The sequence below is a fragment of the Streptomyces flavofungini genome (assembly GCF_041028215.1).
In the GTDB taxonomy this organism is placed as follows: Bacteria; Actinomycetota; Actinomycetes; order Streptomycetales; family Streptomycetaceae; genus Streptomyces; species Streptomyces flavofungini_B.
In genome coordinates, this window is sequence record NZ_JASKYR010000009.1 from 1 (window position 1) to 42,968 (window position 42,968).

Here is a 42,968-nt window from a genome sequence, read left to right on the forward strand (position 1 = left end):
CGTACCCGTGATGGACCTTAACCGGTGATACACGAAGGGTACTTCTGTGGCTTCTGTCAAGGGTCAACAAGGTTTGCGGCCCGGTCGCGGAGCAACGCGGGGGAGCACGCCGGCTCGCCATCGGGCGAGGTTGAGAAGGGCCTGTGCGTAGTGCTGGCCCTCCTCATTTTGTTGTCATCGGGTGCGCGAAGTGGATCGAACAGAGCGGCGACTACGGTTTTGGAGTGCTGTCGCCGCAGCCCGAGGAGTCCGAGCTACGGGTGGTCGGGGCGAGGCCGGCACGGCGGCTGAGGGAGCCGTATCGGCGCTGCTGCGGTGCATCCGGCATCTGCGGCGGCTGTCGAGCTTTCACGTTCATCCCGTGGCGCCTACTGGGCTCGTGCCTATGAGCCTTGCCGATATCGGTTCCCGCCCAGTTCCAGGCCATGGTTCCTCCGGTCGTGCGACGTGCTTCGATCCGGACGACCCCTCAAGAATGGTCCTACTCAGCGATACCCGTGGGCTCGCAGCTCCTCATCAGTGGTCGAGTCGTCGTGCGGCCCCGGGCGGCCAGGTGTCACAGGAACCGTTGCAGGCAACCACCCCCAAGCCATACCCGGGGCCACTGGATCCTCCGGACCGTACGACAGACCATCCGACCCATCAACAAGGTAGGACCACCCCCCGGATCATCAACAACAGGAGGGGGAAGTCATGCCGGACCCGAAGGCCGGAGGCCCCATTGCGGAGCCATGAAGAAGGTAACGGGGTGGGCAGCAGCAGCGGAACCGGCCCCTCTCGATGCGGATAACCGCTCCTGACCCGCTCCGACGTCGTCTCTTCCTTCGGTGTGAAGGCTGTCAGACCGGCATCATCGACGGGCCTGTGCTTCGCCGCTCTTCCCTGTGCGCCGCAGCTGACGCACATCATCCGGCCAGTGGCGCTTCTCCGACCTGGCCCGGCCGTGCGGGCCGGCCGGGCCAGGTCGGGAGAAGGCGCACTGACGCAAAAGGCTTGCGCCGCACGCTTCAGTTGTGAACCTTTGAGCTGTCACTCACCGTGCGGTCCCGCCAAGCCCCGGCCGAACCTCACTCACCCCAGCCGGGAACGGGGGACGAGGAGCAGTTCTGCGACACCGTAGCGGGGAAGCAGCAGGTGCAAGTTGCCCTCGGGATCGGCTTTCATGTCGGCGGTCGGAATCGAGGGGCGGTGGCCGTCCGGGAGGCGCAGGGAGACCTCCTGCGCCTCGGCCTTGAGGTTCGCGAGTCGCAGCGTGAGGCGGTCCTCGTCGTCACAGGACAGGCTCATGCGGCAGTCGGGCCCAGTACCCAGGTTCAGCAGGGTGCCTTCGGCATAGTGCGGGGGGCGGCCCTCGGGAAAGCGGTCCAGCAGGCTTGTCTCCTGGGCCAGCGCGCCGAGGCGTGCCTCGGCACCGAAGCGGGAAGCGGCTTCCGAGGAGTGCTGTGCCGCAGGAGCGAAGGCGTAGCGGAAGCGCAGGCGCCCCGGCTGTGCGGGCGGCGTGTTGCACGGCCAGAAGTTGTTCATCACGTAGGCGTACAGGTATCCGTTCGTCTCGGTGAACCGCGAGGGCCAGGTGCCGCGGACCAGGTCGGAGGAGGAGAACAGGGGGCTGTCGGGGGCTGACCACACAATGCCCGGGCCGTCGGGTGCGGTGACGGTGACGGCCGAGCTCGCCGACAGCCATTCGTTGGATGAGCCGGGACCGTGGTCCGAGGACGGCTGCACCCAGCCCAGTTGCCTGTCGTAGCGCACGGTCGGGTCCTGCACCCGGAACGGGAAGGCGACGGACGTCGACTCCATGTCGAGCACGGCCTGCTTCGTCAGCTCGACGGTCAGTTCACAGGTTCCGGTGGTGTCGCGGAGCAGCAGCTCCATCGTGACGTCGGTGACTCCCGCGCCGGCGCCTTCCCAGCGCAGCCGCACCCCGTCGGGGGTGTCGCGCAGGCCGAGCAGCCGCATGACGGGCCGGTCCTCCACCAGGGGCGTGGGGGCGCCCTCGTGGTAGCGAGAGTCCAACTGCGCCATGAGCGTACGGTCGTGCGGCGCGCTGTCCGCCGCCCTGGCGGCCGTAAGGCGGACCAGCTCACCGAGCGCGAACGGCGCCTCGGGATCGAGAAGTTCTTGCCCCGACGGCCGGTACCGCAGGCTCAAGGGGAGGCCGTCCCGCTCGCGCAGATGTACGTCCCACACGCGGCTGGTCACCCGCTGGCCGGGGGAGAGGGGCCGGACGGGGGCGCGTTCGTCTCCGGCCGCCGAGTCCGCGGTGGCGGCCTCCGCCTTCGGTGCTTCCCCGGCGGGCACGGTTCCGGCGCTGGTGCTCAGGGGCAGGCAGCGGTAGCCGAAGGCCGGCATCTCATCGAGCACCAGACGCACCCGGAGCATCCCCGCGCAGTCGCTCAGCACCTCGAAGGGGACGGGCCGGCCCGCCGCGTCCAGGGGCACGCTTGCCTCGGGCAGGTCCAGTTCCGCAGTGAGCCTCGCCGCCCAGGGGTGGGGGTTGTGCACCAGCACGCACGGCCCGTCCACGCCCAGGACCTCGGCGAGCTGGCTCAGCGCACGGCGGCTCTCGTCGAGCGAGATGCGGGCGGCGTCGTCGATGGCGCGACGCTTCCAATGGAGCTGGTCCTCGATGTGCGGGGCGTGCGGGTGCGCGGCGGCGCGGGCCCAGGTCCAGGTGTGCTCCCCGCCGATGATCAGCCCGTCCCAGGCGCGGTCGAGCGCTTCACGGTGCGGACGGTAGCGCTCGTCCAGCAGCTGGACGGCGGCGCCGAGTTGCTCGGCGACGGGCAGCAGCACCTGGGCCGTGCGGTAGGCGGCAGCGTCCGCGGCGGAGGAGGCGGGGCCGTCCTCCCAGAAGCTGCCGCCCTCCGCCCGGTGCACCGGCAGCCGGTCCCGGATGGGGGCCACCGCGCCGAGGTAGTCGGCGAAGGTGGAGATGCGGATGCGGGGGTGGGCGAAGGCCGCGTTCCAGCGTTCAGCGAAGCCGGTGTCGCCGTCGGCGAGGTCTTCGTTGTCCGCGTGCGTGCCGATCAAAGCCAGGTCCGAGGGCAGGTAGTCGGGGCGTTCGTAGCGCTCGAGGTAGCGCTCCAGGCCGTTGACCGCTCCCGCGACCGACTGGGGATCGGCGGCGATGAAGCGGAGTTGGGAGTAGTGGTCGGCGAAGTGGGCCAGCACCTCGCTGCCGTCGGGCGCCCGCCACCGTACGGGGGAGGCCAGGTGGACCTCGTCGCTGTCCTCGGTGGCGGCGCGGTGGTGGTTCGACATCCCCACGAACGCGTCGATCCCCGCGGTGCGCAGAACGGAGGGCATGCAACCGGTCCAGGTTGGCACGTCCGTGATGTTGGCGTAGCGCGGGACGGTGCCCGGGCCGGGTGGGAGCGTGAGGCCGAAGTCCAGGGCGCGGCGCAGTTCTTCGAGGTGGGTGATGCCGGTCAGCAGGTTGCTGTGGAAGGTGTTGACGCCGATGGACCCGGCGGCGATCGCTTCTCGCAGACGCTCACGGCGCCGCGGGGAGCGGGTCCGCAGGTACTCGCGGACGACGAAGGCCCCGTCGACGCTGAAACGGAAGGCGGCGTCCTGGTCCAGACGGTCCAGGGCCTTGTCGATGTTGCGGCAGTGCAGCTCGATGGCCTTGGCCTGGGTGTCGGTGAAGCCGAGGTCGAGGTGGACGTGGGGGATGAGGTGCAGGGTCCAGCGGCGGGCCGGGACGAGGCTCGCGCGGTGCACCTCCGTACCGTCGGCACGGACGGTGAAGTCGCCGCTGTCGGTGAAACCGGGGACCGGGAACCGACGGCGGATCATCCCGAAGTCCCGGTCGGCCGGTGGACCGGGGAGCGTGAGGGTGCCGGTCGGGTGCTCCAGGGTGAGGCGGCCGGGGTGCGGAGTGTCCGCGGGCAAGTCCACCGTCAGTTCGACCAGCGGAACGGGGTCTGGCTCGCCGTGCAGGTACAGCGGTGTGGTGCGCAGCGCGTAGGAGGGTTCGCGGCGCAGTGGCGCGGTGGCTCGCTCCAGCCGTACGGCCGTCCAGCGCAGGTAGGAGCCGAACCACTTGCCGTACTGGGTTCGCGGGAGGGGGAGTTCCTCACCGGGGCGGTGGGCGGTGTCCAGGTGCCATGGCTCGGTCGTGCCGGTGGCGGCCGGCTCGTCCAGGGCGGTGGTGACGGTCAGTTCGTGACGCCCGGGAGCGAGCCATGCCGCGGGTAGTTCGACGGGCGCGTTCCACGGTGAGGTGGTGGAGGGACTTCCGGCCGTCCAGGGTGACCTCCAGGTCGGGGCAGGGTCCGCGTTCCGCGGCGTACTCCAGGTGCAGCACGGCGTCCTCGGAGTGCACGACGTCGAACGCGGTTACGATTCGGTGCGCCCGGTGCCCGCCGTCGGCGTCGTGGATGCCAGGGTGCACTGCGGGCCAGGGAGCGTCGGGACGTGAGAGGTCCACGAAGAGGGTCGGGAGGCCGTCCGTAAGGGGCCAGGCCCCGGTGTGGTGGACGGGTGTCGCCTCCCACAGAAAGCGGTTGGATGTCATGGCGGTTACCTCCTGCAATGCGGGCATGCCGGGGCGACGCGTGCGCGACGAAGGTCGTCGGCAGCGGGTGGGACGGGTAAGTGGGTATGCCGGAGTGACGGTGGGAAACAGCCGTGCTTGTGGGCCGGTGCGGTTCGGCCCGCGGTACTACTCGGGCCGGGGCATGCCGTCGTACTGAAGGACGGTGGTCGGTACGACGGCGCGGCGGCTCGGCCGCGTGGTGTCACTGCCGTGCTTGATGCGGTCGATGAGCAGGCGGGCCGCCTGCCGGCCGATCTCGTCGGCGTCGTAGGAGACGATGGTCAGAGGCAGTTGAAGGACGTCGGCCAGTTCGAAGTTGTCAAAACCCGCCAGGGCGGTCTGCAGGCCCAGGCGGCGCACGGCGCGGACGGCGCCCTGGGTGATCCTGTTGTTGGTGCAGAACAGCGCCGTGGGCGCCGGCTCCCCGCTCAGCACATCACGGGCCATCGCCTCCGCCGTGGCGATGTCGGTGAGCCCCCGGCGCACGCGGTGCTCGGCGGGCTGCAAGCCGAACTCCTCGTGAGCCGCCCAGAAGCCGCGGAAGCGTTCGGCTCCGGTGTAGAGGGTGGGGGGATTGCCGAGGAAGCCGATGTCGCGGTGGCCGGCGTCCAGCAGCCTGGCGGTCGCCTCCCGGGCGCCGTGGAAGTCGTCGACGAGGACGCAGTCGGTGTCCATGCCCTCCGGCGGCCGTGCCGCCAGCACCATGGGCAGGGCCTCCATGGCCCGGGCGAGGTGTTCCTGACGACTGGCGGCGGGTACCACGATCATGCCCTCGACCCGATGGGAGACCAGGTCCTCGACGAGTTCGCGCTCGCGCTCAAGCTGCTCCGCCGTGTTGCTGAGCAGCACCCGCATGCCCTCCTCGGCGGCCACTTCCTGGACACCCAGCGCGAGACGGGAGTAAAAGGGGTTGGCCAGGTTGGTGACTACCAACCCGATCATTCTGCTGCCGCCGAGGCGGAGGCTGCGCGCGGTCTCGTTGCGCCGGTACCCGAGTTCCCCGACGGCGGACAGGACGCGCTCCCGTGTGCCGGCGCTGACGCCGGGGTCGTCCTTGAGGACCCGGGAGACGGTCATGGCGCTCACCTGTGCGAGCGCTGCGACGTCACGCATGGTGGGGGCACCACCGGCTCGGTTGCTGGTCACGTCACGTCTCCGTCTTCGGTGTGCGGGCTCGTTGCCGCCGGTGGTCGAGGGCCCATCGCGCGGCTCCCGTCAACGGTGCGTCGGCGGCGCACGGCGCCTGTAGCAGCACCGGGGCTCCGTCGGTGCAGGCTTCCTCCGTCCGGGAGCCGACCAGTTGTCTTGCGACGAGGTCCCATGAGGCCGAGCCCGAACACCCGACTACGACCGCGGTCGGCCCGGACCCCAGGCACCAGGTGGCCGACACCCGCCCCAGCGCCCGGAAAGCGTAGCCGATGGCGCACCGCGCGTCCGAACCACCCTCTGCGGAGCGAGCGGCTGTCTCCCGCACCACGCGGAGGCTGCCCGCCCCGCCCTCTGCCGACAGCACCGCGTACCGCTCGCGGCACGTGGGGGCAGTGACGGACCGGGCTCCCGCGGTTGAGGAAGGCTGAGCCCACGCCGGTGCCGAGCGTGAGGTGCACGACGCGGTCGTGTCCGGCGGCGGTGCCGGTGGGGTGCTCGCCGAGTGCGAAGGCGCCGGCGTCGTTGAGGAAGCGCAGTGTGCCGACGGCGTGGCCGAGCCGCGTGCGGAGCCCCTCCGCCACGTCCACGCGACGCAGTGCCTCGAACTTGCCGATGCCGCGGAACCGGCCGGTTCCTGTTGCGTAGCCGCACGGGCCCGGGGTGGCGACGCCCCAGTACGGGGTGCAGGGCTGGTGGAGTGCGTGGTGGCCAGCCGTCGCGGCGAGGACGTCCAGGATGTCGCTGGCGCTGCCGTCGGCGTTCAAGGGCGCCCGTACGAGGGAGAGCGCCAGGGGAATCCCGGAGGCGGCCTCTGCCAGTGCGGCCGTGACGTCCGTGCCGCCGGTCTCCAGCACGGGAGTGGACGGCACCTCTTCGGACGGCGCCTCCGCGGCCGCCGCCTTGCCAGGGGGAGGGTCCATCAGGCCAGTCATGGCTGCGTCACCCAGAAGCTCGACAAGGCGCGGGGGCGCCCAGCCGGACAGGGGGACGCGGCAGGCGTCGGCGGCGGCGCCATGGCATTCCGGTCGGCGGAGACGGCGGAGCCGCTCGGCGCACAGCAGGGGCGTCGCTCATACGGGCGGGGCTGGTACTGCACGGCTCCTCCTGGCAAAGGAATGTCACGCGAAGAGTGCAAGGCGAGTTAACGATACCAATAGCTGCCCGCTGGGCTACCCCCGCACGCTGCACCCCCTTCATAAGCCTGAAGTGCGCCTTAGGGGTGTTAACGCAGCGTGCTGGTCTCAAACCCTTGTGAGTCGCCAATGTTCTCGTTAACCTCCTCGCACTGCACCAGCCCTCCCCCCATCACCCGGCACGGAGCCGCACACCAGCGCGCTGACTGCCGCGACCGGGCGGCACAGGGGCCCGCGGGGCCCTGGCAGGACGTGACTTCCATACGCCACACACCCCGGCGAAAGGGCGGCTATGAGATCGTTCGACACCACGCAGACGGGTTCTCCCCCGGCGCTGGGCCGTCGCCGCTTCCTCGCGACTGCCGGCGCGGGAGTGGCGGGACTGGCAATCTCCGGCTGCGCCAGGGGAGACAGCACTGCCGCCGTGCCCGGGACGGTGAGCATCAGCACCGACAACGGCAGCTGGGACGATGGCTACCGCCAGGCGGGCCAGGCGCTGAAACCCCTGACCGGCTCTGCGCTTCGTCCGCTGTCCAACCCCGAGGCCATTTCCTACAAGCAGGTCACTCAGATGACGCTGCAGACCTCCCGGGCCTTTGACCTGATCAAGTGGGGGGCCGGTTACGAGCTCAAGTCGCTGGCGCGCGGCGGCCGTCTCTCCGACCTGTCGCGGCTGTGGGAGAACTACGAGAACAAGGGCTGGGTCCGCGGGACGCAGCGCGCCTCCATGTCCTACCGCGGCAGGGTCTACGGCATCCCGCTCTATGAGTCCCACTACGTCGTGTTCTACAACAAGCGCGTCTTCGCCCGTCTCGCACTGCGCCCGCCCGCCACCTGGGACGAGCTGCTGCACTGCGCCGGGGTCCTGAAACGCAACAAGGTCACCCCCTTCGTCGCCACCCAGTACGGGGGCTGGCCCGCCTATCAGTGGTTCCAGGAGCTGATCAGCAAGATCGACCCTGGCTTCTACCGCGCGCTCACGGCGGGCAGGGCCCGCTACACCGACGACGTGCCCCGCCAGGCGATGGGCATCTGGCAGGACTTCATGCGCAGGGGCTGGACGACGTCGCCGGACTTCGACCAGAGCAACGGGGCCGCCGGGCTCAAAGCGGGCCGACTGGGCATGTTCTTGTACGGCACTTGGTCGGCGCACGGCTTCGAGGAGGTCGGGATGCGTCCGAACAAGGACTACGGCGCTTTCCTCCTCCCGACCGTCAGGAAGGGCACCCGCAAGTCCGTGATCACCGAAAGCGCCGCACTCGCCGTCCCCCGCAGCGCGACCCGGCACGAGGCAGCCATGGCCAGCGCGGGCGCCTGGCTCACCCCCTCCGTCCAGCGCGTGTGGACCGACTACCTGAACGACGGCTCCGCCAATCCCGTCGTCCGGGCCGGCAACCCGGTCGTGGCCGAGATCAAGGAGACCATCACCAGAGGGCGGATGACCCGTCTGATCCGGTACGGCGAGGCCAGCCCGCCCAACCTCGTCCAGGGCAACACCCAGGACCTGGCGAGTTTCATGACCGGCCAGACCTCGGCCGAGAACACCCTGCGCAGGATGGCCGAGCGGGCCGCGGACGAGTGGGACGCCTGGAAGCGGGACGAAGCATGAGCACATCCACCACCCGGCCCCTGCCCGGCTCCGGCCCCGAGAATTCCACCCCCGGCGCTCCCGCGCCGCAACGCCTCCGCGCCCTGCGGCGTCCCGGCCCCCGCCGGGGAGCCCCGCTGCGCGAACGCCTGGCCTCCGGCGCGTTCCTGGCCCCGGCCGTACTCTTCGTCGGGGTGCTGCTGCTGGCACCCTTCGCCGTCACCATCCAGCGCAGCCTCTTCGACGACCGCCGGGTCCCGGGCTTCGCCGGGCTCGACAACTATACGGAGTTCTTCACCGACGAGAATCTGGTGCGGTCGGTCGAGAACACTCTGATCTGGGTGGCGGGTACCGTGCTGCTGCCCGTCGTGCTGGGACTGGCCATCGCCTGCATGACGGACGCCACCCGCTGGTCCCGCTTCGCCCGGCTGTGCGTGGTCGCGCCGTACGCGCTCTCCGGTACCGCCGTCGCCGTCGTGTGGAACTACATGCTGACGTCCGACGGCGCGCTCAACCAACTGCTCCGCGCCGTGGGGCTGGGCTCCCTTTCGCGGGGATGGCTGCTGGAGTGGCCGGGCAACACGCTGGTGCTGATCCTCGCCAACGCCTGGCAGGCGACCGGAGTCGCGGTCATCCTCTTCCTGGTCGGCCTCCAGGGCATCCCGCCGGAGACCCTGGAGGCCGCCTCGCTCGACGGGGCCGGGCCCTGGCAGCGGTTCCGCCACGTCGTCCTGCCCCAGCTCCGTCCCGTGGCCATCATCGTGATCGGGATGAGCCTGGCCAACGGCCTCAAGTCATTCGACCTGATCTGGGTGCTCACCCGGGGCGGGCCTGGGCGGGCGACGGAGACCCTGGCCGTCTCGATGTACCAGGAGACCTTCCTGCTTCAGCACCCCGGAGCGGGCGCCGCCATCGCGGTGGCCCTCACCCTGATCGTCCTGGCGGCCTCCTGGCTCTACCTCCGGCGCCAGCTCGACGCGAAAGGCGACTGACCATGCAGAAGACGCCGACGGCGGCACGCGGGCGCATCCTGCGGAACACCGTCCTCATCCTCCTGGCCCTGCTGTGGGCGGTGCCGACCTGGCTCGTGCTGGTCAACGCGATGGTGCCGGCGAGCGAGTACAGCGGCAGCCCGCATTGGTGGCCGCAGGGATTCGCCCTGTTCGACAACATGGAACAGGCATGGGACCGGGCGCGGCTCGGCCCGGCCATGGGCAACAGCCTGCTGTATTCGGCGACCAGTTCCCTGATCGCTGTCTTCCTCGCCGTGCTGGCCGCCTTCGCCGCGGTCGTCATGCCGGTACGCCGTCGCACGCTGTGGTTCTGGCTGATCTACTCCGGGGCGCTGCTGCCGCTGCAGGTGTTCCTGCGTCCGCTGTTCCTCTGGTACGCGGACCTCGACCTGTACGACACCCAGTTCGGACTGATCCTCGTGTACGCGGCCATCGCCGTGCCCTTCGCGTTCTTCATCATGCGCAACTACTCCATGACGCTGCCCCGTGAGGTGGTGGAGGCCGCGCGGATGGACGGTGCCTCTTGGTGGCGGCTGTTCTGGCAGATCCACCTGCCGCTGTCGAAGTCCGCGATGGTGGCCGCCTTCGTCTTCCAGTTCGTCGCCGTCTGGAACGACATGCTGTTCGGCATCACGCTCAGCACCAGCCGCAACATCCGGCCCGTGATGGCAGCCCTCTCAGAACTCCAGGGCACTTATACCTCGGTGGGTCCGCCCGTGGTACTGGGCGGCGCGCTTCTCGTCTCGCTGCCCACCGTCGCCCTGTTCTTCGCGGCCCAGCGCTTCTTCGTCAACAGTCTGAAGCTGACGCGCTGAGCGCACGCTCCTTGCCCTGCTCCCTCGCACGTATGGGAAACCATCATCTATGCATAACGACCGTGAACTGACCGAAGCCCGCCTGGCTCGCGTCCTGGATGAGCGCATCCGCCCCGCCCTCTATCCAGCGTCGGTGCCGCTGGAGGTCGAGGCATGGGTCGTCTCCGGAGAGCCGGTGCCGGTCGGCGAGGGCCTGGCGGCAGTGCACACCCCGGTTGCCGTGGGTGACCTCTGGGGCGCGCCGTGGGACACCACATGGTTCAAGGTCCACGGCGAAGTGCCCCAGGAGTGGGCCGGACTGACCGTGGAGGCGGTGCTCGACCTGGGCTTCGACGTGGACAGGCCGGGCTTCCAGTGCGAGGCTCTCGTCTACACGCCCGACGGCACACCGGTGAAGGGCCTCAACCCGAGCAACGCCTGGGTACGCGTGGGCGCACCGGTCCGGGGCGGCGAACGGGTGGAATGGCATCTCGAAGCCGCCTCCAACCCCGAGTTGCTGGACATGAAGGCATTCCGACCGACTCCGATGGGCGACCGGAAGACCGCCGGCACCGACCCGCAGTACCGTCTCGGGCGGATGGACCTCGCCGTGTTCGACACCGAGGTGTGGGAGCTCATCCAGGATCTGGACGTGCTCGGAGAGCTGATGCACGAGCTGCCTGCCGACGGCGCCCGCCGCCAGGCACTGGTGCGCGCCATCGGCCGCGCTCTGGACGCCCTGGACCTCCAGGACGTGGGCGGCACCGCGACCGCCGCCAGAACGGAACTGTCCGGGGCACTGGCCGCGCCCGCCGAACCGTCGGCTCACCGCATCAGCGCGGTCGGCCACGCGCACATAGACTCCGCGTGGCTCTGGCCGCTGCGCGAGACCGTGCGCAAGGTGGCCCGTACCGCCTCCAACATGACCGCAATGCTCCATGACTGCCCGGAGTTCGTCTTCGCGATGTCCCAGGCGCAGCAGTTCGCGTGGATCAAGGAGCACCGCCCCGAGGTGTACGCGAAGGTCCAGGAGGCGGTGACCGAGGGCCGGTTTGTCCCCACCGGCGGCATGTGGGTGGAGTCCGACACCAACATGCCGGGCTCCGAGGCCATGGCACGGCAGTTCGTCCACGGGAAGCGGTTCTTCCTGCAGGAATTCGGCATCGAGAACGACGAAGTGTGGCTGCCCGACACCTTCGGCTTCGCCGCCGGACTCCCGCAGATCATCAAGGAGGCAGGCTCGAAGTGGCTGCTCACCCAGAAGATCTCCTGGAGCCGCACCAACACCTTTCCGCACCACACCTTCCACTGGGAGGGCATCGACGGCACGCGGATCTTCACCCACTTCCCGCCCGTTGATACCTACAACTGCTCCATGCTGGGCAGCGAGATCGCCCATGCCGCCCGTACGTTCCGCGAGAAGGGCGCGGCCACCCGCTCCCTCGCCCCGACCGGCTGGGGCGATGGCGGGGGCGGCACGACACGCGAGATGGTGGCCAGGGCCGCCCGGATGCGCGACCTGGAAGGCTCGGCAACCGTCACCTGGGAAAGCCCCGCCGCCTTCTTCGCGCAGGCCGAGGCGGAGTACCCAGAGGCGCCGGTGTGGGTGGGCGAGCTGTACCTGGAGCTGCACCGGGGCACCCTCACCAGTCAGGCGGGCACCAAGCAGGGCAACCGCCGCAGCGAGCACCTGCTGCGCGAGGCGGAGCTGTGGGCGGCGACGGCGGCCGTACGCGCGGGCTTCCCCTACCCGTACGAGGCGCTTGACCGCCTCTGGAAGACGGTGCTCCTGCACCAGTTCCACGACATCCTGCCCGGTTCCTCCATCGCCTGGGTGCACCGTGAGGCCCAGGAGACGTACGCGGCCGTGGCCCGGGAACTGGAGGGCATCGTCGGCGAGGCTCTGACGGCACTGACAGCCCCGACCGGAACCACGACCGCAGCGGCCACCGGCGCGGCCGTCTCCGTGCTGACCGCCAACGCCGCGCCCCACGCCCGGTCCGGCGTGGCCGCCGGGGCGCTGGCCCCGGCGGCCGTGGACGGCGCGCCTGTGACGGCTGCCGCACGCGAGGGCGGCGGCTTCGTCCTGGACAACGGGCTCCTGCACGTCGTGATCGACGGGCGCGGCCTGGTCGTCTCGGTCCACGACCGCGAAAGCGACCGGGAGACGCTGGCGCCCGGCACGGCGGCCAACCTCCTCCAGCTCCACCCCGACTTCCCCAACCGGTGGGACGCCTGGGACGTGGACGCCTTCTACCGCAACTCCGTCACCGATCTCGACAGTGCTGAGGACATACTGCTCGACGCCGACGAGAACAGCGCCACCGTGCGTGTGAGCCGCACCTTCAATGCCTCGCGTGCGGTGCAGCGGGTGACCCTCGCCCGCGCGCAGCGGCGTCTGGACTTCGAGACCGAGGTTGACTGGCACGAGACGGAAAAGCTGCTCAAGGCGGCCTTCCCGCTCGACCTGCACGCCGAGCGCTACGCCGCCGAGACTCAGTTCGGCCACCTCTACCGGCCCACCCACACCAACACCACATGGGAGGCCGCCAAGTTCGAGGCATGTGCCCACCGTTTCGTTCACCTGGAGGAGCCCGGCTGGGGCGTCGCCCTCGTCAACGACTCGACGTACGGACACGACGTGACCCGCGGCGTCCGCCCCGCCGGTGCGGAGTCGGCCGGCGCCCCGGGCGTCACCACCACCGTCCGCCTGTCGCTGCTGCGCGCCCCCCGCTACCCCGACCCGGAGACCGACCAGGGGTCGCACCGCTTCGGTTACGCGCTCGTGCCGGGAGCCGCCATAGGGGATGCGGTACGCGAGGGGCACCGCATCAACCTCCCGGAACGGCGCGTGACCGGCGCGGGCCCGGTGCAACCGCTGGTCACCCTCGACAACGACGCGGTGGTGCTCAGCGCGCTGAAGCTCGCCGACGACGGGAGCGGCGACATCGTGGTGCGTGTCCATGAAGCCCACGGCGGACGGGCGGCCGCTACCCTGACCCCGAGCTTCCCCTTCGCCTCGGTGACCACCACTGACCTGCTGGAACGCCCCATCGCGAACGGCCCGTCGGTCGAGCGCAAGGCCGACGCGGTCCGTCTGCGGCTGCGCCCTTTCCAGATCGCCACCCTCCGCCTGCGCAGGTCCCACTGATCGTTTCGGACCTCGCAGCCGGTGGCGTGAAGCCTTCGATCTCGGGCGGCTGCGCTGGTATGGGCTGAGCCTTCCGAAGCCTCTTGACGTCACCGTCAAACCGAACGCCGTGCAAGTTCAGCAGCGCCTGCTGGCAAGGCCCGGTCGTCGGAGTCGCCGCCCACCGCCATCGAGGTGGCCCAGCCGGTGAAGCACAGCCATCTCCGACCGGCGCCGTCGTCGGCGACGCGGCGCAGGGCTCGGCGAGTCCGGGTTGCCGCAGCGTCTCACCCTCGACGTAACCGGAGCCGTCCGGCTTGAGCGGCGCCTTCCTCGTCTCTGGCAGCAGGGTGAGGTCGTCCCTGCGCAGGCGGTAGCACCATGCCAGATCCGAGGTGATGAGCACCCCGCCGCCCGCCAGCTCGATGGCGGACTGGAACAACGCGGCGAACGGCAGCCTGCCAAGGCGGGTACGGGCCGCCTCCACTTCGGACGAGACCGGTGACGAAGACGCCGATCATGCCGCTCGCCGCGAGGCGGATACTGCGCGCGGTCCGGGCGTGGCGGCGGCCAAGTCCGCGAGCTTGCCGACAGCGTGCATCATCGCCACGACGTCACGCTGCCCGGGCGAGCGGTCATTCCCCCGCCCCTTCCTCCGTCTTGCCGCGTCCGTGCATCGGCCCCCATGGCGCGTCCGGCGAACCCCGCGCCCAGCGGGCGGCCCCGAGCAGGGGCGCCTCCTCGGGCCACCGCGCCGGTACGACGGGCACGTCCAGCCCGCCGACCGAGGTCAGCCCCGTGCCGAGCGCGGGGTGGACCAGGTCCCACGACCGGGCCATGGAGCCACCGAGGACCACCGCGGTGGCCTCGAAGCGGGTGATCCACGGAGCCAGGGCCCGGCCGAGCGCGTCGAAAGCGTAGTGAATGGCCTGTGCCGCGGCGGAGTCGCCCATCCTGGCTCGTGCCGCGATCTCACGGACGTCGGGGACGCCTTCGTCGCTCCCCGCGGCGCCGAGGGCGGCGTAGCGGGAGCGGATGCCACGGCGCGAAACGATGTCCTCCAGCGGGCGGCCGTGCACCGTCAGGTGGTGGACGCGCCCACCGGGCGGCACGAGGGGGCCCGTGTGCACGGGGCGGCCGGAGGCCAGGAACGAGGAACCCACGCCCGTGCCCAGGGTCAGGCAGAGGGCGCGGTCGTGGCCCGCGGCGGCGCCCGCACCGTGTTCCCCGACGGCGAACGCGTCGGCGTCGTTGAGGAAGCGGAGCCGCGCGGACCGGCCGGCCAGCCGTCGGCACAGGCCCGCCCGGACATCGACGCCGTCCAGCGATTCGAACTTCCCCACCCCGGTGAAGCGGCCGATGCCGTTCACGTAGTCGAAGGGGCCGGGCATCGCCACGCCCCAGTGCGGGCCATGCCCGTCCGGCAGCGCCAGGGCCGCCACGGCGATCGCGTCGAGGATGTCGTCGGCTCCCGCTCCCGCGCTCAACGGCCTGCGGACCACGGTGCGGGGCAGCGCGCGGCCCTCGGCGAGGTTTACGAGCGCGGCGGTGACATGGGTACCCCCGATGTCGAGCACCGGCACCGGCACCGGTCCGGCGGCCGTCCCGGTCATGGCTCGACCACCAGCGCCTTGACGACCCGCACCTCACGGGAGCCGAGAGCCCGGACGCGGTACGCGCCGACGGAGGCGGGGACCGTGATCGTCTCTGCGAAGGCCAGGGTGTGCGCGTGGCCGTCGCGGGTCTCGATGACGATGCCCTCGCCCGCCACGACATTGAGGATGTGGAAGCGGCCCGCGGTGTCATCGGGCATGTGGCGGCCCTCCGCCACGACGAGGCGGTGCACCGCGTAGAACATCTCGGGCAGCGCACCGACGACTTCCTCGCGCCAGTCCTCCCCGGCGCGCAGCGTACGCGGCTGCTGGATGAGCTCCTTGGTGACGTCGCCCCCGCGCCGCGCGCCGTCCAGATTGGCGAACCCGTGCTCGTAGGGCAGCGGCCGGGACATGCCCGCCGTGTCCTTGCGCAACCAGTCGTACAACCGCAGGGAATACAGGTAGGGGGTCGCGCTCACTTCGAGCACGAGGTTGCCCGCGCCGGACGCGTGCGGTGTGCCCGCCGGGATCATGAACAGCTGGCCCACCGTCGCCGGGTGCGACTGGATGTGGTCCTCAACGGGCATCGGGTCGCCGTTCTCGACGGAGTCCTCCACCTGGCGCCGCATCGCGCCGAGGTCCGCGTCCTCGGTGAGACCGAGCAGCACCCGGGCGCCGTCCTGGCTCGCGGTGACGTAGTACGTCTCGTGCTGAGTGTACGGCCAGCCGAAGACGTCCCTCATGTACTGCTCGCGCGGGTGCAGGTGCAGCGACAGGTTGCCGCCGCCCATGGTGTCCAGATAGTCGAACCGGATCGGGAAGGACGTACCGAAGCGGCGGTGCACCTCCTCACCGAGCATGTCCACGGGGTGTTCGACGCAGAGCAGTTGGAAGGGCACCTCGACCTGGGCCCCGCCCTTCTCGCCGACGAGGATTCCGGCCTCGGGCGCGATCAGTTCATAGCCGAGGGCCGTGTTGCCGGCCTGCGGGGTGAAGCCCAACTCGCTCGCCGCCCACTGGCCGCCCCAGGGGGTGGAGTTGAAGTAGGGCCGGGTACGCACGGGGTGCCGGGCCAGGTGTGCGAGGGTGCCGCGCAGCGCGGCACCGCCCAGGGAGGCCGGGCCGGCCGGGTCCTGCACGTCTATCCACCGGTCGACGCGTCCCGCGATCGCGTCGCGATGCCGGTCCAGCACGGGCCAGTCGGTGTAGAAGAGACCCACCAGGTCACCAGGTTCGGTGGGGCGCCCCAGATTGACGCCGACGGGCAGCTCGCCCTTCGACACGGCCGCCTCGGCGTACCGCTTCGGCAGGTCCGCATACCACAGCAGGTCGGGGCCGCTGAGCGAGGCGCCCGGACCGAACACCACCACCACGCCGTCCCGCACCGGACGTTCGAGCAGGGGAGGGGTGTCAAACAGGTCCGCGACCTCCGCCGTGGACAGCGGGGTGAAGAACGGGTCGTCGGCGGGGACGGGAGCGGCGGCCATCCGGTCTCCGGCGGATTCCGCATAGTGGTCGCGGACGTCGACCAGGTCCACGGGACGACCCACTGAGCGCACGGCCTCCGCGAGCCCATGCGCGAGTGCGTTCCAGTCGAGGGCCGAGGGGCCGTCCACCGCCAGCACCAGCGGACTCGGAGGCAGGTCTGCGACCGCAGCCGGCCAGCCGACCACCACCTCTCCGGCGACCGGCCGGTAACAGGGGGAGGGGTCGTACGAACGGGACGCGGACACATCTGCTCCTTGCTCGGCTCCACGGTCGAGTTAACGATAACAAGACGCTTACGATGATGTCCACGGCCTTACTGAGTGCCGTCGGCGGCCAAGACGCGGCTTTGAAATGCAGATTTACGTGGACTCTTTTCCGAGTGGGATCTTCTCGGTTCGAGGGCCTTGCTGCTCGCGACATGGTGTCGTTAACCACTCGGCAACACATCCCCGGGCCGCAGAGCGTCTCGGACATCCCCGAGCGTTGGACGCGCCCTGCGAGTGACATCACCCCCGCATCCGCCATGTGTTTCCTACCTCGTTCCTCCCTCGCTCGGACGGCCACGGGTGCGGCTGACCGGGAGCGGAAGGGACGGTCGGAATTCTGAACGGCGTGCTCGTGGCAACAGCGCGTGGTCCCTCAGGCCAGCTCCGTCACCAGACAGTTTCGCGGGATCGATCTCGCAAGGCACTACCGGCGTCGGCGGTCAGCCGCACTACCGATTATCACGCCGGCGAGGCGTCCCGTCAGGGACATGGTGGACTGTTTCAGAAGGCCGATCGGGCACTCGACTTCGTGCCTGCGCTTATACATCTCGCGGTTGGGCGACCGCCGAGCAAACCACGCCGGACTTGGTGTCCGGCCTGCTCCCGCTTCTCCGGGATGGTGTGCGTGATCCCGCGTCTTCGCAGGCAGGAGCGAATCTGGCGGGAAGAGTGCGCCCGGTCGGCGGGCGCTATGCGGAAGGTGCTGGGCAATGACTGCCTATGGCGGGGACGTATCGTTCGTCAGCGGGTCGGGGGGATGAGGGCCAACAGCTCATACAGCCGGTGTTCGACCTCGTCGTCGATGTCCTGACCCGGAGCTCCCCGGTCGGCGGCGGCCAGGCGTGCGTGGTAGCCATGCTCGGCGGCGAGGGCCTGCAGAGCGTTCTCATCGGAGATGTCACCGAGCCCGAGGAACAGGCGGCCGCCGGGAGCCAGGTGGCAGCGGGCGCCGGCGAGGTAGGTCAGGCAGCAGTAGTGGCCCACATCGAGCACACACCGAGTTTCGGCGGAAGCGGCAGGTGACCCCGCTGGTACGTTCTCGTAGGGCAGGGCCCAGAAGATGAGGTCGAACGGGCCGTCCTGCGCGTCGAGCGCGGCGAAGACATCGCCTGCCTTGCCCCTGACCCGAAAGACGTCGTGCCGTGCCGCGTTGCGCATGGTGGTGGCGACAGCCTGCGGGTCCACGTCCACCGCAAGCACGTCCTCGCAGCCGGCCTGGCCCGCGCACACGGCCGTGACGCCCGCGCCGCAGCCCATCTCCAAGAACCTCCCTCCGCGCGGATACGGCAGGTTCTGGGAGAAGAAGGCAGTGCCATAGGTCAGAGCGGGCAAGAATACCCCCGGGAGAATGTCCCAGGTCATTCCCATGAGCGCGAAAGTTCCTTCGGCCGTGGCGCACATGGTGGTTTCGTCGTAGGGGACTGCGGCCATCCGCGCGCCGACTGGGCCGGTCCCAACCCTGCTCGCAGTGCCGATCTGAGGCTGACGGTTGGGTTCGTCCTCTGGAGGCCTCTTCATGGCGACGCTCCTTCCCGGGCCGCCACGGTGTGCGAATGGGGCCGTGCTCGTGTCAGCCCGTTGCCGTTACCGGCCTCTCCGCCAGCCTGCCCACGCCACCAGCCGCATGAGCGCCATCAGCAGGTAAACCACGCTTTCTGACGAAAAGCACTGAAGGAAACATCTGCGCCCAAGTCCCGATGGCCTGCGCCGACCCGACCTCGCGGCCACAAACGCCCGCACGGCCCGTCTCGCCGCCCAGGTCCGCCGTCTTGAGCAGTGCCTCAGCGAAGTGCTGGGCGACCAGGTCTGGCGCGAGTCCGGCATCGGAGGGCCTGACGATTCCGAGCAGCTCAAGGCCCGGATCACGTGAAACTTGCTAGTCAGGCCGCCTCGGACCGGCCGAGGGCTGGGTCACGGAGCCCCCTTCTCGAGCCCCCGCCGCGTGCTGATGGGTGCGGAGGATCGTGGAGTCGACGGACACCAGCCAGGCGACGGCGCCCGCCGCGTCCGCCTGAGCCTGCGCGGCCCGCATCATCCGGTCGAACGTTCCGTCCGCCGCCCACCCGCGGAAACCGCCTCCGCGGCCTTCGCCCGACGGCTCTGCCAGTTCCTCAACTCACGCCCGGCGGGAACCGGCCCGGACACACGCGAGAACGAAGCCGCACCCATGCGAGGACCCAGCCGAGTGCCCTCCAGACTCCCGGAGACACCATGTTTTCCACCGCCCGCGGCCGAGCGCCCCGGCGGACCCCGCCCGAGGCCGCACCAGACGTCACCGCTGTCCCGCCCTATTGTATGTGGCTGTCGGTCCTGCCGATCGTGTCGCTCTTCGTCCTGTCCAACGTAGCGACCCCCCTGTACACGGTCTGGCAGCAGCGGATGGGCTTCTCCGACACCGCCCTCACCTGGATCTTCGTCGTCTACATCGTCGGGCTGCTCACCTCGCTGCTCTTCAGCGGCCCGGCTTCGGACCGGCTCGGCCGCAAACCCGTGCTCCTGCCCGCCCTCGTGCTCGCCCCTCGCCAGTTGCGTCCTCTTCATGACGGCAGGCGACATCGTCACGCTGCTCGTCGCGCGTCTGCTGACCGGACTCAGCGTCGGAGCCATCGTCTCCTGCGGCATCGCCGCTGTCATCGATCTCTCCGGAACCAGGCGAGCCGACGCGGCCCTCCTCGCCTCCAGCGCCATCGTGCTGGGTTCTGGCCTCGGCCCCTTGCTGGCCGAAGTGGTCACCGACCTCAGCGGTGATCCCGTCATCGCCGTCTTCCTCGTGGCGTTCGTCCTGCTGGCCGCCTCACTCGTGGCCGCGGTGAGAATGCCCCTGCCCGTTCGCCCCCGTGGCGAGGGGCGTTTCCGTCAGCTGCCGCGCGTACCGCGGCCGCACGTGGCACAGCTCGCTCTGGGCGCCGCCGTGTACGGGCCGGGGCTCGTCGGCGGCTCCTTCTTCCTCGCTCTGAGTCCCTCCCTGCTGTACAGCCTCCGCCCGGACGCCGGAGCTTCGGCCACAGGTGCTCTCGTCTTCGTCGCTTTCGCAGCGGCCACCGCGGTGCAGTGGGGGGCCCGCCTCCTGCCCGTGCGGATCGCGCTGTCCGCGAGTGTCGCCGGGACACTCGTCGGCATGGCAAGTCTCTTCACCGCCGCCACCACTCACGACACGGTGGCCCTCTACGCTGCCGCCGTCTGCGTCTGCGTCTGCGTCTGCGTCTGCGTCTGCGCGGGGCAGGGAGCGGGACAGCTTTCGGCCTTCACCCTGCTCAACGCCTCGGTAGCACCCGAGCGCCGTGCCGCGGCCAACGCCTGTCTGAGCATGAGCGTCTACCTTCCCGCAGCCGCCTTCACCCTCGCCACCGGCCGGCTCAGCGACCGGTCCGGGATCGATGCCAGTACGCGGATGCTGGCGGTAGCGATGATGCTGATCGGCGCCGTCGTGGGGGTCGTTCTCCTTGCGTGCAGGAAACGCATCCCGCGGGTCGGCTGAGCACCGGACGGTGTCCGCGGGCCACGGGCGACGCACCCCCGTGCCGGTGTGCCCGCAGCCGAGCGGCCTCGTACAGGTCGTCGGTGTCGAGGAGGGCCCGCTGCTCGGCATCGGGTGTGTCACGGACGACCGGTGTCGCGTGTCAGCCACGCGCGGCACGACGGATGCCGCTTGCGTTGCTCCGGCACCCGAACCTGACTTAACGTGCGAAAGTGATCTCTGATCTGCAGCAGCTGGTCGACGCGTTCGGTTCCCGCTTCGAGCGGTCGGTGGCCATCGACGATGCCCATCTGCGCTTGCTCGCCTACAACGGGCACACCGGGGAGGTCGACGACATGCGCGTCCACTCGATCATGCACCGTGAGGTGCCCCCCGCCCTCGCCCACTACCTCGCCACACGCGAGACGGCACGGGCCACCGGCCTCTTCACCGTGACACCGAACCCCGGGATCGGCCTGACGGTGGAACGCATCGGCATGCCCATCCGCTACAACGGAGCGCTGCTGGGCTACGTCTGGCTGGTGGCCTCCGACGGACCAGTACCGGCACGCACCGCCGAGGCGCTCGGGGAGACCGCCCAGCAGGCCGCGCTCATCCTGCACCGCGACAGCCTGGCCGCCGAGGTGTCGATGAGCCACGCGCGGGAACTGATCCGCGACCTGATGTCCGACGGCGAGCGCCTGCGGACCCAGGCCATCGACGCGCTCATCGAAGAGGGGCACGCCGTGGCCGGACCCGTGGTGGCCCTGGTGGCGGTGGTGGGCGACGCGCATCCCGAGCCTCTGTCCGAACGGTATCGGCTGGCCATGGACCTGGCGGTCGACCACACCCGGCGGCGGCTGCCGCCCTCCCGTGCCCTGACACTGACCCGGCCGGACCACGCCCTGCTGTTGACCTCCTGGCCAAGGACCCGCGCCGAGAGCATCGCCGCCCATGTCGCCGAGCTGGCCGACGTCCTGCGCACGAAGCTGGCGGCGGAACTCGGCCCGGACCAGGAGGCGCAGACCTGGGTGGGGGTGGGCGGCTCGCGTCCACGTCTGTCGGAGGCCCGCGACTCCTACCGCGAGGCCATGTCCGCGGCCGACGTCGCCCGCGTCACCGGAGCCCTCGGCCAGGTGGCCGCCTACCCGCAGTTGGGTGTCTACGCGCTGCTCGCGCAGATGACGCCGGAGGAGCTGGCCGCGGGCATCCACCCCGGTCTGCGCCGCCTGCTCATCTCGTGCCCCGGCAACGAGGTCCTGGTCCAGACGCTGCGGGTCTACCTCGACCACGCCGGAGACGCGCAGCGGGCCGCCGCCGCGCTGCACATCCACCGCTCCACGCTGTACCAGCGCCTGCGCCGGGTCGAGGAGCTGACGGGCCTCGACCTGACCAGCGGCGACGACCGGCTGGCCGCGCATCTCGGCCTGAAGATGACGCAGCTCGCCTCACCCCTGCCCGCCGAGGGAGGGGCCCTCGGCGAAGTAGAGTGAGGCGAGTTCGCCGACGCGGCGCCGCAGCTCCTGACCGGTCCCTTCGCGCACGCACTTCCCGTGGTTGAGCACATAGGCCCGGTCGCACAGTTCCAGCGCGATGTGCAGATGCTGTTCGACGAACAGCACGGCGACGCCCTCGGCGGCGACCGACGCGACCACCTCGACGAGGCTGCGCACCACCAGCGGCGCGAGCCCCATCGTCATCTCGTCGATGAGCAGCAGCCTCGGCTTGAGGCTGAGCGCGCAGACCAGCGCGAGAAGCTGCTGCTCACCGCCCGACAGCAGCCCGGCCCGCCGGTCACGCAAGGCGCCGAGCACGTCGAAACGCTCGTACACGGCGTTGATCGCCTGGCGGGAGCGGGCACGCAGGCGCAGGTTCTCGTCGACGGTGAGCTCTCGGAAGAGGCCGCGGTGTTCGGGGACGTAGGCCATGCCCCGGCGTGCGGCTCCCCTCAGGTCGCGCACCGGGCGGCCGAAGACCCTCACCTGGCCCGCGAGCGGCGTCAGCAGCCCGCAGACGGTGTCCAGGGTGGTTGTCTTGCCCGCTCCGTTGGGGCCGAGCAGGGCCACGACCTGGCCCTCGGCGATCCGCAGGTCGAGCTCCCGCACGGCGGCGGTGCGGCCGTGTCCCGCGCTCAGCCCGTCGAGTTCCAGGGCCAGGGTCGTCGCCATCACACACTCGCCTCCGTTGCGGGCGCCTCGGCGCCGATGTACGCGCGGACGACGGCCTCGTGCCGCCGGATGTCCTCCGGGGCCCCGGCCGCGAGCACGGCCCCCTCGTGCAGCACGTACACGCGGTCGCAGATGCTCAGGACCAGGGCCAGGTCGTGATCGATCAGGACGACGCCGATGCCCTGCGCCGCCACCGTCCGCAGGCGCTCGCCCAGCTTCTGGCTCTCCCAGCTGTCCAGGCCGGCCGCCGGTTCATCGCTGAGCAGCACGCCGGGGCGCCCGGCCAGGGCCCTGGCGAGGGCCACCACTTTGCGCTGGCCGACGCTGATCTGGGACGGGCGCCGGGCGGCGAGGCTCTCGATGCCGAGCAACCGCATGGCCCAGGCGGCGTCGGTGTCCGCCGCGGCGCCTTCGGCGCGGGTGCCAAAGCGGCGTTTCGCACGGTGTTCCGCACGGCGTTCCGCGAGGCGGACGTTGTCGAAGACGTTCAAGTCGTCGAAGAGTTCCCCGGCCTGCCAGGTCCTGCTCAGTCCGGCACGGTAGCGGCGGTGCGGGGCCAGACCGGTCAACGGCCGGTCACCCAGCTCGACCGATCCCTCGCAGCGGGCGAAGCCGGTCAGCGCGTCGAGCAGGGAGGTCTTCCCCGCACCGTTGGGACCGATCACCGCGACGATCTCACCCGGTGCCACGTCGAGCGAGACATGGTCGACGGCGACGACACCGCCGTAGCGGACCGTGATGTCCCGCGCCGTCAGGTGAGCCTGCACGGGCGGTTCGACGGGGCCCGTCGGCAGGGTCACCGAGAGCCCGGCGTCCTCGGCGTCCCCGGCGGCCGGGTGGAACCTGCGCCGCAGCGCCGCGAGGGACCGGCGCGTGCCGTCACCGGCACCGTGCGGGTACTGGATGGCCATGGTGACGAGCCCGATGGCCGCGACGGTGGTGTACACCGAGGCGAAGTCGTTGTCCGCCTCGACGTTCCACAAGGAGTTGCCCCAGATGTAGAGCACGCCGCCGGGCGCGATGGCACCCGCGTACAGGGCGCCGCCGACCCCCGTGATGCCGCCGATGTAGGCATACACCAGGAGGGTGACGCCGAGGAACACGTCGAAGGTGCTGGCCGCGACGCCCCGGCTGTTGTAGGCGAGCAGCCCGCCGCCGATTCCCGCGATGAACCCGGAGACGGCGAGCGCCAGCGTCTTGGTGCGCACGATGTCGATGCCGACACTGGCGGCGGCGCGCTCGTTGCTGCGGACCGCCAGGAACGTGCGCCCCATCCTGCCGCCGATGATCCGGGACACCGCGGCGCAGACCAGCAGCACCACGGCGAGGACGGCGAGGACGAACGGCAGTCGGCCGACGTGGCTGCCCGCCTGCGGGCCCAGGTCGAGCGGCCCGATCCGCGGCGGTTCGATCGTGCTGGACCGCGCGCCGTCCAGTACGAGGGACTGCACCGCGACGGCGCCCGTGAAGGTGATGACCGCCAGCTGCGCGCCGCGCACGCGCAGGGCCGGCAGGGTGACGACCACCGCGACCGCGGCCGCCACCAGACCGGCGAGCACCAGACCGGTGGGGAAGGGCCAGGAGTCCAGGTACTTGGCCAGCGCGAACGCGGCGATCGCCGCGACGGCGAGCTGGCCGAGCGAGATCTGCCCGATCAGTCCGACGAGCACCACCAGGGAGCAGCACAGCACGGTGAACACCAGGCTCGTGGTGACCCCCAGGCGCAGCGTGGGGCCGAGGAAGACGGAGATCACCGCGACAGCGGCGCCCACGACGGCCAGGGTGCGCAGCCGCATCGGCGGAGGCACTCGGGGCAGGGCGTCCAGCACGACGCCCGCGCGCGTCGGAAGGGTGCGGCCGCGCATCACCAGGACGCAGATGATGACGATGAGCGGCACGGCGTCGGTGGCGCCTCCGGTGGAGAGCCATGTCGGCCACCACGTCTTGGTCGTGACGAACGACAGCAGCCCCTGCACCATGCCCAGCGCCAGGCCGGTCAGGGCGGCCGGGACGACATGGACCAGACGCCCGCAGAGCATCACCGTGAGCCCCGGTGCGATCAGGAGGTTCACCGACAGCGGGTTCAGGGGGCTGACGGAGGCGGAGGCGATCATCACCGCGGTCGTCAGCGTCACCGCCGCCATGACGTTGGCGGCGGCCAGCCACGTCGGCGACCAGCGGCTGAGGGTGAGCGACACCTCGTCCTCACGCAGCGCCCGGGTGGCCAGACCGAACGCCGTACGGCGATAGACCAGGGCCACGCACGCCGCGAGCGCCAGCACCAGGCCGGCGGTCCAGAGCCGGTCCTCGGGCACGCTGAGGCCGCCGAGCTGGATCTGCCGCGTGGTGAACAGCGGCGGCGCGGTGCGCGAGCCGCTGCCGAAGCTCCGGATCAACAGCGTCTGAAAGAGCGTCAGCAGCCCAAGCGAGGCCATGATCTTCGCTACCAGGGGGGCCTTGCGCAGCGGCCGGAAGACCAGCAGATGCATGGCCGCGCCCAGCGCGGCGGCCAGGACGAGGGCGGTGACGAAGGCCGCCCACAGCGGCAGCGGGCCACCCAGCGGGATGCGGTCCGGAATCAGTACGAGAGGCACGACCAGGTCGCCGGACCTGCGCAGTTCATCGCACGCGAACGCGCCCCACAAGGCCACCGGCGCATGGGCGAAGTTGATGACGCCGGTGCCTTTGTAGGTCATCACCAGGCCCATGCCCAGGGCGGCCGCCACGGCGCCCGCACCGAGACCGAGGACCGCGAAGACGAGGTACTGGTCCACGGCGGCTCACCTCCCGCCCATGAGCGCGCCGACATCAAGGGGCTTGCCGCCCACGAGGGTCTGGGTGCCGTCGGCGTGGGCCTCCAGGGCGATCAGGTGACGCCCGCAGTTCGCACCGGGCAGCAGCTTCGCCGCGCAGTTCTGCGGCGTACCCAGGACCTGCCGCCCCTTGAACGAGGCCATGGCCCGGGCGGCGGAGGCGCGGGTGACCCTTCCGTCGATGGTCCGCAGGATCTTGGCGAACGTCATGACGGTGGAGTAGCCGGACGTCGCGAACCCGTCGTCGAGGTACTTCCTCGCCCCAGCGGCCTCGGCGGCCGCCTCGTAGTCGTCGAACTCGGCCTTCAACCGGCTGTCGTACTTCTCCGCCGAGGCACGCGAGCCGAAGGGGAAGAGCGAGGACATGGTCTTGACCCCGGCGGCCTGCGGCCCGAGGTCCTTGATGAACCTGGTGCAGTTGCTGCCGACGATGCTTCCGGCCCACTTGAGTGCCCTGGCCGTCCCGATGGCGTTGGTGCAGTCGCTCTCCGTGAATGAGAAGACCAGGCCGTCCGCGTCAGTGGCCTTGGCGGCGTTCACGGCGGCGGTGATGTCCGGGTTGGCCGGGGCGACGAGCGAGAGGGTGAGGCGGACACCGAAGGCGGCGGCAGCGTCCTTGATCCCGTCGAAGGCCCGCTTGATCTCGGACCCGATGTTCGGCAGTACGAACACGGCCTTGCGGATGCCCATCAGCTTCTGGACGGGGCCGTTCGCCGCCAGCTGCACCGCGGGCGGTGTCCCCATGACCGTGTTGCCGGGGTCGGCGCTGACCAGTGGCGTACCCGTGCTGCCGAAGATGTGTATCCCTGCCTCGGCGAGGATCGGCTGTGCCGCGTCCAGACCGCCGTCGTTCCCGTTGAGCACGGTCAGCACCTTCTTGCCCACGAGGTCGGTCGCGCACTTCGTCGAGGATGCCGGGGTGCCGTCGGTCGAGCACACCTCAAGCTTGAGCGGACGCCCGCCGATGCCCCCGCGGCCATTGATCCACTCCGCCGCGGCCCTGGCCATCGCGGAGACCGCGGGCTGGCCGAAATGGCCGCTGTCGGAGCTGAGGAAGCCTACGGAGATCGGTTCTCCCGTCGCCGGATCGGGCCCACGCGCCGCGCCCGTCGCCGCGTCGGAGCCACCGCAGCCGGCGAGCACGGCCATCGCCGCGATGACCGCGAGGAGGGCCCTTCCGCTTTTCGCAGGGGGTGTTCTCATGATCGTGCCCTCCTGGCCATCAGCCCGCGAGGTCGGTTTCACGACCATGTAAGCGGCGATGCCCGGCCACGGGCCCCCGACGGGTGTCGGCCATCACCCGGCCGGGACGCAACCGGTGTCGGACATCAACGCCCCGCGCACGCACGCGATGAGGACTTGCGTCACCGGACGGCGTCGAATGTGCCCGCCGCGGTGAACGTCTCGGAGTTCGGGGCGATGAGCGAGGCGAAGCGGCGGGCGCCCGCGCCGCCGATGGGCGCCCACAGCGCGGCACAGTGCTGGTCCGTCTCGGCCTCGATGCGCTCGCGCACCGCACGGCCGGCATCGGTGACCACGCCGTGGGAATCGAGCCAGCCCCGCGCGACGAGGCGCTCCGTCGCCGCGTCCCACTCCTCGTCGTCCCACTGGCGGGTGGCCCGCGCGAGAGGCGCCGGAAGGCCCCCGCTCGCGGTGTGCAGGACCAGGCAGTCGCACAGCCCGAGGCCGGCGACGAGCGGGTCGGCGGGCAGCGCGACCGAGGCGTTCGCGGCGGCGAGCACCTTGCCGGCGTAGTCGGCCTCGGTGACGGCCGGGTCTATGAGCGCGCGCCTCGGCGAGGTGGTCGTCCGTGAGGTGCAGGCCCGACACGCCGCATCGCCCGTCCGGCGGCGGCGGCGAAGCGGGCGGCCTGCCACCGCTCGGGCGGCGCGGCGTCCCACACGCCCTCCATGGTCCGCACCGCCCGCGGGCTGAAGTTGTAGAAGGCCGCAAGCGTCACCTGCCAGGGGACGGCGCTCATCGCGGCCGACCTGAAGGCCAGGTAGGCCGGCCCGCGGCCGGTCACACCGAGCTCGGCCGCCGCCTGGGCGGTTTCGGGGACGAGGTAGATGAACAGGTGGGCGGCGCTGACGGCGCGGCCGACCTCGCGGACGGCGGCCAGGCCGGGCAGGCCGCCGGCAGGAGCGGAGTCGGACAGGGCTTCGAGGTGCAGGGGCATAATGTCTCCGGGAGCCGGGTGGCGCTGTCGGGCCGGTGTGGCGTCGGCGGTGACGCCGGTGGCGGAAATCCGTTGGCGGACGCAGCAGTGCCTTCTTCGCGGACGAGGACGTCCTCATCCATCTCAGAATCGACGGTAGCGTGAATAATCGATTATTGAGCGAATCGTCTAAGCTGAGCTCATGACGCAGACGGCCCACTCCTCGACCGCGCCGGGAAAGATGCTGGACAGGCGTGCCGTCCTGACGTTCATCGGGTCGACCTTGATGAGCATCATGTCGGCGTGCGCGCTGCCCACGCGCTTGCGGGGGATGGGGTGCACCGTCTTGCCCCGGCGCATGTCGAGGTTGCCCACCCGGAAGGAGATCCGCTTGTCGGGGACCGGCTCGGCCTGCTCGTAGAAGCAGTGCGAGGCGGTGAGGATCCACTGGCGGGCGACCGCCGTCCCGGTGCACGCCGGTTCGCCGTCGACGAGCATGCGCACGGCCCAGGGGCCGTAGGTGCTCTTCGATCCGCCGATGACGGCGGAGGCCGGAGCGGACGCCATCACCGAACTCACGACCAGCGCCAGGGCGGTCAGCAGCATTACGCGAATGCGACGCGCCATGCGGAACAACTCCTTTCATGGGGAACAGCCATACAGATACGTAGAGACCCCGGTGAGCGAAAGGGTTCCCTGTGAGCCGGTGATACGTGCAGGGTCCAGACATCGCCCGTGTCGACGGATGTCGCGTCACGCCCGGTGGGGCGCGCGACGATTGCCGCTGGTCCCCGGTCGCCGGAGCGCAGCAGAGTGAGAGGTGCGCGGCGAAGCGGCACGAAGGAGTGGCGTCATATGTGGCTGACCGGGGCGACCGTTGTCGACGGCACGGGCTCCGATCCCGTGCCCGGCCAGAACGTGCACATCGAGAACGGGCGGATCGTGGCCCTCGGCGGCGCGCCGCCGCCCGGCGCGGAGGTCGTCGACCTCACCGGTCTGGTGCTCACCCCCGGCCTCATCGACGCACACGTACACCTGGGCCTGTCCAGCGACCTCGGCCGCGCGGGCACCTTCGAGCTGTCCGCCGCCGAACTGGCCGCGGACATGTTCGCCAACTGCCGGCAGACGCTGGAATCGGGGTTCACCACGGTGCGCGACACCGGCGGCGTCGACCGCGGCATCGCCGACGTCGTGGCCGGCGGCAAGGTCCCCGGGCCGCGCATCCTGCACTGCGGGCCACTGCTCGCCCAGACCGGCGGGCACGGCTATCTCGGCGCGGCATGGGAGGACCCGGCCGCCTGGAGCTCCCACCATCTGCCCGGTCTCGCCGCGCAGTCACTGGTGTGCGACGGACCCGACGAGGTACGCAAGAGCGCCCGCGAGGCCTTCCGCCGCGGGGCGGGCTTCTTGAAGATGTGCGTGACCGGGGGAGTGGTCTCGCACTACGACGACCTCACCGACACGCAGTTCGGCCACGACGAGATCGCCGCGGCCGTCGCCGAAGCCGCCGCGCGCAGCACCTATGTGACCGTGCACGCGCACAACAACCGGGGGCTTCGCACCGCCGTCGAGGCCGGTGCCACCTGCGTCGAGCACGGCACGGGCATCGACGAGGAGATGGCGGCGCTGATGGCGGCCCGCGGAGTCGCCCACGTACCGACGCTGTCGGTCTGTCACGCGCTGCTGGCCGACGCCACCGAGGCGGGCCTGCCCGCGCACATCGGCGAACGCGTCGGTGACGCACTGGAGGGCCAGCGCCGGGCGATCCTCGCCGGCCGCGCTGCCGGGGTCCTGATCGGCTCCGGCTCCGACCTCATCGGCCCGCGGCAGGAGCATCGCGGCAACGAACTGGTACTCCGCTCCAAGATCGAGACACCCATGCGGGCGCTGGTGTCCGCCACCCGGGACAACGCCCGCGTCCTGCGCATCGACGACGAGGTCGGCACCGTCGAGCCCGGCAGGATCGCCGACCTCACGGTGTTCTCCGCCGACCCGCTGGCCGACCCGTCGGCCTTCGACGACCCCGAACGCATCCCCCTCGTGGTGCAGGCCGGCCGCATCGTGAAGGACCGCCGCTGACCCACCGAAGCCCGGCCGTCGATTTTCCACCCCCGGAGGTGACCATGCCGTACCCGCCGTCCGACCTGTCGGAGGCCTACCGCAGAGCACACGCCCTCGTACCGGAGAAGCTCCTCGGGCTGATGCGGAACAACACCGTCGTGCCGCACTGGACCGGAGAGGGCGACCGCTTCTGGTACCGCCGCGACGCCGACGGCGGCGGCCACGAGTACGTCCTCGTCGACCCCGAAGGCTTCCACCGCGAACCACTCTTCGACCAGGCCGCGATCACCGCCCGGCTCGCCGCCGTCCTCGAAGGACCCGTCGACCTCGAAGCCACACCGGTGGTCCTGTACGAGTCCGCGGGGGACCGCGTCCGCGTCGGCCTGCTCGACGGCCGCACCGCACTGCTGAGCCCGGCAGGCGACACCACCGCCCCCGGCCCGGACCCCGCCGTGCTGCCGGGCCCCGACGGCACGCGCGTGCTGTTCCTCCGCGACCACGACCTGTGGCTGCGCGAGACCACGACCGGCATGGAACGGCCGCTGACCACCGACGGCGAGCCGTTCCACGCCTGGGGCGCGGTGCCCGACTACACCCACGCCATGCTGCCGCTGGCCCGCGGCGACCGCCCCCTGCCACCCGCCCTGGCCTGCTTCTCGCCCTCGGGACGGCTCGTGATGGCCCTGCGGGTCGACGAACGCGACGTACCCGAGCACCCCTTCGTCGACCAGCTCCCGCCCGACCGGGCGCGGCCGAAGCTGCGGCCCTTCCGCTACCTCCACGAGGACGAGGAGCGGACCGGCACGGCCGAACTGGCCTTCATCGACCTGGAGACCGGCTCCCGCACCGTGGTCACCGCCGACGACGACCTGCTCGCCAACGTCATGACCAATGGCCCCGCCACCGTCACCTGGTCCTCGGACGAGCAGACGGTGTACCTGCTCCGGCACAGCGCCGGGTCACCCACCGCCTCGCTGGTGGGCGTCGACGTCAAGACCGGCGAGCGGCGGGTGATGCTCTCCGAGACGGCCCACCCGATCTACGAGCCCAACACCCACCTGTACTGCCTGCCCCTGATCCGGGTCCTGCCGAAGTCGGAGGAGGTCATCTGGTTCTCGCAGGCCGACGGCTTCGGCCACCTCTACCGCCACGACCTCACGACCGGCGCGCGGCTCTCCCCGATCACCAGCGGCGACCTCGTCGTGCGCGACATCCTGCACGTGGACGAGCAGCGCCGCGAGATCGTGTTCACCGCGGGCTGCGGCGACAACGGCGACAACCCCTACTGGCGCAAGGTCTACCGGGCCGACCTGGACGGCGGCGGCCAGGTGCTGCTGACCCCCGAACCCGCCGACCACGAGCTGATCACACCCGTGCCGCAGCTCCTCGCCACCCTCTTCGGCGCCACCGCCACCAGTTCGCTCAGCCCCAGCGGACGCTGGTTCGTCGACCGGGTCTCCACGGTGTCCGACCCCCCGCGAATCCTGCTGCGCGACACCCGGGACGGGACGGTGGCGGGCCGACTGGAGCGCACCGACGTCACCGCCCTGCTCGATGCCGGGTACACCGTCCCCCAGCAGTTCCACGTCACCGCCGACGACGGCGAGAGCCGGCTCTGGGGCCTGCTCACCCTGCCCGCCGGCATCCCGCCGGACACCCGGGTGCCGGTGATCGACCTGATGTACGCGGGCTACCAGGTCGTCGCACAGCCGACCGGCTGGCTCAGCGGGGGCAGCAACTCCTCCTGGCAGCAGCAGGGCGCGGCCTACGCGGCGCTCGGCTTCGCCACCCTCGTCATGGACGGCCGCGGCACCCCGGGCCGCGACCGCGCCTTCCGCCAGTACACCCATGGCGCGCCCGCCGAACCGCGCGGCCTCGCCGACCATGTGACCGCGCTGCGCGCGCTGGCCGAGCGGTACCCGCTCGACCTCGACCGCGTGGGCGTCACCGGGCACTCCTACGGCGGCTACAACTCGGTGCGCTCGATGCTGTACTTCCCCGACGTCTTCAAGGTCGCCGTCAGCTCCTGCGGGGTGCACGACGCGCCGAAGATGGCCAAGGGAAGCTGGAACTGGTTCCTCGGCGACCACGAGGAGCACGACCCCGCCGCCCTGCGCGACCTCGGCAACCTGCACCTCGCCGACCGCCTGCGCGGCAAGCTCCTCCTGCTCACCGCCGACCACGACGCGAACGCCACCATGGACCACACCTTCGCCCTCATCCGCAGCCTGATGGCGGCGGACCTGCCCTTCGACCTCAAGGTCTGGCCGGGCGGCGACCACTACTCCGTGACGACGCCCTACACCAGGACCGTCATGTGGGACTACTTCGTCGAGCACCTGCTGCCGCGGGCCGACGCCATCTGAGGAGGACCATGACCAGCTTCACCTCCGTGCACGACCTCGGCCGGGTGGGCCCCAAGACACCCGTCACCGGCAAGCGCGCCGTCGCCTCCAGCCAGCACACCGTGGTCACCGAGACGATGCTCGACACCCTGCGCGCCGGCGGCAACGCCGTCGACGCGGCGATCGCGGGCTGCCTGGTCCAGGCGGTCGTCCAGCAGGACATGACGAACCACACGGGCACGGTCACCGCGCTCGTGCACGACGCCGCGACCGGCGAGATCGCCGAGCTGAACAGCATGGGCACCATCGTCCCCGGCCTCGCCCCGTTCGCTCCCGTCCCCGCGGGCAAGGGCCTGTACGCGCAGGTGCCGGGCACCCCGCGGGCCGTCGTGCCCGGATTCATGCCCGGCATGAAGGCGCTGTACGAGCGCTTCGCGACCCAGCCCTGGGACAAGCTCTGCGCGCCCGCCGTCCACTGGGCCGAGGAAGGCCATGTCGTCACGTCGTTCGAGCACCTGGTGCTGGCGCAGACGGCCGACTTCTTCCTCTACACCGAGTCCGGCCGCGAGCACTTCACACCGGACGGGCACCTGCCGCAGGTCGGCGACCGCTGGGCATCGGCCGAACTCGCCCGGACGATGCGCGCTCTCGCCGCCGAAGGGCCGGATCACTTCCTGACCGGCACGTGGGCACAGGACTTCGTGCGCCGCGGCAATGACCTGGGCTGGCCGGTGAAGCTGGAGCACCTGACCGCGATCCCGCCGCGCTGGGCGGCCGGGCACCGCTGGGAGCACAAGGGCCACACCGTGGTGCAGCAGTCCGTCCCCGAGCGGCAAGGCGTCTTCTGCCAGATCGTGCTCGGCATCCTGGACGAGCTCGACGTCCCCTCGATCGGCCACTGGTCGCAGAACGCGGAAGCGCTGTACTACCTCGCCCACGCGCTGCGCCGCGCCGCCGCCGAGACCGGGCTGCTCAACGACCCCCTGCTGTTCGACGACCCGACCGAAGCCCTGACCGCACGTGAGATGATCAAGGGGTTCGCCGCGGTCCTGCGCAACGCCAAGGCCAAGGTCGACCTCACCGAGCATGTGCGCCTCACCCGCGGCATACCGGCGATGGCCGCGTCGGGGGCATCGAAGCAGCCCGCGGGCAGCTGCGAGCTGGCGATCGTCGACGAGCGCGGCAACTGGGTGCAGATCATGAACACGCTGCAGAGCGGCGGCATCCCCGGCGAGGTCGTCGGAGGCGTACCGATGGTCGGCAGCCACTGGATGAACGGGCTCGACTCGCCGTTCGAGGGCTGGGCGACGGGCGGCGGGCGCATGCGCTCGACGCTGTCGAACACCATGGTGCTGCGCGACGGCACACCGTGGCTGTCCCTCGGATCGCCCGGCAACGTCCACTGCACGGTGCCGCAGGTGCTCTCCAACATCCTCGACTACGGGATGGACCCCTACGCCGCCGACGACGCCCCGCGCTGCCTGCCGTACGCGCAGGACCACACGATCTCGGTGGAGGCGCGGCTCGCCCCCGGAGTCGGCGAAGGGCTGGCGCGACTGGGCGTCCTTGCCAACCCGCTGCCCGCCTACGACTACCACATGGGCACCTACCAGATGGCCTGGCGCTCCGACGACGGAACACTCGCCGCGTGCACGGGCCCGCGGCGGGAGGGGCAGGCGAACGGATACTGAGCACTCAAGCCCCGCGGGCCCGGACCGTCACCGACGGTCCGGGCCCGCACTCGTCATGCGCCCCGTGCCCAGCGGGTGGCGCGCCACCTCACGGGCGGCCGCACAGCAGCTCGACGACCCTGCGGGCGACGGTCGGGGCGAGGATGTTGGTGTGTCCGCCGGGCAGGACGACCAGGCGTCCCTGCGGCAGCTCCCGCGCCCAGACTCTCGCGTAGCCGAGACCGGAGTCCTTGTGACCGCTTACCAGCGCGACGGGCTGGGAGACGGCCCGGTGGTCGAAGCCCCACGGAGCGGTGGCCTGGGTGCATTCCAGAGTCAGGTAGCCGTTGTCCGGCTGGCGGCCCACCTCCGCGGTGTTCGCCGCCCAGGCGGCGGCCCTGACCGGATCTTCCAGCCAGGGGGAGTCCGGACTGGTGAAACGGACGAGAGCCGCCGTGAACCTGCCCGGCGACGCCGTCCTGGCCGCCCCCTTGACCGCCAGCTCCGGGTTGCGCTTCATGAGCGCGTAGGCCAAGCGTCCCTTGCGGGCCAGTGCCGCCCTCGCCGCACTGTCGGCCACCGGCGTCGTCGGGTTGAGCGGGACCACGCGCACCACGCGGTCGGGGAGGCGGGAGGCGATGGCCATGGCGTACATGCCGCCGTTGCTCAGCCCGCCCACCGCCGTCTGTTCGAGTCCGAGGGTGTCGAGCACCTCGGCCACGTCATCGGCGTAGTCGGTGACGGTCCGGCCGGGCAGTGGGTCCGAACCGCCCACACCGGGGCGGTCGAGGGAGATCAGGCGCAGCCCGCACTCGCGGGCGGGCGCGTCGAGGAATCCGCCCTCCAGCCTGCTGGACGCCGCTCCGTGGAACCAGAGCGCGGGAGTGCCCGCGGGATCGCCGTACTCCTCGAACTGGACCTTCCGGCCGCATCGCAACGTGATCATCGAGCCTCCTGCTGGGCTGGGTGAACTTCGGGCGGAGCACGCCAGGACCAGTGCAGCCGTCGGCCGCGTGCCCGCACGGTAGGTGCAGATACCAGCGTGCGGGACGCGCCGCGGCCCGGCGAGCGACGGATGTCGCGCGTTTCGGCGTGGCCGGACGACAACCGCCGACGGCGCGGGGACCGCGATCCGTCGTCCGTCGCGGATGCGCCGGTCGATGCCCGACTTCTGTCGGGGGCCGAAGAGAGGGGCCTGCCACTTTCATGGCCGGGAACCGCTACCCCGCACCGGCCGAGCGCCAGGAGGACGTTGACCATGGGAACACATGCGCAAAGAAGGGGACGGGCCGCCCTCGTGCTCGCCGCGGCCACGGTGCTCCTCGCCGGCTGCGGCGGCTCCGAGCCGGCAACAGGCGGCGCGAACGGGCCCGACAAGGCGACCGGTGAACCGATCTCCGTCGGCTTCGTGAACACCGACAGCGGCAACGTCGCACGGCCCGAGATCACCGCCACGGCCAAGGCCGCGGCGGACTGGGTCAACGGCCACGGCGGCATCGGCGGGCGCCCCCTGAAGCTGGAGACGTGCGCGACCGACGGCACCCCGGCCACCTCCACGAAGTGCGCCGGCGAACTCATCGGCAAGAAGGTCCTGACCGTCCTCAACGGCAACGACGCCGGGCTGGACTCCGCACAGCCGCTCTTCAAGAGGGCCGGACTGCGCGTCTTCGGCACCGCGGGAACAGCGGCGGTCACCGGCGACCCGGCCAACACCATTCTGGCCACACCGCCCGCCGCGGCCATCGCGGTGACCGGCCCCCTGCACAAGCGGATGGGGGTCAGCAAGGGCGTCTTCGTGCTGCCCAACGCCGGACCCGGCATCAAGAAGGCGTTCGACGGGATCAGGACCAGCGCGGCGACATCGGACGTGCGGCTCACCCTGTCGCTGGTCGCACCGGCCAACCCCGACGTCACCGCCGCCGTCAACGCCGCCAGGACCACCCACGCGGACGGACTCATCTTCTCGTTCGGCGAGAACGACTGCACCAACGCCATCCGCACGGCCAAGTCGCTGAACTGGAAGGGCGAACTGATCGCCGCAGAGTGCACCCAGTTCATCAAGGCGCTCGGGCCGCAGGCCGCGGGCGTCAAGACCACACCGGCGCTCTTCCCCCTGAGCGCGCGCGCCGCGGCCGAGCAGTACGACGGCCGCCTCAAGCGGGAGTTCGACACCTACGAGGCCGCCGCGAAAGCCGCGGGAGCACAGAAGCACCTGGAGTCCGCCCACGCGGCGTACGGCTACTCCACCGTGATGACCTTCGCCCGCATCCTCAAGGGCATCGACGGCGACATCACGCAAGAATCAATCGGCGAGGCGATGGCCTCGTACAAGGGACGCCAGGTCCTCGGCACAGCGAAGGACTGCACGGCGAAGCTGATGCCCGGAGCCAACTGCGGCCAAGACATCATCGTCCTGGAGACCCGCGCCGACGGCACCCAGACCCTCGTCGGCGGCAGACCACTCCACCTCGGCACGCTCCTCGACAGGAAGTAGGCCGCCGTGGACCAGTACCTCGTCTTCGCCGTCCTCGGCCTCGGCGCGGGCGCTGTGGCCGCCGCACTGGGCATGGGCCTGGTGATGACCTACAAGGGCACCGGCGTCATCAACTTCGCCCACGCCCCAGTGGCGCTCTGGGGCGCCTTCGCCTACGACGAACTGCGCCGGACCGGCGACCTGGTGGTGCCGGTCGTCCTGGTGGACCCCCACATCCCGCTGGGCGGCCCGCGGCAGACAGGGGCGGCGCTGCTCCTCGCGCTGCTGCTGACCGCCGCCCTCGGCGCGGGGATGCACCTGCTGGTCTTCCGCCCGCTGCGCCGGGCACCCCTGGTGGCCAAGATCGTGGCCTCGCTGGGTCTGCTGACCCTGTTCCAGACGCTGTTGACGCGGTGCTTCGGGAGCGGCTCCCGTACCGTACCGCCGTTGTTCACCGGCCGGCAGATTCACTTCGCTGGCCTCGACTTCCCCGAGGACCGGCTGTGGATGGCGGGCCTGGTGCTGGTGCTCGCGGGCGGCATGGCCGTGGTCTACCGCAGGACACCGGTCGGCCTCGCGACCAGGGCGCTGCGCGAGGACGAGGCCGCGCTCACCCTCAGCCGCTGGTCACCGACGTGGCTCGCGACGCTCAACGTGACGGCCGGAGTCGTCCTGACGACGGCGGTGATGATCGCCGCCGCGTCCGTGAGCCCGCTGAACCCGCTGTCCGTGGCCCTCCTCGTCGCCCCCGGACTCACCGCCATGCTCTGCGGCCGCCTCGTGCACGTGGTGCCCGCCGCCCTGGCCGGCCTGGCCCTGGGCATGGCGCAGGGGCTGCTCTCGTTCGTCACGACGAAGACCTGGTGGCCGTCGTGGCTGTCCACCGCCGGCGTCACCGACGCCCTGCCCCTTCTCGTCGTCATCGCCGTGCTCGCGCTGCGCGGCCACACCCTGCCCACCCGCGCGGGCCTCGTGCTCGACGCACTGCCCAGGGTGCCGCCGCCGATGCGGCCGCGCACGCTCGCCGTGGTGGGCGCGGCCCTTGCCATCCTCGCCTGCTTCCTGACTCCCACCCTGCGCCTTGGCCTGACCACCAGCATGGTGTTCGCGGTCCTCGCCTGCTCCCTGGTCGTGCTCGTCGGACTGACCGGGCAGATCTCGCTCGGCCAGCTCGCCGTCGCCGCCATCGCCGCGTTCGCGCTGGCCACCTACCTGGACACCTGGCCGTTCCCGGTCGGCCTGGTGCTCGCGGGCCTCCTGTCGGCCGCCGTCGCGGTGGTCATCACCCTTCCCGCGCTGCGGGTACGGGGCGCACAACTGGCGGTGATCACCTTCGCGGGCGCCGTCGCCGTGCAGTCACTGGTGCTCAACAACGCGCAGTCGAGCACCGTCGAGCCGCCCCGCGTCGGCCCGCTCGACCTGGGCCCGCAGACGGGCATGGACATCGGACGGCTGCCCTTCGTCCTGGCCGTGCTCGCGGTGATGACGGTGGTGTGCGCCGCGGTGGCCCGGCTCATCGGCAGCGGAGTCGGCCGCACGTTTTTGGCGGTGCGCGGCAACGAGCGGGCCGCCGCCGGAGTCGGCATCGACGTCGTACGCACCAAGACCCTGGCCCTTGCCGTCTCCGGGTTCATCGCGGGCATCGGCGGCGGACTGCTCGCCTACAACGGCCAGGCCGTCTCGGCCAGTGCCTTCGACGTGTTCGTCGGCATCTCCCTGCTCGTCTACGCCTACATCGGCGGCATCACCGGGGTCGGCGGTGCTTTGTACGCCGGTGCCATCGCCCCCGGCGGGCTGCTCTACGTCTGGGGCAACTTCCTGTGGAGCTCACACTCCCAGGGCGACTTCGCCTCGGTGTACACGACGCTCGCGGCCATCGGACTGATCACGATGGCCGTCCAGTACCCCCACGGTGCCAGCGAAGGCACCCGCGTGTCGCTCGAAGCACTGCGCCGCAGACTCCGCCCGAACACACCGAAGAGCGAGCCGACGATCACTTTGCCCGACACGGAGGTGCGTCCCTCGGCGCGCGTCCGCCTGACGGCGCGCGACATCACCGTCCGCTACGGCGGTGTCGTCGCGGTCCAAGGGGTCTCCCTCGACGTCTGCCCGGGCGAGATCGTCGGGCTGATCGGCCCGAACGGCGCGGGCAAGACCTCCCTGCTCGACGCGCTGACCGGCTTCGCCCGCTGCGAGGGATCGGTCGAACTCGGAGATCACGCCCTCACCGGCAGCGGGCCGCACCGCCGCCACCGTGCCGGTCTGAGCAGAACATGGCAGGCCGCGGAGCTCTTCGACGACCTGAACGTCTTCGACAATGTCCGCGTCGCGGAACGCCGCTCCGGCACACCCGCGCGCGGCGCAGCCGCCGATGCCGATGCCGCGTGGGCGATGCGGCTGCTCGGCATCGAGGACCTCGCCGCCAAGCGCCCGGCACAGATCAGTGCGGGCCACCGCAAGCTCGTCGGCCTCGCCCGGGCCCTCGCCGGCCGGCCCAGCGTGGTGCTCAGCGACGAACCCGCGGCCGGCCTCGACAGTGCCGAAAGCCGGGCCCTCGGCGCACGCCTCACCTCCGTCGCGGCGCAAGGCATCGGCGTCGTCCTGATCGAACACGACCTCGCCCTGGTCCTGGACATCTGCGACCGCGTCTACGTGCTCCACGAGGGAGCGCTGATCGCGGTCGGCACCCCGGAACACATCCGCCGGGACGAGGCCGTGATCCGCGCCTACATCGGCGCTGCGGCCCCCGCATCCGAGGCAGGAGTGTGATCACGACGGCACCGGCCGTGCGGCGCGCCCCGACCTCTCACCCCGACGCACCGAAATCTCCGCCCTCGGCCGGCAGCGGCACGCTGAGCTGGGCCATCTTCAGGCCCAGATGGGCGGCCAGCCGGTCGTCACCATGGTCGAGGCGCAGACCCGTCAGCTCCTCGATGCGGTGCAGGCGCTGGTAGAGGGTGGAGCGGTGCACATGCAGGGCGGCGGCCGCGCGTTGGGCGTCACCGGCGTGGTCGAGATAGACGCGGAGCGTCTCGACGAACCCCCGGCCGCCGGGACCGGCGGTCAGCAGACGGCGCAGCCCGGGGTGGATGCCCTCGGCCAGTTCCTCCGGCGTCAGCTTCGCCAGCAGCGCGTACACACCCAGTTGCGCATAGGCGGCCACGTGCCCGAGGACCCCGGTGACCCGCGCGACATCGACGGCACGGCGGGCCTCCCGGTAGGTGGCGTGGGCCTCGACGAGGCGTCGGCGTACACCACCCACCCCGACCCAGCACGGCCTCTCGCCGCCCGCGCTCAGCTCGGCCGCCAGCTTCTCGCGCAGCACATGGGCCAGCTCGCCGGCGTCGCGCTCGATGGTGTCGGAGCGCGCGCCCGGCCACAGGGTGAGCAGCACCGCGTGGTCGGGCCGGGTCAGCGCCAGCGCACGCGAGGGCGGCAACCGGCGGCGCGTATGGTCCACCGCCAGATCCAGGGCCAGCCGCCGCCGCTCGGCCAGCGGCTCACCGCCGTCGCTCGCCACCGTCGCCACCAGGGCGACCACCGGTCCCGCGACCGCGTGGCCCTCCTCCACGAGCGCGGCGGTGGCCTGCACCCGTACCGCATCGTCCGGAGCGATCAAGTCCCGTACCAGTTCACGGGCGTGGCTGAGCGAGACCTCGGCGGCCAGGGCGGCACGGTGGAGGAGCAGCGAGGCGTGGCCCGCCGCCTCCCGCAGCACCTCGGCGTCCCGCGGCGTGACCGGGCCGTCGGAACCGATCAGCCAGACGTACCCCAGGAGCGCGCCGTCATAGCGGATGGGCATGCCGATGCGCTCCACCGTGAGGCCGATCTCCGGGCACGGTGCGACGGTGAAGACGCCGGTGGCCTTCGCCGCTCCCTGGGCGTGGATGTAGTTCGCGAGGACGGGCGACACCTCGCGCTGCATGATCGACTCGAAGCGTGCGTCGTCGACCTCCCCGGTGTGCCCGTTGTAGGCCAGCAGCCGGATGCGCGCGTCGTCCACGGCCATCGACCGGCCGAGCCGGGCACCCAACGCGTCGACCAGCTGCTGCAGTTCAGAGCCCATCGCCGCACGGTAGGCCAGTACCGGGCAGCGGGCAACGGGGCCGACGTCTGTTGCGCCGTCACCGCACAGAACCCGACGGACGTTCCGGTCCCGCAGCGCCCCGCGGCTCCTAGAGTCCTGAAATGTTCCCTCCGGCGAAGGAGCCTGTGATGACAGCGACATCCGATATCGCGGACGCCTACCGGGCGCTGCTGATCCAGGAGGACCCGCTCTACGCGGTGATGGCGGGCGAGGCCCCGCAATCGCTCGCGCCCCTGAGCGAGACAGCGGTGCGGGACCGCGCCGCCAGGGCCGACGGGCTGCTGGACCGACTCGACGCGATCGAGGTCCCCGAGGCCGAGGCCGATCTCGCATCGGTCCTGCGCACCCTGCTGACCGACGAGGTCGACCAGCCCCAGGTGATGTGGCACGAGCACCTGACGGCGCCTTACCACGCGCTGTTGCTGTTCGCCATGGTGGCCCGGTCAGCCATTGCCCCGCTGGAGGGAACCGAGCGTGCCCGGCTCACCGCCGAGTTCGCCGGACGCGTACGCTCCACCGCCGTCATGCTGCGCGAGCAGCGCGCACGCGGCATCGTGCTGCCCCGGCCCGCGGCCGAGGGCGCGCGCAGGAGCTGGGCGGCCCTTGCCGCGGAGCTGTCCACGCTGCTCGCCAGCCCGGCGGTGGACGCCGCGATGACCGCGGTGGCCGCCGAGATGGCCACCTCGGCCGAGACCGCGGGCGAGGCGGTGGGCATGGCCCACATGCCCGGCGGCGAGGCCGCCTACCGGCTCTGGGTCCAGCGGCACACCACCTCCGACCTCGGGCCCGAAGAGCTGCACCGGCTGGGCCTCGCGCAGTGCGCCCTGCTGTCCGAGCGGATGGCCGAGATCCGGGCCAGGCTCGGCGGACCCGGCGACGAGGACGAGGCGCGAGCGTGGCTGTCGGCGCAGACGCACCTCTACGCCTCGACCCCCGAGGAAGTGGCGGCCACCTACCGCCGCCACGTCGCGCGCGCCGAACCCGGCATCGACAAGCTGTTCCACACCCGGCCCCGCGCCGCCTACGACGTCCAGCGCCTTGACGAGGCCGACGAAGACGGCATGACCTTCGGCTACTACGCGCAGCCCGGCCTCACCCAGCCGGTCGGCCTGTACCGCTTCAACGGCTCCAGCCTCCAGGACCGCTCCCTGCTCACCTCCGCGGCGCTGATCCTGCACGAACTCGTCCCCGGCCACCACTTCCATTTCGCCCTGCAGACGGAGAACACCGCCCTGCACCCACTCCAGCGCACCGCGCCACTGGTCGCCTTCAGCGAGGGCTGGGCCGAGTACGCCTCCCACCTCGGCTGGGAGATGGGCGCGTACGCCGATGACTGGGACGCCTACGGGCGCCTCGCGCACGAACGCTTCACCGCACAGCGGCTCGTCGTGGACACCGCCCTCAACCTCGGCTCCTGGGATCTGGCGAAGGCCCGCACGTTCATGCGCGCCAACACCTTCGACAGCGAACGCCAGATCGCCACCGAAACCCTGCGCTACGCCACCGACCTGCCCGCCCAGGCCCTGGCCTACCGCAGCGGCTTCCTGGCCTTCCAGCAGGCGCGCGAGGCCGCCGCGGGCGCCGACCCGCGCCTCGTGCACGACGCCATGCTGGGCGCGGGCGCCGTCCCCGTGCCGCGCATGCGGCAGCGGGTGGCGCAGGCGGTGGCCGAGACAGTGCCCGCGAAGGGAGGCCGTCGTGGCTGAGACCGTGGATGCCGTGGTCGTCGGCGGCGGAGTGATCGGCTGCTCGACGGCGTTCGAACTGGCCAGATCCGGGCTGCGCGTGGCCGTGGTCGACAAGTCGGGGGGAGCGGGCCAAGGCTCGACCAGCGCCTCGAGCGCGATCGTCCGCTTCAACTTCTCCACCTTCGACGGCGTGGCGGCCGCCTGGGAGTCCAAGCACTGCTGGGAGAACTGGGCCGACCACCTCCAATCCCCGGCCCACGACGGGCTGGCCGGCTATATCCGCACGGGCGTGGTCTTCCTGGACGCCCCGCCGGCACCGCGCGACCGCGTCACGGCCCTCTTCGACCGGATCGGCGTCCCGTACGAGGAGTGGGACGCGGCCGACCTGGCCCGGCGCCTGCCCGCCCTGGACCCCGGACGCTACTGGCCGCCCAAGGTTTTGGGCGACGACGCCTTCTACGCCGACGCCGCAACCCGCCTTGGCGCCCTGCACACACCCGACGGCGGCTACGTCAGCGACCCGCAGCTGGCCGCCCTCAACCTGGCCACGGCCGCCGCCCAGCACGGCACTCGTTTCTCCTTCCACACCGCGGTCACCGACGTCATCCGCAGCGGCGACCGCGTCCGCGGGGTGCGACTCTCCGACGGCACAACGCTCTCCGCACCCGTCGTGGTCAACGCCGCGGGACCCTGGTCCAGGTCCCTCAACCGGCTGGCGGGGGTCGGCGCGGACTTCACCGTCCAGGTGCGGCCCATGCGCCAGGAGGTCCACCAGGTGGCCGCTCCGCCCGGCTACCACCGGGCGGGCGGCTCCGGACCGGTCGTCGCCGACCTGGACGTGGGCACCTACCTGCGGCCCGAGGGCCAGGACTTCCTGCTCGTCGGCGGCACCGAGCCGGAGTGCGACCCGCTGGAGTGGCTCGACGAGCCGGACAAGGCCGACCTGCGGGCCACGGCGTCCCGCTTCCGCACCCAGGTGACCCGCGCCGCCCGCCGACTGCCCGCACTGCGCGTGCCAAGCCGCCCCAGCGGCATCGCGGGCGTCTACGACGTGGCGGACGACTGGACGCCCATCTACGACCGCACCGACCTCGACGGCTTCTACGTCGCGATCGGCACCAGCGGCAACCAGTTCAAGAACGCCCCGCTCGTCGGCCGCCTGATGGCCACCTTGGTGCACGCGGTGGAAGCGGGCCGCGACCACGACACGGACCCGGTCCGCCACCGGTGCGAACACAGCGGCCAGATCGTCGACCTCGGCTCTTTCTCCCGCCGGCGCCCGCCCACCGACACGACGGGAACGGTCCTCGGGTGAACGGTGACTCGCCCGACCCGTCGGACCCGGCAGC

25 protein-coding genes and 3 pseudogenes are annotated in these 42,968 nt (G+C 71.3%); 14 read left to right on the plus strand and 14 right to left on the minus strand.

The features are described 5' to 3' along the window. Positions 1-1,071: 1,071 nt before the first annotated feature. Positions 1,072-3,897, minus strand: a complete 2,826-nt coding sequence (locus tag AB8Z36_RS01150; RefSeq protein WP_369211264.1) for a hypothetical protein — start codon at positions 3,895-3,897, stop codon at positions 1,072-1,074. Between the two features lie 334 nt (positions 3,898-4,231). Between AB8Z36_RS01150 and AB8Z36_RS01155 the strand changes: the two genes are divergently transcribed. Beyond that, on the plus strand, positions 4,232-4,426 hold the full coding sequence (locus AB8Z36_RS01155; protein ID WP_369211265.1) for a hypothetical protein: 195 nt from the start codon (positions 4,232-4,234) through the stop codon (positions 4,424-4,426). A 243-nt stretch (positions 4,427-4,669) separates the two neighbouring features. On the opposite strand, the gene AB8Z36_RS01160 is transcribed toward AB8Z36_RS01155, so the two are convergent. Beyond that, complete coding sequence (locus AB8Z36_RS01160; RefSeq protein WP_440581834.1) at positions 4,670-5,689, minus strand: LacI family DNA-binding transcriptional regulator; 1,020 nt, start codon at positions 5,687-5,689, stop codon at positions 4,670-4,672. Beyond that, positions 5,686-6,612 carry an ROK family protein gene (locus AB8Z36_RS01165; protein WP_369211266.1) on the minus strand — a complete coding sequence of 309 codons (927 nt, stop codon included), beginning with the start codon at positions 6,610-6,612 and terminating at the stop codon, positions 5,686-5,688. The genes AB8Z36_RS01160 and AB8Z36_RS01165 overlap by 4 nt, the downstream gene beginning before the upstream one ends. Before the next feature lie 649 nt (positions 6,613-7,261). Here AB8Z36_RS01165 and AB8Z36_RS01170 point away from each other — a divergent pair. The 4 genes from AB8Z36_RS01170 to AB8Z36_RS01185 are packed head-to-tail and all read left to right on the plus strand — an operon-like array spanning position 7,262 to position 13,371. Beyond that, positions 7,262-8,434 carry an ABC transporter substrate-binding protein gene (locus AB8Z36_RS01170; RefSeq protein WP_369211267.1) on the plus strand — a complete coding sequence of 391 codons (1,173 nt, stop codon included), beginning with the start codon at positions 7,262-7,264 and terminating at the stop codon, positions 8,432-8,434. Beyond that, the gene (locus AB8Z36_RS01175) at positions 8,431-9,405 is read left to right on the plus strand and encodes a carbohydrate ABC transporter permease (protein WP_369211268.1); all 975 of its coding nucleotides are present in this window, start codon (positions 8,431-8,433) and stop codon (positions 9,403-9,405) included. Before AB8Z36_RS01170 ends, AB8Z36_RS01175 begins: the two co-directional genes overlap by 4 nt. A gap of 2 nt (positions 9,406-9,407) precedes the next feature. After that, positions 9,408-10,241, plus strand: a complete 834-nt coding sequence (locus AB8Z36_RS01180; RefSeq protein WP_369211269.1) for a carbohydrate ABC transporter permease — start codon at positions 9,408-9,410, stop codon at positions 10,239-10,241. A gap of 49 nt (positions 10,242-10,290) precedes the next feature. Beyond that, the gene (locus tag AB8Z36_RS01185) at positions 10,291-13,371 is read left to right on the plus strand and encodes an alpha-mannosidase (protein WP_369211270.1); all 3,081 of its coding nucleotides are present in this window, start codon (positions 10,291-10,293) and stop codon (positions 13,369-13,371) included. 250 nt (positions 13,372-13,621) lie between these two features. Here the strand turns inward: AB8Z36_RS01185 and AB8Z36_RS01190 are convergent. From AB8Z36_RS01190 to AB8Z36_RS01205, 4 genes and pseudogenes are all read right to left on the minus strand, one after another. Continuing rightward, positions 13,622-13,837: pseudogene (locus AB8Z36_RS01190) on the minus strand (gamma-glutamyltransferase); the annotation flags it as partial. A gap of 148 nt (positions 13,838-13,985) precedes the next feature. Next, complete coding sequence (locus AB8Z36_RS01195; RefSeq protein ID WP_369211271.1) at positions 13,986-14,963, minus strand: ROK family protein; 978 nt, start codon at positions 14,961-14,963, stop codon at positions 13,986-13,988. Beyond that, complete coding sequence (locus tag AB8Z36_RS01200; protein WP_369211272.1) at positions 14,960-16,678, minus strand: class I mannose-6-phosphate isomerase; 1,719 nt, start codon at positions 16,676-16,678, stop codon at positions 14,960-14,962. Before AB8Z36_RS01200 ends, AB8Z36_RS01195 begins: the two co-directional genes overlap by 4 nt. Positions 16,679-17,440: 762 nt before the next feature. After that, a complete protein-coding gene (locus tag AB8Z36_RS01205; protein ID WP_369211273.1) occupies positions 17,441-18,217 on the minus strand; it encodes a methyltransferase in 777 nt (258 codons plus the stop codon). Positions 18,218-19,238: 1,021 nt separating this feature from the next. On the opposite strand from AB8Z36_RS01205, the gene AB8Z36_RS01215 reads away from it, so the two are divergent. Further along, positions 19,239-20,177: an MFS transporter gene (locus AB8Z36_RS01215; protein WP_369211274.1), complete on the plus strand. Its 939-nt coding sequence runs from the start codon at positions 19,239-19,241 to the stop codon at positions 20,175-20,177. Between the two features lie 212 nt (positions 20,178-20,389). Beyond that, entirely contained in the window at positions 20,390-21,649 is a 1,260-nt protein-coding gene (locus AB8Z36_RS01220) for a PucR family transcriptional regulator (RefSeq protein WP_369211275.1), read from the plus strand. Here the strand turns inward: AB8Z36_RS01220 and AB8Z36_RS01225 are convergent. The 5 genes and pseudogenes from AB8Z36_RS01225 to AB8Z36_RS01250 all read right to left on the minus strand — a co-directional run. Continuing rightward, the gene (locus tag AB8Z36_RS01225; protein ID WP_369211276.1) at positions 21,605-22,324 is read right to left on the minus strand and encodes an ABC transporter ATP-binding protein; all 720 of its coding nucleotides are present in this window, start codon (positions 22,322-22,324) and stop codon (positions 21,605-21,607) included. The two genes, AB8Z36_RS01220 and AB8Z36_RS01225, sit on opposite strands and share 45 nt — an antisense overlap. Next, on the minus strand, positions 22,324-25,098 hold the full coding sequence (locus AB8Z36_RS01230) for an ABC transporter permease subunit (protein WP_369211277.1): 2,775 nt from the start codon (positions 25,096-25,098) through the stop codon (positions 22,324-22,326). Before AB8Z36_RS01230 ends, AB8Z36_RS01225 begins: the two co-directional genes overlap by 1 nt. A 6-nt stretch (positions 25,099-25,104) precedes the next feature. Continuing rightward, a complete protein-coding gene (locus AB8Z36_RS01235; RefSeq protein WP_369211278.1) occupies positions 25,105-26,340 on the minus strand; it encodes an ABC transporter substrate-binding protein in 1,236 nt (411 codons plus the stop codon). A 161-nt stretch (positions 26,341-26,501) separates the two neighbouring features. After that, positions 26,502-27,310, minus strand: a pseudogene (locus AB8Z36_RS42250) (helix-turn-helix domain-containing protein). A 228-nt stretch (positions 27,311-27,538) separates the two neighbouring features. Then, positions 27,539-27,922, minus strand: a pseudogene (locus AB8Z36_RS01250) (trypsin-like serine protease); the annotation flags it as partial. A 228-nt stretch (positions 27,923-28,150) separates the two neighbouring features. On the opposite strand from AB8Z36_RS01250, the gene AB8Z36_RS01255 reads away from it, so the two are divergent. Genes AB8Z36_RS01255 through AB8Z36_RS01265 form a run of 3 tightly spaced genes read left to right on the plus strand, consistent with a single transcriptional unit; the run spans position 28,151 to position 33,392 of the window. Next, complete coding sequence (locus AB8Z36_RS01255) at positions 28,151-29,374, plus strand: metal-dependent hydrolase family protein (RefSeq protein ID WP_369211281.1); 1,224 nt, start codon at positions 28,151-28,153, stop codon at positions 29,372-29,374. 44 nt (positions 29,375-29,418) lie between these two features. Then, entirely contained in the window at positions 29,419-31,722 is a 2,304-nt protein-coding gene (locus tag AB8Z36_RS01260) for a S9 family peptidase (protein WP_369211282.1), read from the plus strand. An 8-nt stretch (positions 31,723-31,730) separates the two neighbouring features. Then, positions 31,731-33,392: a gamma-glutamyltransferase gene (locus tag AB8Z36_RS01265; RefSeq protein ID WP_369211283.1), complete on the plus strand. Its 1,662-nt coding sequence runs from the start codon at positions 31,731-31,733 to the stop codon at positions 33,390-33,392. 88 nt (positions 33,393-33,480) lie between these two features. Here the strand turns inward: AB8Z36_RS01265 and AB8Z36_RS01270 are convergent, their stop codons facing one another. Beyond that, entirely contained in the window at positions 33,481-34,317 is an 837-nt protein-coding gene (locus AB8Z36_RS01270) for an alpha/beta fold hydrolase (protein WP_369211284.1), read from the minus strand. 312 nt (positions 34,318-34,629) lie between these two features. Between AB8Z36_RS01270 and AB8Z36_RS01275 the strand changes: the two genes are divergently transcribed. Both AB8Z36_RS01275 and AB8Z36_RS01280 read left to right on the plus strand, forming a co-directional pair. After that, a complete protein-coding gene (locus AB8Z36_RS01275) occupies positions 34,630-35,865 on the plus strand; it encodes an ABC transporter substrate-binding protein (RefSeq protein WP_369211285.1) in 1,236 nt (411 codons plus the stop codon). A 6-nt stretch (positions 35,866-35,871) separates the two neighbouring features. After that, positions 35,872-38,613, plus strand: coding sequence for an ABC transporter permease subunit (locus AB8Z36_RS01280; protein WP_369211286.1), 2,742 nt, complete (start codon positions 35,872-35,874; stop codon positions 38,611-38,613). Positions 38,614-38,650: 37 nt separating this feature from the next. Here AB8Z36_RS01280 and AB8Z36_RS01285 read toward each other — a convergent pair whose 3' ends face one another. Next, entirely contained in the window at positions 38,651-39,910 is a 1,260-nt protein-coding gene (locus AB8Z36_RS01285; protein WP_369211287.1) for a helix-turn-helix domain-containing protein, read from the minus strand. A gap of 149 nt (positions 39,911-40,059) precedes the next feature. Here AB8Z36_RS01285 and AB8Z36_RS01290 point away from each other — a divergent pair, with 149 nt between their 5' ends. Together AB8Z36_RS01290 and AB8Z36_RS01295 are read left to right on the plus strand one after the other, a co-directional pair. Then, positions 40,060-41,637: a DUF885 domain-containing protein gene (locus AB8Z36_RS01290; RefSeq protein WP_369211288.1), complete on the plus strand. Its 1,578-nt coding sequence runs from the start codon at positions 40,060-40,062 to the stop codon at positions 41,635-41,637. Beyond that, positions 41,630-42,934: an NAD(P)/FAD-dependent oxidoreductase gene (locus tag AB8Z36_RS01295; RefSeq protein WP_369211289.1), complete on the plus strand. Its 1,305-nt coding sequence runs from the start codon at positions 41,630-41,632 to the stop codon at positions 42,932-42,934. The genes AB8Z36_RS01290 and AB8Z36_RS01295 overlap by 8 nt, the downstream gene beginning before the upstream one ends. Positions 42,935-42,968 lie beyond the last annotated feature (34 nt).

Excerpts from the sequence above, each read along its gene's own strand:
- AB8Z36_RS01165 (WP_369211266.1), bottom strand. The coding sequence starts at position 6,612 with ATGGACCCTCCCCCTGGCAAGGCGGCGGCCGCGGAGGCGCCGTCCGAA.
- AB8Z36_RS01285 (WP_369211287.1), bottom strand. The coding sequence starts at position 39,910 with ATGGGCTCTGAACTGCAGCAGCTGGTCGACGCGTTGGGTGCCCGGCTC.
- AB8Z36_RS01180 (WP_369211269.1), top strand. The coding sequence starts at position 9,408 with ATGCAGAAGACGCCGACGGCGGCACGCGGGCGCATCCTGCGGAACACC.
- AB8Z36_RS01290 (WP_369211288.1), top strand. The coding sequence starts at position 40,060 with ATGACAGCGACATCCGATATCGCGGACGCCTACCGGGCGCTGCTGATC.
- AB8Z36_RS01225 (WP_369211276.1), bottom strand. The coding sequence starts at position 22,324 with ATGGCGACGACCCTGGCCCTGGAACTCGACGGGCTGAGCGCGGGACAC.
- AB8Z36_RS01195 (WP_369211271.1), bottom strand. The coding sequence starts at position 14,963 with ATGACCGGGACGGCCGCCGGACCGGTGCCGGTGCCGGTGCTCGACATC.
- AB8Z36_RS01175 (WP_369211268.1), top strand. The coding sequence starts at position 8,431 with ATGAGCACATCCACCACCCGGCCCCTGCCCGGCTCCGGCCCCGAGAAT.
- AB8Z36_RS01275 (WP_369211285.1), top strand. The coding sequence starts at position 34,630 with ATGGGAACACATGCGCAAAGAAGGGGACGGGCCGCCCTCGTGCTCGCC.
- AB8Z36_RS01265 (WP_369211283.1), top strand. The coding sequence starts at position 31,731 with ATGACCAGCTTCACCTCCGTGCACGACCTCGGCCGGGTGGGCCCCAAG.
- AB8Z36_RS01205 (WP_369211273.1), bottom strand. The coding sequence starts at position 18,217 with ATGAAGAGGCCTCCAGAGGACGAACCCAACCGTCAGCCTCAGATCGGC.
- AB8Z36_RS01215 (WP_369211274.1), top strand. The coding sequence starts at position 19,239 with ATGACGGCAGGCGACATCGTCACGCTGCTCGTCGCGCGTCTGCTGACC.
- AB8Z36_RS01185 (WP_369211270.1), top strand. The coding sequence starts at position 10,291 with ATGCATAACGACCGTGAACTGACCGAAGCCCGCCTGGCTCGCGTCCTG.
- AB8Z36_RS01270 (WP_369211284.1), bottom strand. The coding sequence starts at position 34,317 with ATGATCACGTTGCGATGCGGCCGGAAGGTCCAGTTCGAGGAGTACGGC.
- AB8Z36_RS01235 (WP_369211278.1), bottom strand. The coding sequence starts at position 26,340 with ATGAGAACACCCCCTGCGAAAAGCGGAAGGGCCCTCCTCGCGGTCATC.
- AB8Z36_RS01255 (WP_369211281.1), top strand. The coding sequence starts at position 28,151 with ATGTGGCTGACCGGGGCGACCGTTGTCGACGGCACGGGCTCCGATCCC.
- AB8Z36_RS01260 (WP_369211282.1), top strand. The coding sequence starts at position 29,419 with ATGCCGTACCCGCCGTCCGACCTGTCGGAGGCCTACCGCAGAGCACAC.